At 41.9% G+C, this 57,671-nt stretch carries 55 protein-coding genes (1 of these 55 running past the window's edge); 35 read left to right on the top strand and 20 right to left on the bottom strand.

What is annotated here, in order from left to right:
• The 6 genes from BW716_RS38490 to BW716_RS24295 all read left to right on the top strand — a co-directional run.
• Positions 1-207 carry the 3' end of a transposase gene (locus BW716_RS38490; protein WP_083726927.1) on the top strand. Its footprint begins 555 nt before the window's first position, so 207 of the gene's 762 nt are visible here — the last part of the coding sequence; its start codon lies beyond the left edge, outside the window; its stop codon occupies positions 205-207.
• Positions 208-335: 128 nt separating this feature from the next.
• Positions 336-731, top strand: a complete 396-nt coding sequence (locus BW716_RS24315; protein ID WP_083726925.1) for a hypothetical protein — start codon at positions 336-338, stop codon at positions 729-731.
• Between the two features lie 277 nt (positions 732-1,008).
• A complete protein-coding gene (locus tag BW716_RS24310; protein ID WP_083726923.1) occupies positions 1,009-7,260 on the top strand; it encodes an FG-GAP-like repeat-containing protein in 6,252 nt (2,083 codons plus the stop codon).
• A 12-nt stretch (positions 7,261-7,272) separates the two neighbouring features.
• Positions 7,273-7,683: a hypothetical protein gene (locus BW716_RS24305; protein ID WP_083726921.1), complete on the top strand. Its 411-nt coding sequence runs from the start codon at positions 7,273-7,275 to the stop codon at positions 7,681-7,683.
• Positions 7,684-7,709: 26 nt separating this feature from the next.
• The gene (locus BW716_RS24300; protein WP_143709000.1) at positions 7,710-8,789 is read left to right on the top strand and encodes a hypothetical protein; all 1,080 of its coding nucleotides are present in this window, start codon (positions 7,710-7,712) and stop codon (positions 8,787-8,789) included.
• Between the two features lie 17 nt (positions 8,790-8,806).
• Positions 8,807-9,241 carry a T9SS type A sorting domain-containing protein gene (locus BW716_RS24295; protein ID WP_083726917.1) on the top strand — a complete coding sequence of 145 codons (435 nt, stop codon included), beginning with the start codon at positions 8,807-8,809 and terminating at the stop codon, positions 9,239-9,241.
• A gap of 607 nt (positions 9,242-9,848) precedes the next feature.
• On the opposite strand, the gene BW716_RS39055 is transcribed toward BW716_RS24295, so the two are convergent.
• The 5 genes from BW716_RS39055 to BW716_RS24270 all read right to left on the bottom strand — a co-directional run bounded on the left by BW716_RS39055 (position 9,849) and on the right by BW716_RS24270 (position 12,970).
• The gene (locus BW716_RS39055; protein WP_368677838.1) at positions 9,849-10,013 is read right to left on the bottom strand and encodes an ATP-binding protein; all 165 of its coding nucleotides are present in this window, start codon (positions 10,011-10,013) and stop codon (positions 9,849-9,851) included.
• A 429-nt stretch (positions 10,014-10,442) separates the two neighbouring features.
• Positions 10,443-10,742, bottom strand: coding sequence for a HipA N-terminal domain-containing protein (locus tag BW716_RS24290; RefSeq protein ID WP_083726915.1), 300 nt, complete (start codon positions 10,740-10,742; stop codon positions 10,443-10,445).
• A gap of 623 nt (positions 10,743-11,365) precedes the next feature.
• The gene (locus BW716_RS24280; protein ID WP_083726913.1) at positions 11,366-11,674 is read right to left on the bottom strand and encodes an RNA-binding protein; all 309 of its coding nucleotides are present in this window, start codon (positions 11,672-11,674) and stop codon (positions 11,366-11,368) included.
• Between the two features lie 244 nt (positions 11,675-11,918).
• Positions 11,919-12,314: a recombinase family protein gene (locus BW716_RS24275; RefSeq protein ID WP_083726911.1), complete on the bottom strand. Its 396-nt coding sequence runs from the start codon at positions 12,312-12,314 to the stop codon at positions 11,919-11,921.
• A 287-nt stretch (positions 12,315-12,601) separates the two neighbouring features.
• Positions 12,602-12,970, bottom strand: coding sequence for a helix-turn-helix domain-containing protein (locus BW716_RS24270; RefSeq protein ID WP_083726951.1), 369 nt, complete (start codon positions 12,968-12,970; stop codon positions 12,602-12,604).
• 94 nt (positions 12,971-13,064) lie between these two features.
• Here BW716_RS24270 and BW716_RS24265 point away from each other — a divergent pair, with 94 nt between their 5' ends.
• The 5 genes from BW716_RS24265 to BW716_RS24245 all read left to right on the top strand — a co-directional run bounded on the left by BW716_RS24265 (position 13,065) and on the right by BW716_RS24245 (position 16,741).
• The gene (locus tag BW716_RS24265; RefSeq protein WP_083726909.1) at positions 13,065-13,427 is read left to right on the top strand and encodes a DoxX family protein; all 363 of its coding nucleotides are present in this window, start codon (positions 13,065-13,067) and stop codon (positions 13,425-13,427) included.
• Between the two features lie 107 nt (positions 13,428-13,534).
• The gene (locus BW716_RS24260) at positions 13,535-14,467 is read left to right on the top strand and encodes a pirin family protein (protein ID WP_179091250.1); all 933 of its coding nucleotides are present in this window, start codon (positions 13,535-13,537) and stop codon (positions 14,465-14,467) included.
• A gap of 22 nt (positions 14,468-14,489) precedes the next feature.
• Positions 14,490-15,140, top strand: coding sequence for an NAD(P)-dependent oxidoreductase (locus tag BW716_RS24255; protein ID WP_083726905.1), 651 nt, complete (start codon positions 14,490-14,492; stop codon positions 15,138-15,140).
• A 43-nt stretch (positions 15,141-15,183) separates the two neighbouring features.
• Positions 15,184-16,041: an SDR family oxidoreductase gene (locus tag BW716_RS24250; protein ID WP_083726903.1), complete on the top strand. Its 858-nt coding sequence runs from the start codon at positions 15,184-15,186 to the stop codon at positions 16,039-16,041.
• 70 nt (positions 16,042-16,111) lie between these two features.
• Positions 16,112-16,741 carry an NAD(P)H-dependent oxidoreductase gene (locus tag BW716_RS24245; RefSeq protein WP_083726901.1) on the top strand — a complete coding sequence of 210 codons (630 nt, stop codon included), beginning with the start codon at positions 16,112-16,114 and terminating at the stop codon, positions 16,739-16,741.
• A 546-nt stretch (positions 16,742-17,287) separates the two neighbouring features.
• On the opposite strand, the gene BW716_RS24240 is transcribed toward BW716_RS24245, so the two are convergent.
• The 3 genes from BW716_RS24240 to BW716_RS24230 form a co-directional block, all read right to left on the bottom strand.
• Positions 17,288-18,196: a helix-turn-helix domain-containing protein gene (locus BW716_RS24240; protein WP_083726899.1), complete on the bottom strand. Its 909-nt coding sequence runs from the start codon at positions 18,194-18,196 to the stop codon at positions 17,288-17,290.
• Between the two features lie 145 nt (positions 18,197-18,341).
• On the bottom strand, positions 18,342-19,616 hold the full coding sequence (locus BW716_RS24235; RefSeq protein WP_083726897.1) for an NAD(P)/FAD-dependent oxidoreductase: 1,275 nt from the start codon (positions 19,614-19,616) through the stop codon (positions 18,342-18,344).
• Between the two features lie 13 nt (positions 19,617-19,629).
• Positions 19,630-20,322 (bottom strand): SDR family NAD(P)-dependent oxidoreductase, encoded by a 693-nt coding sequence (locus BW716_RS24230; protein WP_083726895.1) that lies wholly within the window; start codon positions 20,320-20,322, stop codon positions 19,630-19,632.
• A 251-nt stretch (positions 20,323-20,573) separates the two neighbouring features.
• On the opposite strand from BW716_RS24230, the gene BW716_RS24225 reads away from it, so the two are divergent.
• The 7 genes from BW716_RS24225 (at position 20,574) to BW716_RS24200 (ending at position 29,041) form a co-directional block, all read left to right on the top strand.
• Positions 20,574-21,776: an efflux RND transporter periplasmic adaptor subunit gene (locus tag BW716_RS24225; RefSeq protein ID WP_083726949.1), complete on the top strand. Its 1,203-nt coding sequence runs from the start codon at positions 20,574-20,576 to the stop codon at positions 21,774-21,776.
• Between the two features lie 41 nt (positions 21,777-21,817).
• Positions 21,818-24,961: an efflux RND transporter permease subunit gene (locus BW716_RS24220; RefSeq protein WP_083726893.1), complete on the top strand. Its 3,144-nt coding sequence runs from the start codon at positions 21,818-21,820 to the stop codon at positions 24,959-24,961.
• 24 nt (positions 24,962-24,985) lie between these two features.
• Positions 24,986-26,383: an efflux transporter outer membrane subunit gene (locus BW716_RS24215; RefSeq protein ID WP_083726891.1), complete on the top strand. Its 1,398-nt coding sequence runs from the start codon at positions 24,986-24,988 to the stop codon at positions 26,381-26,383.
• A 584-nt stretch (positions 26,384-26,967) separates the two neighbouring features.
• The gene (locus BW716_RS24210; RefSeq protein WP_083726889.1) at positions 26,968-27,159 is read left to right on the top strand and encodes an AAA family ATPase; all 192 of its coding nucleotides are present in this window, start codon (positions 26,968-26,970) and stop codon (positions 27,157-27,159) included.
• Positions 27,160-27,547: 388 nt separating this feature from the next.
• Positions 27,548-28,198, top strand: coding sequence for an ATP-binding cassette domain-containing protein (locus tag BW716_RS24205; protein WP_083726887.1), 651 nt, complete (start codon positions 27,548-27,550; stop codon positions 28,196-28,198).
• A gap of 161 nt (positions 28,199-28,359) precedes the next feature.
• A complete protein-coding gene (locus BW716_RS37725; protein ID WP_220388825.1) occupies positions 28,360-28,482 on the top strand; it encodes a class I lanthipeptide in 123 nt (40 codons plus the stop codon).
• Between the two features lie 52 nt (positions 28,483-28,534).
• Entirely contained in the window at positions 28,535-29,041 is a 507-nt protein-coding gene (locus BW716_RS24200) for a YkgJ family cysteine cluster protein (RefSeq protein ID WP_083726885.1), read from the top strand.
• 67 nt (positions 29,042-29,108) lie between these two features.
• Here the strand turns inward: BW716_RS24200 and BW716_RS24195 are convergent, their stop codons facing one another.
• The gene (locus tag BW716_RS24195) at positions 29,109-30,398 is read right to left on the bottom strand and encodes a hypothetical protein (RefSeq protein WP_083726947.1); all 1,290 of its coding nucleotides are present in this window, start codon (positions 30,396-30,398) and stop codon (positions 29,109-29,111) included.
• A 57-nt stretch (positions 30,399-30,455) separates the two neighbouring features.
• Between BW716_RS24195 and BW716_RS24190 the strand changes: the two genes are divergently transcribed.
• Entirely contained in the window at positions 30,456-30,815 is a 360-nt protein-coding gene (locus BW716_RS24190; RefSeq protein ID WP_083726883.1) for an iron chaperone, read from the top strand.
• A gap of 38 nt (positions 30,816-30,853) precedes the next feature.
• On the opposite strand, the gene BW716_RS24185 is transcribed toward BW716_RS24190, so the two are convergent.
• Positions 30,854-32,674 carry a beta-N-acetylhexosaminidase gene (locus BW716_RS24185; protein ID WP_083726881.1) on the bottom strand — a complete coding sequence of 607 codons (1,821 nt, stop codon included), beginning with the start codon at positions 32,672-32,674 and terminating at the stop codon, positions 30,854-30,856.
• Positions 32,675-32,757: 83 nt separating this feature from the next.
• Between BW716_RS24185 and BW716_RS24180 the strand changes: the two genes are divergently transcribed.
• Positions 32,758-33,006 carry a PAS domain S-box protein gene (locus BW716_RS24180; protein ID WP_083726879.1) on the top strand — a complete coding sequence of 83 codons (249 nt, stop codon included), beginning with the start codon at positions 32,758-32,760 and terminating at the stop codon, positions 33,004-33,006.
• A gap of 84 nt (positions 33,007-33,090) precedes the next feature.
• Here the strand turns inward: BW716_RS24180 and BW716_RS24175 are convergent, their stop codons facing one another.
• Positions 33,091-35,577: a DUF5686 and carboxypeptidase-like regulatory domain-containing protein gene (locus BW716_RS24175; RefSeq protein WP_083726877.1), complete on the bottom strand. Its 2,487-nt coding sequence runs from the start codon at positions 35,575-35,577 to the stop codon at positions 33,091-33,093.
• A gap of 373 nt (positions 35,578-35,950) precedes the next feature.
• Here BW716_RS24175 and BW716_RS24170 point away from each other — a divergent pair, with 373 nt between their 5' ends.
• The gene (locus BW716_RS24170) at positions 35,951-36,547 is read left to right on the top strand and encodes a phosphatase PAP2 family protein (RefSeq protein WP_083726875.1); all 597 of its coding nucleotides are present in this window, start codon (positions 35,951-35,953) and stop codon (positions 36,545-36,547) included.
• A 131-nt stretch (positions 36,548-36,678) separates the two neighbouring features.
• Here the strand turns inward: BW716_RS24170 and BW716_RS24165 are convergent, their stop codons facing one another.
• Positions 36,679-37,089, bottom strand: a complete 411-nt coding sequence (locus tag BW716_RS24165; protein WP_083726873.1) for an SRPBCC family protein — start codon at positions 37,087-37,089, stop codon at positions 36,679-36,681.
• Positions 37,090-37,139: 50 nt separating this feature from the next.
• Between BW716_RS24165 and BW716_RS38485 the strand changes: the two genes are divergently transcribed.
• The 3 genes from BW716_RS38485 to BW716_RS39050 are packed head-to-tail and all read left to right on the top strand — an operon-like array spanning position 37,140 to position 37,520.
• Entirely contained in the window at positions 37,140-37,265 is a 126-nt protein-coding gene (locus BW716_RS38485) for a hypothetical protein (protein ID WP_255373896.1), read from the top strand.
• 17 nt (positions 37,266-37,282) lie between these two features.
• A complete protein-coding gene (locus BW716_RS38100; RefSeq protein ID WP_235643937.1) occupies positions 37,283-37,429 on the top strand; it encodes a hypothetical protein in 147 nt (48 codons plus the stop codon).
• Positions 37,422-37,520, top strand: a complete 99-nt coding sequence (locus tag BW716_RS39050; protein ID WP_368677825.1) for an aldo/keto reductase — start codon at positions 37,422-37,424, stop codon at positions 37,518-37,520. The genes BW716_RS38100 and BW716_RS39050 overlap by 8 nt, the downstream gene beginning before the upstream one ends.
• A gap of 90 nt (positions 37,521-37,610) precedes the next feature.
• Here the strand turns inward: BW716_RS39050 and BW716_RS24160 are convergent, their stop codons facing one another.
• Positions 37,611-38,561, bottom strand: a complete 951-nt coding sequence (locus tag BW716_RS24160) for a bifunctional helix-turn-helix transcriptional regulator/GNAT family N-acetyltransferase (protein WP_083726871.1) — start codon at positions 38,559-38,561, stop codon at positions 37,611-37,613.
• Positions 38,562-38,682: 121 nt separating this feature from the next.
• On the opposite strand from BW716_RS24160, the gene BW716_RS24155 reads away from it, so the two are divergent.
• On the top strand, positions 38,683-39,459 hold the full coding sequence (locus BW716_RS24155; RefSeq protein WP_083726869.1) for a hypothetical protein: 777 nt from the start codon (positions 38,683-38,685) through the stop codon (positions 39,457-39,459).
• A gap of 79 nt (positions 39,460-39,538) precedes the next feature.
• Here the strand turns inward: BW716_RS24155 and BW716_RS24150 are convergent, their stop codons facing one another.
• Together BW716_RS24150 and BW716_RS24145 are read right to left on the bottom strand one after the other, a co-directional pair.
• Positions 39,539-39,961: an OsmC family protein gene (locus tag BW716_RS24150; RefSeq protein ID WP_083726867.1), complete on the bottom strand. Its 423-nt coding sequence runs from the start codon at positions 39,959-39,961 to the stop codon at positions 39,539-39,541.
• An 82-nt stretch (positions 39,962-40,043) separates the two neighbouring features.
• Complete coding sequence (locus BW716_RS24145) at positions 40,044-40,700, bottom strand: class I SAM-dependent methyltransferase (RefSeq protein ID WP_083726865.1); 657 nt, start codon at positions 40,698-40,700, stop codon at positions 40,044-40,046.
• Positions 40,701-41,126: 426 nt separating this feature from the next.
• Here BW716_RS24145 and BW716_RS24140 point away from each other — a divergent pair, with 426 nt between their 5' ends.
• Positions 41,127-41,804 carry a hypothetical protein gene (locus BW716_RS24140; protein ID WP_083726863.1) on the top strand — a complete coding sequence of 226 codons (678 nt, stop codon included), beginning with the start codon at positions 41,127-41,129 and terminating at the stop codon, positions 41,802-41,804.
• Positions 41,805-41,877: 73 nt separating this feature from the next.
• Here BW716_RS24140 and BW716_RS24135 read toward each other — a convergent pair whose 3' ends face one another.
• From BW716_RS24135 to BW716_RS24125, 3 genes are all read right to left on the bottom strand, one after another.
• Entirely contained in the window at positions 41,878-42,120 is a 243-nt protein-coding gene (locus tag BW716_RS24135) for a hypothetical protein (protein WP_083726861.1), read from the bottom strand.
• 20 nt (positions 42,121-42,140) lie between these two features.
• On the bottom strand, positions 42,141-42,737 hold the full coding sequence (locus BW716_RS24130; RefSeq protein ID WP_083726859.1) for a class I SAM-dependent methyltransferase: 597 nt from the start codon (positions 42,735-42,737) through the stop codon (positions 42,141-42,143).
• 73 nt (positions 42,738-42,810) lie between these two features.
• The gene (locus tag BW716_RS24125) at positions 42,811-43,623 is read right to left on the bottom strand and encodes a ThuA domain-containing protein (RefSeq protein ID WP_083726857.1); all 813 of its coding nucleotides are present in this window, start codon (positions 43,621-43,623) and stop codon (positions 42,811-42,813) included.
• Between the two features lie 642 nt (positions 43,624-44,265).
• Between BW716_RS24125 and BW716_RS24115 the strand changes: the two genes are divergently transcribed.
• Genes BW716_RS24115 through BW716_RS24105 form a run of 3 tightly spaced genes read left to right on the top strand, consistent with a single transcriptional unit; the run spans position 44,266 to position 48,900 of the window.
• Positions 44,266-45,672, top strand: a complete 1,407-nt coding sequence (locus BW716_RS24115; protein ID WP_179091249.1) for an FAD binding domain-containing protein — start codon at positions 44,266-44,268, stop codon at positions 45,670-45,672.
• A complete protein-coding gene (locus BW716_RS24110; protein ID WP_083726851.1) occupies positions 45,669-47,969 on the top strand; it encodes a molybdopterin cofactor-binding domain-containing protein in 2,301 nt (766 codons plus the stop codon). The genes BW716_RS24115 and BW716_RS24110 overlap by 4 nt, the downstream gene beginning before the upstream one ends.
• Positions 47,932-48,900, top strand: coding sequence for an XdhC family protein (locus tag BW716_RS24105; RefSeq protein WP_083726849.1), 969 nt, complete (start codon positions 47,932-47,934; stop codon positions 48,898-48,900). The genes BW716_RS24110 and BW716_RS24105 overlap by 38 nt, the downstream gene beginning before the upstream one ends.
• Before the next feature lie 28 nt (positions 48,901-48,928).
• Here BW716_RS24105 and pucL read toward each other — a convergent pair whose 3' ends face one another.
• On the bottom strand, positions 48,929-49,753 hold the full coding sequence (gene pucL, locus BW716_RS24100) for a factor-independent urate hydroxylase (RefSeq protein WP_235643936.1): 825 nt from the start codon (positions 49,751-49,753) through the stop codon (positions 48,929-48,931).
• Positions 49,754-49,818: 65 nt separating this feature from the next.
• Between pucL and allB the strand changes: the two genes are divergently transcribed.
• From allB to BW716_RS24070, 6 genes are read left to right on the top strand one after another with little or no spacing between them, the layout of a single operon-like run.
• Positions 49,819-51,135: an allantoinase AllB gene (gene allB, locus BW716_RS24095; RefSeq protein ID WP_083726847.1), complete on the top strand. Its 1,317-nt coding sequence runs from the start codon at positions 49,819-49,821 to the stop codon at positions 51,133-51,135.
• The gene (locus BW716_RS24090; RefSeq protein WP_083726845.1) at positions 51,132-52,343 is read left to right on the top strand and encodes an allantoate amidohydrolase; all 1,212 of its coding nucleotides are present in this window, start codon (positions 51,132-51,134) and stop codon (positions 52,341-52,343) included. Before allB ends, BW716_RS24090 begins: the two co-directional genes overlap by 4 nt.
• A 4-nt stretch (positions 52,344-52,347) precedes the next feature.
• Positions 52,348-53,082: a (S)-ureidoglycine aminohydrolase gene (allE, locus tag BW716_RS24085; RefSeq protein ID WP_083726843.1), complete on the top strand. Its 735-nt coding sequence runs from the start codon at positions 52,348-52,350 to the stop codon at positions 53,080-53,082.
• Positions 53,079-53,549, top strand: coding sequence for a 2-oxo-4-hydroxy-4-carboxy-5-ureidoimidazoline decarboxylase (gene uraD / locus BW716_RS24080; RefSeq protein ID WP_083726841.1), 471 nt, complete (start codon positions 53,079-53,081; stop codon positions 53,547-53,549). Before allE ends, uraD begins: the two co-directional genes overlap by 4 nt.
• Positions 53,546-53,884 carry a hydroxyisourate hydrolase gene (gene uraH, locus BW716_RS24075; RefSeq protein WP_083726839.1) on the top strand — a complete coding sequence of 113 codons (339 nt, stop codon included), beginning with the start codon at positions 53,546-53,548 and terminating at the stop codon, positions 53,882-53,884. Before uraD ends, uraH begins: the two co-directional genes overlap by 4 nt.
• Positions 53,885-53,896: 12 nt before the next feature.
• Positions 53,897-55,252 carry a phosphoenolpyruvate kinase gene (locus BW716_RS24070; RefSeq protein WP_083726837.1) on the top strand — a complete coding sequence of 452 codons (1,356 nt, stop codon included), beginning with the start codon at positions 53,897-53,899 and terminating at the stop codon, positions 55,250-55,252.
• A 71-nt stretch (positions 55,253-55,323) separates the two neighbouring features.
• Here BW716_RS24070 and BW716_RS24065 read toward each other — a convergent pair whose 3' ends face one another.
• The gene (locus tag BW716_RS24065) at positions 55,324-57,495 is read right to left on the bottom strand and encodes a TonB-dependent receptor (protein ID WP_083726835.1); all 2,172 of its coding nucleotides are present in this window, start codon (positions 57,493-57,495) and stop codon (positions 55,324-55,326) included.
• Positions 57,496-57,671: the final 176 nt, after the last annotated feature.

The following is a 57,671-nucleotide window of genomic DNA, read 5'->3' as shown; positions in this document are numbered from 1 at the left end:
GAGTCGACCAAGATTGATCTTGCAAAGGAAATCATAGATCACGTCGTGTTGTGTTTAAAGATAAAGGTAAAATGGGTTTGCTTTAAATGCCTGCTCACCAATGGTTTTAAGCAATTGTACACCTCCTTTGCCTGCAAAATATGGTTAATCCTTATAGAAATATCAGGATATTGTCTTACAAATATTCTTACCTCCTCCGGTTTATAGTACATTTCAATTCAAGTAAATTAGGCGAGGTCAGAATTATATTCAGGAGTTTTCTTTGGAGATTATTATTTCCTAATTTTGAAGGCTAATAACCTACATACGAATTTATAACAGCACTCGCGTTAATTATGGCAAATTTATTATCAAAGTTAATAGGGGGATCGTTTTTTAAATCCAAAAAGAATTTTACCATTTTTGATTTTCAAAAAGAAGAAGAACAATTGTTATTAAGATCTCAGGATGGGAATAAAAATGTAGATATTATCTTTCAAGGTGTACAGCAGATACAATTGCCAGTTTCATTCTCCGGCCTGAGTATCCGAATAGCAGATGCCAATAAGGTGAAGCTGCCCTATACGCAAAATGAGCATTCTTACAATAACACCTTATTTGAAATTATATCCTCCGGAGAAAAATTTTATTTGCTCGCTAAATTTTGTAAGATATACGAAAATGATCTCCCATTTAATGAAAGTAGCCTGAATGGGGCCAGGGGTAAGGAAATAGCAGGTTCTGATAATTAGCATTTATTTTGTGATTAATAAATTTATCAGAAAAAAAATGCATCCTTCAATTTATTTATTAATTTGCCGCCCTTGAAATCAACTTATATGCTGTAGCAAAATTGATCCCTTATAACCGAGGAATACTTCTACGAGTTTATACAATTGTAATTTATGTTCATTTCTATTAACCTATTAGGTGGGACAAGCGATTATAGCGCTTAGATTGTTCGCGTTTTTCATTGTGCCTTATTGAAGTATTCCATATTGTATAACCTATATCGATAATTGTAGTTTTATGTTTCCCTTTCCGAAAGAGTTCCTGAAGAAAATTCAGGTAATGTTGCTATGCCTATTGCCTATGCTACCGCGGGCGCAAACGATCAATACATCGTTGCCTGTTGGTTCGCCTAAGGGGGCTAGCGGGGTAAGTAGTGCTGGTGGCAGTACTTACTCGATTCCTATCAAAGTGCTGTCGGGTACGAACAGCATGACACCTACTGTTAATTTAATGTACAATTCCCAATCCGGAGATGGTGTAGCTGGTTGGGGATGGAATCTATCCTGTATGTCTGTGATCAGCAGAGCAGGAAAGTCGAATTTTTACAATGGCATTAATACGCCGGTAAAGTATACCAATACAAATGATGCCTTTGTATTGGACGGACAACGTATGTTCGCTACATCAGGTACGAATGGAGCGAACGGAGCAGTATATGGTCTGGAGAATGAGCAGTTCACCAAAATAGAGTCATTCGGTGGCAGCGAAACACTGGGCCCTGCTTATTTTAAGGTCACTACCAAAGATGGTACAGTTTTGGAATATGGCAATGCTACCAATGCAAAAATGACCACTGATGATGGTACTGGTAGTACAATGATGTGGTTTTTGAACAAGGTGACGGACATCAGTGGTAATTATCAGGTATATGTGTATACAATTAATACTACGGATCGTACCTATGTATTATCAGAGATACAATATACAGGTAATGCTACGGCTGGTATTACAACTTATAACAAGATTATCTTTACTTACACTACCCGCACCGGTTGGCAGAATAGCACTGTCTATGATGGGGGAGCTTCTTTACGCAGGGCATACAATCTGAGTAATATCAGTATAAAGAATGCTTCAGCACAAACCGTGCGTTCTTATGATCTGGCATACACCCTGATTAAAAATCAATATTTCCTGCAGTCCTTTACAGAAAAGGGCTCCAATGGATCAGCCTTTAATCCGCTGGTGTTTAGTTATGGTGCTAATACTACAGCTCCCGATGTAACTACGTCCGTCCAGTATTCCGGAATGAATCAGGGGAATGTGTATGCAGGAGACTTTGATGGGGATAGTCAGCAGGATGTACTGGAATCCTCTTATTACCTGGATAACAACAGTGTTCCCCATTATACATCTTACGATGTAATGAGCCATTTTTCTACCTATGCGGGGCAGCCAGCTATTTCCTATTTTTACCAGTTTAAAATTCCCGAGTCAGGTGTTACTGAACTGAAAGGAACGAGTAATGGCTACTACAATTTCCAAACCTTTGATTATGATGGAGATGGAAAGGATGATGTCGTAATGTTAAATACGATTATAAGTGGAAGTGACAGGATTTACAATGGCATCCGTATTAATTATTCCAGGAAATTCAATGTCTACTCGGGAGCATATTATGACTCTGTCAATTATACGGCACTACCTCATTCCAGTTTTTATACACAGGATTTTAAATATGTATACCGTAACGGTACTACATATGGTAACTACTTCGTGGCTGGTGATTTTGATGGGGATGGTGCGCAGGATTATATCCTTATTCTCGGAATCAATTATAGTAATGCTTTTAAAGGATTTTTCTCCAGTCCGAAGAAAGGCATTTACAACCAGGAGATTGCACTATTTGGTGTGGAAGGGACTTCAAGTGATCCTTTTTATGCGAATTCTATAGCAAGTGCAAAGCAGTTGCTGCCCATAGATTTTGATGGGGATGGCAAGCGGGAGATCCTTGTGGTAAAAGACAATCAGAGTTATGTATTATCTGTATATCCTGTATCAGCATCATCTGGGTATAGTTATGCAGCGCAGGTACTTTATACCTTTACAGATATAAAAGGCAATTATCCAACATTGCCCGGTGACTTTAACGGAGATGGGAAAACGGACCTGCTGTATAGAAATACGCCCAGTACTTCTACTGGCAGCTGGTTTCAGCTGACAAGTACAGGAAAGGCGTATACTTCGCAGGCATTTGGATTTTATAATCGTCCTTACCTGGCAGGTGATGAAGCTGGTACTGCCCATCATCTGGTAGTAGCTGATTTCAATGGAGATGGAAAATCAGATGTATGGCATTCGCTCGATCTTACTACTTCCTCTTCCCGGCATACGATTTATTATAGTAATGGGCTCACTTTTAACATTGAGCACTACGATCAGGCTGTGAGTACCAATGGAGGCAAAAAGTCCAATACAGTAGTAGGTGATTTTAACGGAGATGGAAAACCTGATATCCTGTCTATCAACAGTAGCAATTCAGGACGTTTCATCTATCCCAAGCCCATGAAGGAAGAACGCTTTCTTACAAAGATAACAGATGGTCTTGGGGCACAGGAAGGGTTTAATTATGTAATGCCAATTCAAAGCGGTTATTATATCCGTTCGGCTGAATATGAATATGATAAGAAAGGAGTAGCGATTGGAGCAGGTGCCAATGGCAATCCTTACAATGTGTTGTTCTCCCCATTGTACCTTGTAAAGGAGACTTATAAGTCTAATGGTGTGGGCACTGGATTACGTTATACTTCATATGAATATACGGATGCCTGTTATTCTCCCATCAGGGGCTTCCTGGGTTTTAAAAAGGTGAAAGCGTCGGATGAAAGTTCTGGAATTGTAACCACTACTGAAAATGATATTCATCCCGATTACCTGATCCCTTACCGGACAAGACAAACGATGGTATATGGAGCAGAGACACTGAGTGATACGAAATTTACAACCAACCTGCTGAAGCCTTCCAGTAATTACCTGGATAAACGGGTGGTTGTACAGGTGCCGAAAACACTTACCATCAACGGTATTACAGGAGAAGCGGCTGAAACTACCAGTACTTTTGATAATTATGGAAATACGACCCAATCTGTTACCAAAGTAGGTAGTGTAAGTGGAGATGTAGTTACTCCTATTGAGACCAGCACGATCACGTCGGTATACGGTACGCATGGAACACCATTCCCTGCCTCTCCGGAATCCATCACTACTAAGAATGTGAGAAATGGACAGGCAGAAGTGAGCAAGGTGACTACCTATGCTTATAATACTGCCAATCTGGTTTCATCAATAGTAGAGTTTTCCGGGAAGGCCAAGGCATATACTACCAATTTTACCTATGATGCATTTGGGAATGTGAAGCAGAGAGATCTGGTAGCGACAGGATTGCCTACCCGCTCTGAGAAGTCAACTTATGATAATACCGGGCGTTTCCTGTTACAATCTGAAACAGTAGGGGCGGATGTTACTAAAAAGCAGGTATTCACTTATGAAACTTCATTTGGGTTACCGGCTACAGTGAAATCTGCTGATGGGCTGACCACTGGTTACCAGTATGATGTATTTGGCAGATTAAACCTGACCACCCTGCCGGAAGGATATAGTATCACGCAAACTATGGCATGGGAAAGTACCTCTGGCCGGTATTCAGTGAGTGCTACCAGACCTGGTGGTGGTAATAATCAAAAGATTTTCTATGATCTGTTGGGCAGGGAAGTGAGAATGGAAATGTCTGGTTATAATGGAGGAACACTTGTATCTTCAAAAAGCTATAATGCAAAAGGTGAACTGGTTTCTTTAACTGCTCCATATTATAGCACTGAGACGCCTCTTACTACCACTTATCAATACGATAATTACGGTCGTACCAGCCAGGTGTCCAATGGTACAGTCACCACTAATTATTCTTATAGCAAGCTGGCAGGAGGTCAATATAAGACTACCGTTACCAGTAGCTCCGGACAGTCCAGTAGCCAGACAGAGGATGCCAGTGGTATGATTATCGCTGCTACAGACAATGCCGGTTCGGTTGGATTTGTTTATGATAGCCGTGGCAATAAGACAGAGACGTCTGTGAACGGTGTAGTGATGACTGCCAATAGTTATGATGAGTATGGTAATGAGACCGGTGTGACTGATAAGCATGCGGGTACTTATAGTTATCAGTACGACGCTTTCCGGCAACTGGTAGCTGAAACAAATCCCCAGGGGCAAACAAGAACCCTAACCTATGATCCATTTGGCAGGGTAACCCAACACGCCGGCCCGGAGGGAACAACTACCTATGAATACTGGAAAGAAGCCAGCACCGGATATTGTAACGATAACCTGACCAAAGTAACAGGCTTTGACGGAGATGTGACGGAGTATACTTATGATAACCTCAGACGTTCTCTATCAGAAAAAATTACAACAGATGGTAATGCATTTAATACACAATATGGTTATGATGCTTATAATAACCTGACAAAGATTACCTATCCATCCGGAGTTACTGTAAGTCGTACCTATGACAGAAATGGAACCGTCACAGGGGTACAAATGGGTGAAGGTACTGGTGCTACTACCCTATTCACGGCTTCTGGTATGAACAGCCTTGGATATTATACAGGTTATTCTTATGGTAATGGTAAATCTACGACTGAAAGCTATAATCTGGCATTGGGGGCAATGACTCAAACCTCAACCCCGGGGGTGTTCCAGATGAACTATTCCTTTGACCCCCTGACCGGCAACCTGAATAGCAGGAAAGACATGATTAGGAATCTGGATGAGGTGTTTACTTATGATAATACTAACCGTCTCCTGACATCAAAAATTAATAATGTTCAACAGTTGAATATTACCTATGATGGTGCAGGCAGCAGTTTTGGGAATATCAAGACAAAGACGGATGCTGGTAATTATACTTATAATGATCAGAAGGTCAATGCGCTGGCTTTTATAACAAATCCTGCGGGTAGCCAGGTACCACCATCGGTGATATCACAGCTGCAACAGGATGTGACTTATACCGCTTTCAACCGTACATCGACAATAACCGAAGGGTCCAATCAGCTGACATATGCTTATGGTGCAGACTACGGGCGAATAAAGGGTACCTTTAAACAAAACGGGGCCTTAGCTGAGACGAGATATTACCTGGGAGGGTATGAAAGGCAGATTAAAGGCAGTGTAACCAGGGATATTCATTATATAGAAGCTGGTAATGGTATTGGTGCTATCCTTACCAAGGAAGGAAGTGCTGTCACAGTATATTACGTTTACCATGATTATCTGGGTAGCATCCTGACCGTAACAGATGCATCCGGTAATGTGATAGCTTCCCAGAACTTTGATGCATGGGGGCGTTACAGGAATCCTTCGGACTGGAGTTATAATAATGTTCCCAATCAACCGGAATGGTTGTATAGGGGCTTTACCGGTCACGAGCACCTGAAGGACTTTTCCCTGATCAATATGAATGGGCGAATGTATGATCCTGTATTGGGTCGTATGATGAGCCTTGATAACTTTGTATCTGTACCCGGAAGTAGTCAGGGATATAACAGATATGCTTATGGATTAAATAATCCACTGGTTGTTCGGGATCCTAACGGAGAGTGGATTCATATTGTGGTAGGCGCTGCAATAGGAGGTGTCCTGAATCTGACTGTAAAAGCGGTACAGGGAAAGATCCATAATGTGGGAGATGGATTTGCTGCATTTGGCATTGGAGCGGCAGCGGGGGCTGTTGGGGCGGCTACAGGAGGTGCGGCGCTGTCCATGTTTGGATTGCAGGCAACTACGGTTGCAGGAGGTGCCGTGGCGGGTTTTGCAGGTGCAGTAACATCGAGTCCGGTACAGGGAATAGGGAATGCTGTTTATTTTGGCGACAAGTATACCTTGAAGGATTTTGGAATGGACGTGGTGATAGGTACTGTAGTAGGAGGTGCTTCAGGGTATATTGCTGGCCGGTTAAAAGCAAGTACTGCCGGTGCAAAAACGGATCTGAACAAAGGACGGACGGGTGCAGGGGGTGCTGGCAATGGTGGAGGAGTAACAGGCAAGGTGAAAGCGAGTGTATCATTCGGTCAATTAACCGGAGAAATGCCGGAGGCTATAAAGCCCAATGGAGGACCATTACGTACACCAGTTGTTTTAAATTTAGCAAAAAAGACGAAAGACATTTCGTTGGGAATAGGTGAATTATTAGCCGATTTTTCAGCAAGCGTGAAGGCTTCTCCCTGGTGGGAATGGGGTGCAGATGAATTCGAGTTTGCTTTTCAGAATATGATCCGGGATCCGGAAGTAAAGATTCATTTCAACCTGACGATGAAGGATGGAAAAATGATGAATGTATGGGAAGCGCTTAAGGAAGGTGCAAATGGTTATTCCGGTAGCCGTGTTACTTCCTGGGAGCTGTTTGAAATAAAGCACACAGGGGATGCTTTGTCAAGGACTATATTCTATTACCAGGGAAGGGTTATCGCCAACCCATTTTTAGGACTATAAATACTAGCGGATATGCAGGATATTATTTTCAGCTCAGACAAGCATTTTACGATGCATGATTTTCATATTAGTCATAGTCAGCTGTTGATCAGAGCAGCTGAAGATACAGGCAACGGCTTTAGGAATGTTGATATCATTTTTATGGGGGTTCATTATGTACAGTTACCTCCATCATTTGCCGGCCTTACAATCCGGGAATCTTCTTATGAAGAAAGTACTATCCTGTATCCGTCAGTAAGGAAATTTTTAAGCTATCCCTCCAGTCATCTGTTTGAGGTTATTACTGAAGGTACCAGCTACTATGTAGCCGCAGGTGTCTGTATGGTATATGAAAACGAATTATCGTTGAATGAGTCCAGTGTGGGCCCGGCTAATGAGAAAAAAAGAGGCAGGCTCATTCACAGCTCGGCAAAAATGGGATGATATAGATTAATTAAAAATGAAATTAAATGAAGTATTCTTTTTTATTATTTGCAATATGTCTGAGCATAAAGTTGTATGCTCAACCAGCAATCAGTTCAGAAAGAAGGGTAAATATAGACGGGGTGGGTAAATATACAGGTGCAATTATTTCTGCAAAAATTGCGGGGATAAGGACCATAACGGTCGGTAATGATACTCTGATTGGATATGCACCTGTGCAATATGGGAATGAAACGTGTAAGCTGATGGTTGAATGTAGCTATGATAAATGGCTGGAGACCTTTGTGGAGAATAGATTCGGAGGTACGTATGCATCTCAGGGAAAGCAGTTATTATGGGCAATTAAGCACATTTCGATCACCTCCGACCTGAGCGCACAATATTTTTTTACCAGGTTACAGGCTACGGTGTATGTAAATGGGGATGGAACTGCTTATCGGCAACTATTTACCACTGATACCGTATTTACAGGAATTATGAACAGTGATAGCAATTATGTGGCCGGGCTGGTCAATGCAATGGATGGTCTGTATCAGCAATCTGTGGCACGACTGGCTAAAGCAGAAAGATTAACAATAAATGCAGCCCGTCAAAAGGTATTCACTGTTTCAGATGTTATTAATACAGCATCTGCAGAGGTTGTGTTGCCTGTAATGAAAGATGCAAATGTAAATGAAGGAATTTTCACCTCCTATGACGCTTTTACTGTTAATAAGCCGGAATCTTCTATGGGCGTTTGGGCAGTTCCTGATACGACGAAGGGTGCTGGCTATGTAAAAGTATATACAATGGGTGCTGATAGTAGTGTGCAGCAGGTTACAAAGATCTGGGGTATCTGTTTAGGTGATAACGAGCTGTATAAGTATGAAGACGGAAAATTGATCTCAATAGAGCGTGATGGAGAAGGTATTATTCTATCCCGCTACCAGGAACCAAAAAAGCGGAAGAACCAGGCCTTTTACTGGCGTCGTCTGGCAGCGAATGGCTGGCCGAATGATACAAATCCTTTTTGCAGGGAGCAATCTGTATTTGTAAAACATGGTCAGGGAGATCAGAGACCGGTAGCGACCCGCATTGATATGGCTACAGGAGAGCTTTCATTTTAATTTTACAAAGCATATATATGCCAAGAATATTGTTTATTTTATCATTTTTACTTTTTTATACAATGGTGGGCAAATCCCAGAACCTACCAGTTAATACCTGTGGTGTAGTATATAGTTACGATGCTACGGGCAACCGTACCCAGCGCATGTATGTTTGCAACAATGCAGTAACAGGGGGCAGACTGGCCGCCGTAAAGGATTCGACAGCAGAACTGCCTCAGGTGACAGCCTTATATCCCAATCCTACCACAGGAAGTTTTAAGATCACCTTTGTGAAGTCATTGAACAATGCAAGGATTGTGATAATGAATATGAATGGAAGGGTATTGCAACAGCGTACCGAAAGTGGAAATGTAGTCATGTTTGATCTTTCTGTTTATCCGGCAGGGATGTATTGGGTGCAGGTACAGGATGCAGGACATCCTTATGTGTTCAAAGTGATCAAGCAATGATAATAAGGAGCTGTAATAATAATTCAGAACGGCTGGCGATGGCCAGTCGTTCTTTTTTTAATGATAGACTTCTTTTTAGGCATGGCGGTAATAGTTAATCCAGACGTGAGGATGGTAAAATTGAAAAACCTTGCAATTGTAAATGAGGTATTGTTTAAATATTACAAATTTTGCTCCACGGATGATGACAGCACAGCATCCGGCACTCAGGTCATTTTTGTGAAATAATTATTAAATTGCTTTTACTGAAATATTTACCCCTTCGGTTTGTCCCCTATCCAAAAAATGCGTCGTAATCAAGCATATTCAAAGTCTCATCAGCAGAGGCATTTGATGAAGCCACAAGTTGTTCAAAGGTTACATTATGTGAGCCAGCGATCATTACTGCCATTTCCGCTGAAGACATTTTAACTGTTTGAGCAGCGGATCTTCTATAACTATCATATATTGTTCTCCTCTTAAATGTACATGTTTAGCAATTGATTTATTTATCTAAACAACCCAAATACAAATAGTACATCCTTTATAGGAAACAGTTATATGATCAATTGTAACAGGGTGGGTAAGATTATTCCTCGCAATATACCTGGCTTTTGTACAGTACTATTTATCTCATCGGATCAACTGATTTGATTGAACCATCATCGTAGACACCAAAAATTAAAAAAACTCCACCAGGCAAATTAGAAAATGCAGACAAATGTTGAGCTAGACGATCGCTTTTATCCGACAAAGTGGATTTCCAATCAAGTTCATTTATTTCAGTAGGCACTGGATTCAATGTACGTTCTAGTAAACCCAATGCTCTAGTTTCCCAGCTTTTTTTGTAGTTACATAACAGTTACATAAAAAGTGTAATGATTTTCAATGATTTATTATTAACATTGATAAGTTTAAAGTTATTCAAGTTACATAATGGATACTTCGCGGAAACTGTGCCATTTATTTCGCGTGTACAAGCCAAATCTTTCGCTGCAAACTGTGCCAGTGCTTCGTTAAAAATTTAACACCTATCCTTTTGATTCCGCGTCAAATTGTGAATTTTAGATATTTAAACAGTGCCGCCTTACCCTCCCAAACGGGATGATAGGGCAAATTGTACTGTATGAAGAAAAAAATATGTAGGGGCACAATTCAAAATAAAAAGATTAAAAATTTCGCTTAATAAAGGTCCACACCAAAGCATGGGCCTATTTAATTTTTACTTCACTGATATCTTTCCAACCGCGATCTTTGTCTTACCAAATATCCTGTCTGAACAACCTACAAGGTAAAGATCATTACCAATGACCGCACATTTCCTTGGCATAGCCGTAGGAATGAAAGCAAACAATGTAAAACTGTGATAAACCTCTTTTTGTAATGGTAAGGTTAAACTTATTGGTTCAGCCGATTCATCAACCAAATAATCTTCATGGTATAAAAGCTTATAGCCGCCATCATATTCTATTAGTGAACCAGCAAGTATGTTATTATAATATACTCTTGCAGTCTTACTCATGATATGCTGTTTTAGTTGCTGGTATAAGTTCCATCCCAAATAAATTGAGTAATTGATTCACCTTATCCATACGCATGGATGTTTTACCCTGTTCAATTTCCCGGATGAGCCGTAATCCCAATCCAGATTTTAAGGATCGCTCTTCTTATGTTAATCCGTTTTCTTTACGCTTAGCTTTAATTTTTTGGGCCAAAAGAGTCATTTTATACCTTAAAAGGTATAAAAAACTGAATATTAATCGATTTATACCTTTTAGGGTATAATTGTTAAAGATGAGTGAAAAATTTCTTGAGATTTGTGAATTGCCTATAATAGTTTTTTATCTAAGAAAACATAATAACTAAAGATATAATCATTAATAATAGCATGTTTGGCAATTATTTTTACTTATAAACGTATGAATTCTAGATAGATCCTCTGCGAACAAGTTCGAAAGTTCTCCCATCCTGGAGGTTTATTGAGGGTATGATTAGAAAATTAAGTGGGAAGTTCAGCTTGGGTTACTACTATTTGGTACATGGAAAGGTAAAAGCAAAGCCACAAACTACTTAACGTATTCTGCGGCTTTGCTCTTCTGCTCTCTTAACAGATAAAGGTAATCGACGTTTTAAAACATCCAACTATTAGTATCTGGATCTAAATCCAGGTCTTGGACCGGATCTGGAGAAACGATTATCTTCTGGTCTTTCAGGTCTTGGACGAGCCTCATACACTACTATTGTCTGGCCAGCAACTACTGAATTATTCAATTCCTTAATTGCCTGTACTGCATTGGAATCGTCTGGCATTTCAACGAATGCAAAGCCTTTGGAACGGCCACTGTACTTATCATAAGCCACATTAATAGTATATACAACTCCAAATGGGTCAAATAAAGACCATATTTCATCTTCAGTTGTTCTGTCACTTATATTACCTACAAAAATATTCACAATTATAATTTTAATTAAACATAAATACTGCTAAAAAACAGCAACTTAGGAAGAAAAAGAAACCCAAAATAAATCAGAAGGGGGCAAATGCAACCTTGCTAAAGTTAGAGCAATAAATTGGGTATTACAGGATTAATTTATAGAGATATTACATTATTATTAAAATCTCTAATAAGGATTGCTATATTAGTACTAACAGATCAGATCTACTGAATGCACTGTTACATAGTGTCTAAAACGGAGGTCATTGGACCACCCGTAATACTCCACTGGGATTAGATGTATCTGCTGGTTGCGTAACGGCAAATACGTTAATACCGTATTTATCTCTTAGCTCTTCCGCGAGTTTAATCGCTCCACCACCTGTTCGGGAAAAACGGCCGAGAGTATAGACCAACACGTGGCTTACTTTGGATACCTGCCTTTTCTGAAACATCCCATTAATTACCTTTCTCAACTCAGGTAATGCAGCAATATCCCTGGTTCCCAAATGGGAACTTATATCTTGTGGCTTATTAAGGGAAATTTGTTGCAGGAACTCCAGATATTCCCCCGAAAGCGGCTCCCATTTACCTGGAATATGCAGCCAGCCATATCTCAACAGGCCTTCAGCTGCCCAATAACGGATATATTGTGTCATCGCTTCACGAAAACCTGGCTGGTATGCTGTTGCCGGTTATAAGTATTAAGGGTATCTAACATGCTCCGCATCAATGTAAGCCGGTGTGACTGATAACCTGTTTGTTCCAGGGAATTTATTTTCTTCTTTTCATTGTCATACGGTAACATCGCCAACTGCTTTGGCAGGAAAATGCGCAGGTGTTTATTTATAAACCAACATTGGTGAGCATGTTTACATTGCTGGTTTCAAATGATTAAAGCTCGCCCCTCCTGAAATTTATTTAATATTTACCAGGATGAGAATAATTAGTCTATTTTCCGCTTCATTACCTCTTTTCTATGTTGCATCCCCCATTCAACCATTGCGTCCAGCACATATTTAATGGATCTCCCCGATGAAGTGAACTCATATTCAATTACAACCGGAATCGAATCATGAACCATCCTTTGTACAATTCCATTCAATTCAAGATCCCGGAGTTCTTTAGATAACATCCTGGGAGTGATTTTTGGAATTTCACGTTCAATCTCCTTGAATCTCTTCTTACCAAAAACCAACGTAGCCATGATAGGCAATTTCCACTTACCCGTCAACACGTTCATGGCATCATTCACTGCTACCACAAATGAATGCGGACATTCTTTAATGACATTCAGGTCAATATCTATTTCCATTTCCATATAATAAAAATCTCACTATACTAAAGTATATCGGTATAAAAAGTATAGCAAATATAAAATAATTTTGATCCTAATTAAATCAGTCAATGTGAAAAAAACAAAAGTTATCTACTGGATCACCACCTTACTTGCCATGTTAACAGGCGCTTCATCAGCATTTATGTACTTCACAAGTCCCAAATTTATTGAAGGATACAGGCATCTGGGCTTTCCCGATTACTTCAGGATAGAACTGGGTATTGCGAAGATTATCGGTATGCTTATACTACTGCTTCCATTTATCCCTTCCCGCATTAAAGAATGGGCATATGTAGGGTTTGGTATCACCTTTATTTCCGGCATCATTGCGCACAGCATAGTAGACGGACCCGGATTAGGCTTTGTCCCCATGGTCCCACTGGTATTTTTGGTGATATCCAACATTTATTTTCATAAACTGAGAAATGCCTGATTAATAATTTCAGCCCTTATTCACCAGCATGTCTTGTGCCGTTTCTACGGATTATAAAACTATCGCCACATATGAACAGGAGACAATACCTTAAAAAATCATTTACTATGGCAACAGGCATATTAGCAACAGATTTAATGTCGGTAGCAATGTCCACACAAAAGAAGGTACCACGCAGCTTGTATAAAGTCATCAAATCATCCGGTTCAAATATGGGTAAGATGACATTGAAAAATGTTATTCAAGGGAATGATCAAAACCATGTTTCCCCATTTTTCCTGATCGATGAATTTGGCCCTATGCAACTGCCCAAAGGAGCTCAATTCCGGGTAGATGCGCATCCACATGCGGGTATCATTCCCACAACTTACCTTTTGAAAGGTAACGCTCATCATCGTGATAGTATGGGCAATGATTTCCAATATTATGAGGGTGATTTTATTCAGTTTACTTCTGGCAGGGGTGCTTTGCATATGGAGGAGACCGGGGATGATTTATATAAAAATGGCGGTGTTTTTCAAGGTATACAGTGCTGGTTGAACATACCATCCCACTTGAAAAAATCGAATCCTTCCGCCAGTTACCTGAAGAAAGATGATATCGAACTGGTTATTTCAGAAAATGTCACCATTAGAGTCATACTGGGGGAAGTATACGGGGTTAAATCCCCTATCAAACTTTTAATGCCGGTCATTTACTGGCATATTTCTTTAAAAGAAAATACTTACCTGGATCTCCCTGTTGATCCGACCCAAAATGTATTTATATACCTGTTGACCGGGAAGTTGAAAGTAAACGATCATCAGGAGGTAAATGCCGGCGACGCAGCGCTTTTTGAGCGGGATGGCGATTTTATTAAGATCAGGGCGAAGAAGGATGCAAACTTTCTAGTGCTGGGCGGAGAAGTCAATAATGAACCTTTTGTTGCGAATGGCCCTTTTGTATTGAACAACGAGCAGGAACTAAGACAAGCATACGAAGATTTTAAGAATGGAAAATTTGGCAATATCGCCGAAACAAATGGTATTAGAAGACCATAATAATTAAACTGATCTATTTACAATGAAAGTTGCTGTAATTGGTGCTACCGGCTTTACTGGTCACCATATCTCCAAAGAATTAGCAAATAGGAATATCAAAGTATTAGGTATATCAAGAAAGGGCTCAATAACAGACACTCCTCTTATTAATTATATCAGTATGGACGTGATGAATGTTGCCGGACTTGCTGAAACAATAAAGGGTTGTGATGTTGTCGTCAATGCATTTAACCCGGGATGGAATAACCCGGAGATCTATGATCAATTTCTAAAAGGTGCTCAGGCTATTCAGGCGGCCGTAAAACTTTCAGGCGTAAAACGTTTGATTGCCATTGGAGGCGCAGGAAGCTTGTATGTTTCACCAGGTGGTCCTCAGGTCATAGATACTGTTTCGAATGATCATCCATTTTATGCCGGCGCAAAAGCTGCTAAAGATTATCTGGAAATTATTAAACAGGAAACTGATCTTGATTGGGCGTTTTTCAGTCCGGCATTGGAAATGCACCAGGGTATTACTACTGGCAGAACAGGTCGATACAGGCTGGGTACAGACTATCCTGTAACAGATGAAAATGGTAAAAATGTCCTGTCAGGCGAAGATCTTGCAGTGGTGATAGCTGATGAGATTGAACATCCGAAACATCACCAGGTAAGATTTACGGCGGCCTACTAGAAGAATATATGCATCATATTTTAATACTTTAAAACAACAGAAAATGATATTAGTTACAGGAGCAACTGGCCAGTTAGGTGGAGCTGCAGTAGCACAGCTATTGAAAACAATCGCACCTGATGAATTGGCAGTTTTGGCAAGAGATGGAAATAAAGCACAACGTTATATTGATAAAGGTGTGAATGTTCGCATAGGGGACTTCGATGATGAGGAATCATTGGAACAGGCGATGAAAGGTATCAGCAAAGTTTTATTAATTCCTACTATCGCACCTCATCGCCTGGAGCAACACAAAAAAGTGATTGATGCTGCTGTAAAAAATGGTGTAAAGCACATTGTTTATCCTGGCGTATCGTGCAAAAATATAGAGACATCAGCTACAGCAGGACTGGATGCGCATTTTAAAACAGAGGATTATATCCGTGATACCGGATTAACATACACTTTCCTTAGAAACACACTTTATATGGAGGCCATTCCTCTTTTTGGTGGTGAAAAATTGTCTGAGAGTGGCTTTTTCCTTCCGGCAGGAAATGGTAAGGTGCCTTTTGCGTTAAGACGGGAAATGGGTGAAGCAGCTGCAAATGTGTTATTGCAGGAGGGTCATGAGAATAAAATATATGATATAACAGGCAGTGAATTGTATGGATATGCGGAAGTTGCAGATGAGTTAGCAAAGCTTACCGGGAAATCTATTAGCTATACATCAGCAGATCCTGCTCTATTTGCAGAACAATTGAAAAGTGCCGGAGTGGATGAGTTTTTCGTCTTTGTAGTAACCGGTTTTAATCTTGATATAAAGAACAGGCAGTTTGAAATTGTAACTAATGATCTGGAAAACTTGCTGGGCAGGAAACCTGTTGGACTGAAGGATGGCCTTATCGAAGTATTTGGTCTTTAAGATTAGTTCCTGGTTGCAGATAAATTTTTTATTAAATAATACCTGTTTTTAAAACATTCAAAATAAAAAGATGAGTTTAATTACATCTTTAAAATGGCGTTATGCTGTTAAGAAATTTAGCAATAAAAAAGTTAACAATGTTGATCTGCAAACAATTTTAGATGCTATTAACCTTTCAGCATCTTCAGCTGGCTTGCAACCGTATCGTGTCATTGTAGTTGAAAATGAGGAAATACGTGCGCAACTAGGTAAGGGCGAATTTAATCCTCAAATAACGGAAGCTTCACATTTACTTGTATTTGCGGCAAAGGAAGAGCTTTCTACATCTGACATTGACGAATACATGCAACGCATGGCTGATACCAGAGGACTTCCGATTGAATCTTTATCAGGTTTCAGGGAAATTTTGACGGCGCACATTACCGGGAGATCTAAAGAAGAGAATTTTGTATGGGCTACCAAACAGGCATATATTGGTTTGGGTACTGGTTTGGCTGTAGCAGCGGAATTGCGCATAGATACTACGCCAATGGAAGGGTTTAATCCAGCAAAATTTGATGAAATCCTTGAACTAAAGAAAAAGGGATTAAAAAGCGTTGTATTATTAGCTGTGGGGTACAGAGATACTGAAAAAGATCCCTATGTAAATGCCGCGAAGGTAAGATTGGATGTCGAAGATTTTACAATATTTGTAAAATAGAAGCTGAATTTATCCTAAGTGTCTCTTTTAAGTATTATTATAAGTTTTGTGTTTTTCAGGGATTAAGTGTGCAAATAATAATGTCGGGGTTTGGGGTATATTTTTTTTGATCTTGTGGTTAAGATTTTTAATAAGATTAGTAAAAGTCGATTGAAAATAAAATTTAGTATCAAATTGATAGATTACTTGTCCTAACCAGCGAATATTTTATATCGGGCCATAACTATATAAAGTTACACAGTTATGGCCGGATATAAAAACAATACGGGCCATCATTATCAAATGATGGCACTTATGGCCCGATATAATTAAAATCAAATATGGAAAATTAATCTTTAGGCAGTAATTGCTTTAACTCTTTGAAAATATTACTTTTAGATATTATACTGTTAATAATATGCTTAACAGTAAATTTTACCACTGAGAATATTAATGTTATATAAATCCGCCATAAATTGGTGCGAGGTGCGAACCTCCTGGCCCGAATGATGATATCTTTTAACAAATTCCCCTTTTAGCCTATACCGCTGCACATCTCTATAAACCCTATTTAACCGCTCCTTTATACTTACTAGGAGCAATACCTGTATGCTTTTTAAAAAATTTACTAAAGAAAAACTGATCACTAAACTGCAGCTGCGCCGCCACCGTGGCCACTGAGAGACCAAGATCATTCAGCATTATTTTTGCTTCTAAAATCACAATTTCATCAATCATTTCACCACAAGTCTTATTAGTAACTTCTTTTACCATTTTAGTGAGGTGCTTAGGTGTTATATAGAGCGCATCTGCGTAGAATTGAACCCCGCGCTCTTCCCTGAAGTGTTGAAAAAGCAGCTTTAAAAAAGATGTTAATATCTCTTCTTTCCTGGTTAATTTCACTTCTTCATTAGGTCGGTACTTTTTAAATAAAGCAGCTACTTCATAAATAAAAATATTAAACCCATGTTGAACTATCTCCGCCTTAAACGGATGCTCATATGCCGGATCATTCGCTTTATGCAACATTTTTATAACTCCATGCAATGCGTCAGCATCCTCATCGTCCAATATTAAATAAGGATTATTTTGTGGAGAGAAGAAACCATAGGATGATAGATGCTTTTCGCTAACCCGGGACTGTCCAATAAAATCATGTGAAAAGCAAACAACTATTACTATGGATTTATCATCATGATTTTGAATCTGGTGTATAGTATTAAAAGGAATGACGACAAGGCTGTTCTTTTTTACACAGTAATTAACCAGGTTGATTTGAACATCTATTTCCCCCTCAATAACCAACGCAATTGAAAAATGATCTGAACGTATAGGGTTCCCTAATATCTCCTCTTTAGGTTTTACTTCATCACTCCTGAAAGTGAGAAAATCTTTAGCCGGGCACTTATGCCCAATGTCAGTACTGACTTCATTTATCGTATAATTATGAATGGAGGAAATATTATTGGTTTTCATAAACTTAACATGACAATTGACATGAGTGAAAGACCAAATTAATTAAATTAAACCAGATTCTATATTCCTTAACCCTGTTTATGAAACATGATACAAATTAAGTATATCTCAATAAATTAATTACTACTAAAGCGATAATAATAACCTATGCTCTTGAAGATGGCCTGATGATCATACGTAATACCTGGTCTTTTGTAAAATAGGCCAGCATCCAGTTATAAAAAGTTTTAACACGGTTACGATGATTGGTTAAATAGGTTAAATGTATAAACAACCACATCACCCAGGCTATAAATCCATTAAAATGTATTCTCTGCTTTGGCATATCTGCCACCGCTTTTTTACTTCCAATAATAGCCATTGATCCCTTGTCAAAATAGGTAAATGGTTTAAGGGGCTTATTACTATTAATTGCCATTAAATTATAAGCGAGACTTTTACCTTGTTGTATTGCTACCTGCGCTACCTGGGGGTGACCATTGCTATAGTTCGGATCACTGGTTTGCAAAGCGATATCACCAATAGCAAAAATGTTTGAAAAAGCATTTACAGTATTGTGCGCATCCACTCTTAAACGGTTTCCATTGCCATAGGAACTTTGGGGAATACCTGGAAATACCTCGCCTGTAACACCTGCTGCCCATATTAAAATTTTAGCTGGAATAATTTCACCCGTAGATAACATTAACATATCATCTACATAATCCATTACGCGTGCACCTAGCATAATCCTCACCCCCATATCCTGTAATTTATTATAAGTATAGGCTTGTGAACGCTCACTCATTGAAGATAGTAAGGAGTGATGACTATCTACTAAATAGATACCGCCTGCATGATCATTCAATTCAGGGTAATCTTTAGGCAAAATACTTTTTGTCATTTCAGCAAGCATACCAGCTATTTCTATTCCTGTTGGACCGCCCCCTACAATAACAATAGTAGTTAACTTTTTCTTTGCAGCAATATCCGTTACCCTGGAAGCTGTTTCAATTTGCTGAAGCAAATAATTACGCATATTTATAGCGTCATCTAATGTCTTCATGGGTAATGCATTTGCTTCAATGTTTTTCAGATTTAAATAATTGCTCTTAGTACCAGTAGCCAAAACCAGGTAATCATATTCCATCTCCCCTACATCCAGCAATACCTTATTCTCTACAGGTAAAATTTCAACCAGCCGGCCTAAACAGAAGTGAATGTTCTTTTTACCCTGCAACAATTTCCGGTAAGGATAGCTTATACTGGAAACCTCTAAAAAGCCCGTAGCTACCTGGTATAACAACGGTTGAAAAAAGTTATAATTATTCCTGTCAATCAATGTAATATGATAACCAGGGGTTTTTACCAGATTTTTAGCCAGGTTTAACCCTGCAAAACCACCGCCTATTATTACCACCTTCTTATGAGTGTGTTCCATATTTAACTATTGATTAATGATTATTCTGCATCCATTGAAACAGCGTTCCTTTGTCTTTTGTATTGCCGTCATACAAATCCAGTATTAATGCTCCCAACTCATCCGGATGGATATAATTATTTTTAGCCTTGTTCTTCTTCTTAGGATCTACATATAAATGATAATATTCCATATTTGTGTCCTTTATTTCTTCGAAGAACATTTTTGCCATTTCTTTTTGCATGCATAGTGATAAGCGGGTAAGTTTAGCCAGCTTCCTTTTTAAAGTATGGTCCGTAAAATCGATACTGATGAACATACCTTGCCGGGATTTTTTTATACCCATGATGGATAGCCTTGCAGCAACAAAAAAAGCTGTTATGTTTTGTTCAATAGTACGCTCCCATTCCGTAATTTCTACCTCATTAAGAGGCTTATTGAGTGTAGCACTTTCAAAACAGGCAATACTCAAATCTATTTGACCAAAACGTTCAATAATATCATCCGCCAATTGTTCCGCCTTATAATAATCAGGATAATCAACCAGCATAGTGATGATTGAACCCCCGTTCGAAATTGTCTCCATTTGTTTGATCCATAACAGATCCTTGGCGCTTTGCGCGAGTACTATAATAATGGCATTTTCTTTCAATAACATTTTTACAATGTTGATCGCTATTACACCAGTACTACCCGCTAAAATCGCGACTTTATTTTTCAATGACATCTTATAAAGATTAACTGCTTGTGAAAACAATACAAATATTGGTATTAAAAAGGGATGTATCCATGTCTGTATGTGGTAACAATATGTCTAAATGGCTCATTCAAATGCAGGCAAATAGTTAAATGCGATATATACACATGCTTTCACTCCTTACAGACATTTTTTAATGATGGTCTAACACTCAACTTTGTGCCATCAATAAAAAAATACGCTGTAAACAATCACATCAATTAATGCATATAAGTATGAAAATGCCAATAAAAATAAACCAGGTACTACTAATCATTCAATTGTCGGCAACCTTGTTAGTATTAGCTTCATGCGGGAGTAAACCTGCAGCCGCAGGACATGGAGCAGCAGGACCCGGAGCAGGTGGCCCCGCAGGACCTCCCCCTTATAAATCCGCAGCAGTATACTCAGGAGATGCTACCATGTTTTACAGCTATCCTGCTACTATACAAGGTGAACAGAATGTTGAAATACGCCCTAAAGTTGATGGTTTTATTCAAAACATATTTGTAGACGAAGGTGCAACCGTACATAAAGGTGAGCCACTCTTTGAATTACGGAATCCACAATACGAAGCCGCTGTAAGAAGCGCTATTGCTGCTGTTAAGATAGCAGAGGCAGACGTTCAGACTGCAGAAATGGATGTAGAAAAGGTAAAGCCCCTGGTGGAAAGAAAGATCATCAGCGATTACGAGTTAAAATCAAAACAATATGCCTTAAATTCCAAAAAAGCCTCTCTGGCATCAGCCCAGGCCGACCTGGTTAACGCTAAAGTAAATGTAGGTTATACCTATTTAACCAGTCCTTCTAACGGCGTTATAGGAACAATACCCTATAAGGTTGGTAGTTTGGTAAGCAGCACATCGGCAAGTCCACTTACCACGGTTTACAACACAAATAACATTTACGTATACTTTTCTTTAAATGAAAAACAACTACTTGAATTTTCAAGAACGGTAAAAGGCGCAACGCTTAAAGAAAAACTGGCAACCATGAACGATGTGTCATTAATACTTGCTGATGGCACAGAGTATCCGGAAAAAGGAAGAATCGTTACAGCCAGTGGGCTAATCAGTACAGAAACAGGATCAGTAAGTTTCAGGGCCAATTTCCCCAACAAGCTTGGCCTGATACGCAGCGGAAGTAGTGCGACCATCAAAATACCTGTTAAAATGGAGAACGCTTTGTTGATTCCTCAAAATGCTACATATGATATGCAGGGACAAAAATTTGTTTACACAGTAAACGATAAAGATAATACTGTAAATGTCAGTGTAAGTGTATCCGAAAATCCTATTGGAAATCTATATGTGGTGGAAAGCGGTTTGAAAAAAGGTGATAAGCTGATAGTAGAAGGTGTAGGTAACTTAAAACCGGGAATGGCTGTCAAACCACTACCGACCAATACCGATAGCTTATATGCTGATGCAGGTAAACATAAGTAGGTCAATTCACTGTAATGGTTCACACAAAACTTTAAAATATTATGCTTAAGATATTCATAAAAAGACCGGTCTTATCTACTGTAATATCGGTAATAATAGTAATACTGGGAGTATTAGCTTATTTAGGGCTCCCCGTTACACAATACCCTGAAATCGCCCCCCCTACAGTTAAGGTATCGGCTACTTATACTGGTGCCGGCGCAGACGTAATCCAAAGAAACGTTATTATACCACTGGAAGAGCAGATAAATGGTGTAGAAGGAATGACTTACATGACATCCACCGCCACTAATGATGGTGATGCTACCATCACTGTATACTTTAAACTTGGTACAAACTCAGATATAAACGCTGTAAACGTACAGAACAGGGTGCAAAGGGCCACTAATTTACTGCCTGCCGAAGTAACCAAAGCAGGAGTAACTGTAGATAAGCAGCAAAGTAGTAACCTGCTCATCTTTGCGCTTAAAAGTAAGAATCCGTCTTATGACCAGACATTTTTAAGCAATTATGCCAACATCAATCTTATACCGGAAATTAAGCGGATAAACGGCGTGGGCAGTGTAGTTTCATTTGGTACAAAGGACTATTCCATGCGTGTTTGGCTGAAGCCGGATATAATGGCAACCTATGGCATAACCCCTGCAGATGTGAACAACGCGCTTGCTGAACAAAATTTTGATGCTGCGCCCGGTAAATTTGGAGAAAACAGTGACCAGGTTTTTCAGTACACCATTAAATATACCGGCCGGTTGATCGATACCACGCAGTTTGGTAACATTATTATGCGTTCTAAAACTGATGGACAGTTATTACGATTAAAGGATATCGCCAGGCTGGAATTGGGTTCCCTCACCTATTCTTCTACTATGAATACTGACGATCAGCCCGCAACAGTTATTGCTATAAGCCAAACGGCAGGATCCAATGCCCAGGCCATTATTAAGGATGCCATAGCTACACTTGATAAAGCTTCCGCATCTTTTCCCGAAGGTGTTAGTTATATACCCTTGTTGAACGCGAATGACTTTTTAGGTGCATCTATAGAAAAAGTAATACACACTTTAATAGAAGCCTATATTTTGGTTTTCCTTGTTGTTTTTATTTTTCTCCAGGATTTTCGCTCCACCCTTATACCGGGTATATCGGTATTGGTGTCTATCATCGGTACGTTTGCCTGTCTCAGCTTGTTTGGCTTTACAATTAACCTGCTAACGCTTTTTGCTTTGGTCCTGGCCATCGGTATTGTGGTAGATGATGCTATAGTGATCGTAGAGGCGGTACATGCCAAGCTTGATGAAGGTTATAAATCAGCATACAATGCATCTGTTGATGCTATGTCTGAATTGGGCGGAACTATCGTAGCAATTACATTGGTAATGGCCGCCGTGTTTGTTCCGGTTTCTTTTATCAGCGGTAGCTCAGGGGTATTTTTTAAACAGTTTGGTTTAACGTTGGCTTCAGCAATTGTAATTTCAGCGATCAATGCCTTAACGCTAAGCCCCGCATTATGCGCCCTGTTTTTGAAACCACATGAAGAACATAATGGAACCAGAAAAAACCTGCTGCAAAGGTTTTATATGGCTTTTAATACCGGTTTTGATGCCTTAAAGGGCAAATACCAAAAGTCAATAGGCTTCTTAACCCGCAAAAAATGGATCATTCCGTCTGCAGTAGTTCTATTTACCGCATTCCTGGTTTTCTTCATGAAAACATCGCCAGGCGGTTTTGTGCCCAATGAAGATCAGGGAACCATCTTCGCTGATATCAGCTTACCGCCGGGTAGCTCTCTTGAAAAAACCATGCAGGTTGCCAATATGGTAGACAATATGGCGAAGAATATACCTGAAGTTGCTAACCGGGCAAAAATAACCGGGCAAAGCATTATCAATGGTACCGGTAGCAATTTTGGATTGCTCATATTTAAGTTAAAGCCGTGGGATAAAAGAGAGGGGGTAAAAGTAGATGATGTGATTGGCAGGTTATTTGGAATGACTGCCGGAATAAAAGATGCAAAAATCATCTTCTTTGCACCACCCACTGTACCAGGCTTCGGTAACTCTAGCGGGTTTACCATTGAATTGCAGGATAAAACAGGGGGCAGCGTTGAAAATTTCAGCAAAGTAGCCGGTGGCTTCCTGGGAGCAATTAACCAACGCCCGGAAATCTTATACGGCGCTACTGGGTTCAATCCTAACTACCCTCAATATTTAATGAATATAAACGTAGCCAAAACAAAAGAAGCCGGCATTTTACCCAGCGATCTGATGTCAACTATGCAGGGGTATTACGGTGGTATATATGCTTCTAACTTTAACCAGTTTGGTAAACAATACCGGGTTATGATACAGGCTGATGCTAAATACCGGAGCAATTCACAGAGCCTCAATAATGTATATGTTAAAAATGCATCTGGTAACATGGCGCCTGTGTCCGAATTTGTTACCCTCACTTCTGTTAATGGACCACAAAGTTTGTCAAGGTTCAACCTGTATAATAATATATCTGTTATCGGCAGTCCCAAACCCGGGTTTAGCAGCGGCGATGCACTTAATGCTGTGAGAGAAACTGCGGCCCAAACCCTGCCTGCCGGTTATACTTTTGACTACTCAGGATTATCACGTGAAGAGGTAAATTCTGGCGGACAAACAGTTTTCATCTATATACTTTGTATAGTGTTTGTATTCTTTTTACTGAGCGCTCTTTATGAAAGTTATATTATACCGTTTGCAGTTCTATTATCCCTTCCTGTAGGCTTGTTTGGCACTTACCTTTTTGCAAGGATCATGGGGATAGATAACAACATATACATGCAAATATCTGTAGTGATGCTGATTGGTTTACTCGCTAAAAATGCTATCCTGATAGTTGAGTATGCAGTTGCAAGGCGAGAGAAAGGTATGACAATTGTAAACGCCGCCATTGAAGCTGCCACAGCACGTTTGCGGCCTATATTAATGACGTCACTTGCGTTTATTGTGGGCCTGATGCCGCTGATGTTCTCATCTGGTGTTGGTGCTGCCGGCAATCGCTCTATTGGCACCGGTGCTGTAGGCGGAATGCTAGTAGGAACAATATTCGGTGTATTTATTATTCCTGTCCTTTACATCATTTTTCAAACATTACAGGAAAAATTCAGCGGAAAAAAGAAGCCAGGTGAGGTGGTAATTCCTGCATTAGATTAATGATCATTAATTAAATCAAACAACATGAACTTAAAATATCTTACACGTACAGCTGCTGTAATTGCAGTGGCTGTACTAATATTGCCTGGATGCAAAATAAGGCAGGCCTACATACGCCCCGCTGTTGAAACAGATAGTCTGTACCGCGCCGCATACACTACAGATACAGCTACCATCGCAAATTTATCCTGGAGACAGATGTTTAAGGATGACAAATTGCAGGCTTTGATACAGGAAGGAATTGCCAATAATTACGATTTAATAATCGCCGTGGCCCGGATCAAACAAGCCGAAGCCAACTTGCGGCAGGCCAAAGCAGCATTTTTACCAACACTAAGCGTTGAACCACAATACACGAAGCAAAAAGTTGCTGCTACACAAGGCGGGAACCTGGGTTTTACACCAGCAAACGTTTACGCGGTTCAAGGCAACGCCAGTTGGGAAATAGACTTGTGGGGAAAATTAAGTAGTGCCAAAAAGGCTTCACTCGCATTACTTTTACAAACTTATGCCTACCAACGGTCTGTTCAGACAAAACTGATTGCCGACATTGCTACCAACTATTATAACCTGTTGGCTTACGATAAGCAACTGGCTATAACTGTGGAAACTGTGGATAACCGTAAAGAAGATGTAGAAACTAATAAAGCATTAAAGATAGCTAATCGTGTAAATGAAGCATCAGTTGCACAAAGTGAGGCCAACCTTTATGCGGCCGAGGTTACCATACCCGATCTGCAAAACAGTATTCGCGAGACTGAAAATGCATTGTGCGTTTTGACTGGAAGACATCCTGGTACAATTCAAAGAAACATGCTTGATGGGCAAGAGGTAGACACTACATTACAAACCGGTGTGCCTGCACAATTGCTAAGCAACCGCCCTGATGTACAACAGGCGGAGTATAATGTCAGGTACTATTTTGAGCAGATCAATGTAGCCCGCGCTTACTTTTATCCCACTCTTAATATTACAGCCCAGGGTGGTTGGCAATCGGCAACCGTTGGCGATCTGTTTAAAAGCGCTACCATTTTTGGTAATGTTGTAGGAGGTTTAACACAGCCTGTATTTAACAAAGGACAGAACAAACAACGGTTGCAACTTGCGAAAGCACAATACGAAGAGAATGTGGCAACGTTTCAGCAAACAGTACTTGATGCCGGTCGCGAAGTTTCTGACGCGTTATACAACTACAAAGCAGTTCAGGATAAAGCCTTAACACGTAAGCTGCAACTTGATGCCTGGTTCAGATCTGTAGATTACAACCGCGAACTGCTTAAAAACGGTTACGTCACCTATACCGATGTTTTAACATCTGAACAGTCCTATTTATCTGCACAATTAAGCGGCGTAAACGACCGGTTGCAACAATTGACATCATTAGTAACGTTGTACAAAAGTTTAGGAGGGGGATGGAAATAAGCTTGTACAGATAGGTAATGTCCAATTTACACGCCCGGACTAAATCCTGACATCTATTTATACTACCCTCGAACTTTAACCATACTATATTCACACAATTTAGTCTAACCACCCCCTAAATAAACCCGATCCTGCATAATCTGGTTCGAGGTTATGATACCTGGGAACGCAAGGAAATTAAACGAGGCTGTATTTCTTAAGTAAGATACGGCCTCGTTTTATTCAGATACCTAATGGAGATAGGTAGTCCTTTAAGCACTTCTGAGGAGGTTTATTTATTTTTATTACCGATGCTTTAAGCTAGATACAATGACCGTAATAGCTTTTTCAAAGAGAATACGCCACATGAAAATTTTATCATATACAATGATACCACTCTATCAACCCAAAAGGGATGGTGGTCTGGACAAAAGCGGTATTCCAGAAAATAATCCATCCTAACGAGAATAGTCTTTCATTCACTGAAACCCAATTTCAGTGATTTGTAAACCTGAAATTCAATTAAATTCAGGGATTATAAACCTGGAATTTATTGCAAATTCAGGTTTATGAGATCTACATTTGCTATATAATTCAGCCCGAAAATGATTAAAAGAGCTATATATGATCAGATTATCAGCAGTCTCTTCAAAGGAAAAGCCATTATCATTACCGGACCCAGGCAGGTAGGAAAAACCACTTTGCTTCAGGCAATTATGGAACAGGCTGAAGGAAAAGTACTTTATCTCAACTGCGATGAGCCGGATATCCGACCAATGCTGACAGGTACCCATTAAGGTCGACGAAAATGGAACACTGCAAAAACACAAACTGACGGGTAAGTAAAATGATAAAGAAAAGTACCACTAGCAGGAGTAGTTTAATGATAAAATTGTTATTTATCTTTTGCAAAAGGTTTATACTGCCCTCCGTGCTGTTCACAATAGTATGCTGTTTAGTTATCTGGAGATTTCAGTTAACGAATACAATAGGGGCTATTATATGGATGAAAGCCCTGAGTAACCTTGTATTCTATTTCCTGTTAAAGACGTATAGAAGTAATGAATATTATTTCTTTTACAATCTAAACGTGAATCCAAACAAACTTTATATTTACACGTATCTATCAGACTTCTTATTATTTGGCATACTGGCTTTCCTTACCTCACAAAATTCAATAGCCCGATGAATATATTAGAAGTTGATAGTGTAACATATAGCGTCATGGGGAGACAGATACTTTCGGATGTATATATAAAAACACAAACGGGTCGTATAACGACGCTGATAGGAAGAAATGGCCAAGGTAAATCGTCTTTATTTAAGGTGATCTATGGTACTGTAAATGCAGAAAACAAATCAGTAAGACTGAATAATACCTACTTGCGGAATGATCTGTATAAGGTGAAAGGTCTGATAAACTTCCTGCCACAATCTTCCTTTTTACCTAAAGCGCTTAAAGTAAAAGAAGCTTTTGATTTTTTCTCCATGGAGACAAGTGATTTTTTTGAATACTTCCCAGAGCTGAAATTTTCAACAGCGGACAGGTTAGGCCAATTATCAGGTGGTGAAACCAAGCTGATAGAAGCCTTCCTGGTTATTCGCTCAAATACGCTGTTCACCATATTGGACGAACCGTTTGTTTATCTGATGCCAATTTATATAGAACGATTAAAAGAAATAATCAGTCACGAAAAGAAGAATAAAGGGTTCCTGGTCACAGACCATTTAGTACGTGAAATATGTGATATCAGCGATGATATCTATTATATAAACACAGGAAATGTTTGTTTGACTAATGTGGAGAGGCTAAACAGACTCGGGTTTTTCCTATAAATACATTGTCAGGTTCAATTCAATTGAAATGTTATAGCTACAACATAGCTATATCCGGACAACTATTACTATAACTATTGTAGGATCAATATAAACTTTTGGATCCATCGCGTCAAGTCTGAAATTCGTATTAGAGTAAGGTACAATCTCTAAAAAGAATCATGAAAAAGAAAATCAAACTCAACAAGAAGAAAATCGCTGAACTGGACAAACAAACTGCTTCTCAGGTTAAAGGTGGTGGTACTACTTCAGACTGCACAGTAACGATGAAAGAACCTGGATGATTTGATTGTGTATCAGTTTCTATTTTCTTAAAAATTCACCTACCTTCGCAGCTTGAAACTGACTACCACACTCACAGAAATCGCACGCGCTGCGGAAGAAAAGGAAGCTGAAAATCTCGCATTCAGATCATACCTGCAATCACAAAACTCAGATGACATAGATGAACTTGTACAGGAACTGGATACCCTCATCACCCCACAAATAGACTGCACCTCCTGTGGTAATTGCTGCCGTAACCTCATGATCAATGTTACGGAAGATGAAGTCACTGTATTAGCTACACATCTCAACACCACCAATACCGAACTCAAGGAAAAATATATCGAAACCGGCTCCAGCAATGACATGATGATCATCAACACCATCCCCTGTCATTTCCTGCACGAAAGCCGCTGCACCATCTACGAACACCGCTTTGCCGGCTGTCGGGAATTTCCGGCACTGCACCTGCCAAAGTTTAATAAACGACTATTTACCACTTTCACTCATTACAGCACCTGTCTCATCATTTACAATGTAGTAGAAGAAATGAAAAAAAGAGTATCATTTCATGTGTAATGTAGTAGAAGAAATGAAAAAAAGACTGGCATTCTAAACCGCTTCATGCAAACCAAATCCCTTCCAACTAAAACGCCTCATTCAACCCCAAAAAGAACCCCTTCGCTCCAAACTTACCCCAGGCATAATCCAGGCACAAATTCGTCCTCGTCAGCTTATTAAACAACACCCGCAAACCCGCACCACCACCCGGCTGCCACACCTGAAACAACTTTGTCCCTGATGCATCATTCGCCGTCTGCATATGAAAGAACGCCACCCCACTCAGGAACTTATTCCTTAATATCGGAAACCGATACTCTACCTCCGAATAGTTATACTGCGTCCCCTTAAAATACCCTACCGTATACCCCCTCCCACTTCTAAACGACGGATCCTTGCTCGTACCCGGCAATTCCAGGTAAGGAATATTCCCCGCTATCAAATAAGATCCCCAGTTCCAGAACGCGACCACATGCTCCGGATTCCGCTGCGACAAACTAAAGTATTTTCTAAAATCAGATGTAAACTGCAACGCATTTCGCGTACTCGCCAGCCAGGTTTGATTCAACCTGAAACCCGCATCTATATACATCCCTTTATATGCCCGGTTCTGATTATCCCTCGTGGTATACTGTACATTGAACAACAACCCGTTTGCCATATAGTGATCCCTGTGAAACCCATGCCTGTCACTATAAATATCATAAGGCGTATTCCCTGAAGTATCTGTTTCTGTGAGTTTTCTCCTGATATCAAATGATACCCCTGCTCCTAAAAACAAATGCGGCACCACCTCCTTATACACCTTCTCCCTGAAGTTATAAAACTGCGCATGCAGTCCCCGTGCCTTACGGTCAGGATTTGCCAGCTGTTTATCCGTTTCACTACCCGCAGGATCTATCCCTATCCCCAAACCATAATCAGGTGTCACCGTTTTTGCAGCTACCAGGTTCCCCTGAAAATTCCATTTATTCCCCGGTGTGTAGATATTATGACTGATGTAGAAATAGATGATCCCCTTTGTAGTGATAGATGCTGAAGTGGCACCTACCGATAATAACGTATTCGGATCATTGCCCAGCTTCCTCCCGGCTACCGCCTTGATACCAATCTGTGACCCAATACTGGGATTGGATGCGATATTCGGAACAATGATGATACCTGAAGGTTTCTTATCCGGATCCCTGTGCACATGAAAAATATCCCTGACGAGATCGGTAAAGTCAAATTGCGTTTCCAGCCTTTCAACGACTACAGGGTTATTCAAATGAACACGCGAAGAATCACCCTTCAGCGTATCGGCAGCCGGTACAGGTACCTGGCCAAATGCACTGGTACAGCAGCCTGCCAAAATGAACAGAAACAGGCCCTTCAATAAAGCGGTTTTGTAAAGAGGTAACATTAAATTAGCGGAAACAAATTTTAAACCAACATGATAACCAACATGACTGTCACCGAATATATCTCTTCGTTTCCCACTCACATCCAGGCCCTGCTACAACAGGTACGACAAACCATACAACAGGCTGCCCCTGATGCTACAGAAACTATAAAATATGCTATACCTACCTTTGTACTAAATGGCAATCTGGTGCATTATGCGGCATTTAAGCACCATATTGGGTTCTACCCTGCCCCAACAGGCATCAGGGCGTTTGAAAAGGAATTAGCGCCTTATAAACAGGGAAAGGGGTCGATCCAGTTTCCCCTGGATCAACCCCTTCCCCTGGATCTTATTACTAAAATCGTTATTTACCGTGTAAAACAAAATGCCGAAAAAAAGAAGAAATAACTTCCCCTCTAAAGTAGCCTCCCCTCTAAAATTATCCCTTACCCCTTTTTCAGTTCAGCTACAGGTATGGAAATTATCCTGCCTACCGGCCTGCCCTTTTTAAAACTGACAACCCTTAGCATTACCGCATCTTCTGGCAGCACAAAAGGCCCCTTGTATAATAAAGACTTTATATCCGGGAATGAATTATCCACACTATAATGCATTTCCAATCCATCTATTTCAGGAATAAACGTACACACACCTGACTGCAGGGTTACATCCGGCTCATACATACAAGGTGCATAATTAACGGTATCTCTGTCTAATAACTTCATATGCTGCTCTACCTTCTCTACAAAACGCGGCCAGTCTTTCTTTGATGCCGGACTCCACAAACTCTCCGCCACCGCCAATCCACGTGGCCAGGTCATATATTCTACCTTGCTGAAATCGAAGATCTGCTCTGTCCACAAATTCGCCTGCCCACCTAAAACATAGGCTGGATCTACACCAGCAGGTACCGGGTTGAATGCATACACCTTCTTCAATCGCAGGTTTTCATACACCTTTGATTCCATATACTTATTTCCCTGCACATAGTCAATGTATACATAGTTGTTCGGGGTCATCACCACCTGGTGTTTCAAACGGACGGCCTCTATCCCCCCCTTCTCGCCCCTCCAGCTCATAATGGTAGCATTTGGTGCCACCCCGCCTTCCAGGATCTCATCCCACCCTATCAGTTTCTTACCTTTGGATGTAACAATCGCTTCTACTTTCTTTTCAAAATAAGCCTGCACCTCTTCATAGTTTTTCAGTTTTTCCTTCTGCATCAACGCAGTCACATTCGGATCTTTCTGCCAGTAATTCTTCGCACATTCATCACCACCTACATGTATATAACCAAAAGGAAATAAACCCGCTACCTCTCCAAAAACCTTATCCAAAAACTTATACACCTCTGGTTTGGCAGGATTGAGGGTATTATCATACCGGGCTACTATACCATGATCCGTCCAATCCATGAAACCCTTTTCACCTGAATACACCTTGTAATTCACTGCATCCTTTGTACCTGACAACTCCGGATAGGCCACTACCGCCGCCATAGAGTGACCAGGAATATCTATTTCAGGAAGGATATCGACATACTGCGCCTTTGCATATTGTACAATGTCTTTTATATCCTGCTGGGTATAAAATCCACCATAGTTATACTTTGCATCTTTTCCAGGTGCTGAAAACTCACCGTAATAACCATACTTTTCCACACACCATGCACCTACTTCTGTCAACTTAGGATAACTCTTTATTTCTATACGCCACCCACCATCATCTGTCAGGTGCCAATGCAGCACATTAAATTTGTAAGCAGCTATTTCATCAACATACCGCATCACTTCTGCTTTGGTAAAGAAGTGCCTGGATACATCCAGCATCATGCCTCTCCACCCTACCACAGGATAATCCCTGATTGTCAGGTAAGGCACATCCGGCATTACCAGCAACTGCCGCACTGTCTGTAACCCATAAAACAATCCATTCTCTTTATTCGCAGAAATATGAATACCATCCTTATCAATTTCAAGCAGGTAGCCCTCTGCACCAATTCCACTATCTTCTTTTTTCAACAGGGTCAGGGAAATATTAGTTGTATTCAAACCCGTTATATTCTTCCTGCAATCCGCTTCCAGCTGTGCCTTCGCTAATGATAAGGAAGCACCCTTAACATCTGTCGTCCAGCTAATGTCCTGCCCCAGTGCCAAAGTGCCACTATGAACTTGCATAGATACAGGCTCAGGAATAATATTCAGTTGTTGTGCATGACTATTCATGTTGCAAAACATTGCCAACATCATAGAGGTAAGTAATCTCATACGTGAACTCTTTATTCCCGATAAAATAAGAAACTATTTCCTATTATCTTATATTTGTTTCGGACGATACATACATTATTCCAATGGACACAAGACCACTACCAGATGACTCCGCTTCGTACGAGCGCCTGCTACAGCTTGCTGAACAAAAAAACGCAACCCTCCTTCGCAATGAGGAGCGATACCACAAAATGGTGGAAGAAATGGAAGACTATGCCATCCTCCTCCTCGACACAGATGGGTGTATCATTAACTGGAATAAAGGCGCCGAAAAGATCAAAGGTTACAAAGCAGCCGAAGTCATAGGTTGTAACTCCATCAATATTTCCTGATCTTCCCTGTCGTCGTCTGCTAACAGGAATTTAAACATTCTTTCGTTCATAGCGCGATAACTAATATAATATACTACTTATCGCTTAAAAATCAAACTTCAACATCGCCCTTATTCCCCATGATGGCACATCCGGATGATCCAGGTAAGTGAACCGCTTCACCACATCCACCCTGATGATCTTAAAGATATTGCCAACACCCACACTTCCCTCAATATAAGGCCCGTTACTCAACGAATAGGTGCCGGAAGGGAACAACATCAGTTTTCCTGCATTCTCACTCCTCAACCCACCCCACAGGAACTTCGCATTCACCACTTCTCTCCATTTCAACCTGCGTAACAATGGCACCTTGTTAAAGAAAAATCCATTGAAGTGATGATCTATATTCACACCTGCATAATGATCGCTCACAAACTCCAAAAAGTTCATCAGGTTGTAAGACTGCAACTGAAAGGAATACGTCTGGTTCGCCCTGTGAATATCCAGCAATGGAAACGGTACCTGTCCAAACAAATATGAACCTTCTGCACTCACATCCGTATACCCCAGCTGCGACAAATAAAACCGCTTTGATATATTCAATCCTACATGCTGGTAATTGTATTCACTATTCAGCAATCCTTTAATACCCTGGTTGTACCGCAATGTAAATACAGGATACTTATCTGTAATCGGTGTACGGTATAATTTACTCTGGTAAAACTGTTCATGTGGTGCATAACGCAATGTCATATTCACTTCGCTGGTCTTCACACCTGCTACATTGACCGCCTCTTCATTCACCAGTTTCTGGAAAGACAATCCTCCTGCCGGATGCTGGTCCCAGTATTTAAATCCAAAGGAATAAGAGAAATGATTCTGTAACTCACGCATGTACTCTACCTTGAAAAAATCATTGTACAGCATCTGATTGCTGGTACCGCGCTTGAATGATAACAACACGTTGTTCTCCTGCACAAATTGCAGTTCCTGCCCCGGAATCTTGGTATCGTGTTGAAAACTGGCCCGGATATAATGTTGAGGGAAAGTATAAATTGATTTATTGTTCAATGAATAAGTGGCACTCGCGAAATACTTAAAGCGTTCATCTTTTACCCCATACGCCACATACCCTTCAAAGTAAATCCGCTTGCTCAGTTGCTCCGTCGTTCTGCCCCCAAAGCGTGGCCGGAAACCTTCCACCGAATTAAAACTGTAGAAAGTATTCACCGGTCCTATTTCAAAAGGCCCGAAGTTTTTAAACCCAATCAATAAAAATGTAGCCCAGTTCACCGCTCTCTTAAAAGAAGGCGTATGCTGCAGGCTATCCATATTTTTGTATACCCCCGACGCTGGTCCTGACAATGCAAAAGGACGATTCGAGGTCCAGTAACCGGTATCCTTTTTCTCCGCATCTGCAAGCGTTTCTACCGCAGGTCCTGCATAATCTGCAGCAGGTCTTTTTTTATCCAGGAAGAAGCTATCTATCTGCACAATACGCTCTCCATACATCCCTTTCCCTTTCTCTTTGCTAAGACCAAAATCTATCTTCAGCGTACTTTCTTTCAACTGGTTTCGCTCATCAAAAGTAAGGTTGGCTTCCATACGCCGTACAAAGTTCAGGTTGATACGCTTATCCACCGTCAGTTCTGCCCGCGATATGGCATATGTACTATCCAGCCTGATATACAACCGCCCTTCAAAGAGCAGGTCTGTTTTACTCCGGGGACTGAAATCCAGTACCACCTGATTATCTACCGTATCTGTGATGAAATATTTATAAAACCCTGGTGCACCACCCGCCACAGGACTCAATAACTGGTTCGTCATCACCATGATATTATTCTGGTAAATATCTATATCCTGGTAAAAGAAATTGAGTGTGGAAGACCAGCCTTTATTATCAATCAGATTTTCATCGTACTTCACCTGTTTGCTGGCACGGATAATCTGCTTTTTGGTATAAGGATTGCGACGATAATAATTGTCAGACATCTTTTCTTCCATATACACAGGCAGCATCAACCTTCCACCAATGGCATTGGAATCCTGCTCTGTAAAAAGGAACTGGTAATTTTTAAAGAGACGCCGGTTACGAAAGGTATCTGTCAGATGACTGAGTGAGAGTAACATCCTTTCATATTTATGATACTCTACATAGTCATAATTTTCCGGACGGTTCTTTGATTTATGTGCAATCACTTCCCTGATCAGGTCGACAGCAGGATTATTCTTATTCGAATATTTCTGCCTTTTCCCCGATTTGACCACAACTTCATTGAGACCATAGGTATCCTGCACCAGCTTTACGTTGATCACCTGCTGCTTGTCGGGTACTACGGCAAATTTCACCGTTTTGTATCCCATTGCATAAACGGAGATCTGTGTAAATGGTTCGTTAGCCGTCAACGTAAAATGACCTTTTTCGTCAGAATGTGTACCGATTGTTTTGCCAGCAATCACAATACTCACCATCTGCAGGGGAGCATGGGTGCCGGCGTCGGTCACTGTTCCTGACACCATAGTCTGGGCAACAAGAGAAATGGGAAAGGCAATCAATAAAAAATACGATAGTATCGTACACTTCATAAAGGTCTATGTTCGTTCGCGTACAGGTAGCCTGCGGGGTCAATACTACAACTGAATCCGATAAATCAGGCAGGCTTATAGGCATATGCCGGAATTGTCGCGACCAGCACTCAGATTCCTGCGATATGACCCGAAAAGCGAACACAGCTATGCAAAAACGGTATATCGACAAACTTTCGACCCTCGTCGCTAATATTAAATGATTATGAACAAAAAGTGGACATTTGAATAAATAATTAACTTACAGTCTGAATAGATTGAATAGGATACCTACAACTTAAAAAAACGATTGATAGAAGCTGCCGCCAGTGACAAGACCTACATTGTCAAGCCCGGCATTGCCAATTGAAATTCAGTGTAAACGACTTTATTTATGGACATATTACATTCGTTCAGGGAACTGGACAAGGTCCTTTTTATGCTTATTAATCATGATACAGATGTTAAATTTCTGGATCCCATCATGATAGCCATAAGAGAACCACTCACATGGATTCCCCTCTATGCGTTTATGTTATGGTTTAGCATCCGTAAGCTGAAACACAATGCAGTGTTGTTTATCGTTATGACCCTGGTGGCCTTTGCATTTACAGATGCAATGTGTGCACAGTTTGTTAAACCATTCATAGGCAGACTACGCCCCTGCTATGATCCGGAACTGAACGGTATGGTAAGAAGCCTGGTGGATTGTGGCGGCCAATACTCCTTCCCATCCAATCACGCTGCCAATCACTTTGCATTGGCAACTTATTGGTTCTTTGCAATCAGACATTACTTAGATAAAAAATGGAACTGGTTGTGGATATGGGCAGCAGCAATTTGTTATGCACAGGTGTACGTCGGTAAACATTTCCCTTCTGACGTGTTAGGTGGGGCAATCATCGGTTCACTGGTGGGTGGTTCAGCTTTTCAACTTTCACTAAGATGGCAATTCGTCTATAATATCAAAAAGGATTTATATCAAAAATAATGATTTGAAAAAGGGGTGGATCATAAATAAATGAAACACCTGAGAATCACAAAAAATGGAATCTGGCTCCATCAGGTATCCGAATTAAAGGGGGTGTATCATACATTTGATACACCCCCTTTTTAATTCGCTTAGATGGACTCAGTGTACTTCTTAAAATTATCAAGAATCGCCTGCCATCCCGCTCTTTGCATTTCTTCGGGGTTTTGATTTTCAGGTTCGAAAGTCTCGTTAATATCAGTTGAGTCTCCATGACTGTGGAAATAGATATCTACTTTGCGGCCATCGCCGAGGGTATAGCCGATTTTCTCGTGCGGCTTTACCACATCGTAGGTACCCCAAAAATCAAAGCCCATACTGCCATCTTTCGCTTCCATCCTTGAAGAAAACCGACCTCCCGGACGCAGGTCATTTGTTGCCTTGGGAGTGTGCCAGTCTTCAGAAGCTGTGCTCCATTTAACAATGTGTTCGGGATTACTCCAGATTTTCCACACCTTGTCTACAGGTGCATTAACCGTGGTTTTGATGGTGATCGTGCTCATGGTGTTTGATTTTTATACTACGAATTTAAGTTAAGTCATTTATTCCAATTATGGGCAATTCCGACAATTGCCGGGTACGATACGTCACCTATCTGTTTACTACAGGAAAGGATGCAATGCGCAAGCATGCCGGCGTAGCACCGGGCGAAATCCGTAACGCAGCAGTATTTGTTTGAAAATTGTAAGTTTCCGTTTGAATTCCTTAATAGCCGCCTGCCATGCGGCTCCTACCTTTGTATCTACAAAAAACACGCACGATATGAAGTACAGAACCCTTGGCAATACCGTCGAAAAGCTCTCCGCTACAGGATTGGGCTGCATGGGTATGAGCTTTGCATAATGATACTGAAAGCATTGCCACCCTGCACAGAGCATTAGAACTGGGCATCAATTTCTGGGACACGGCAGATATGTATGGCGCTGGTGATTAAGTATCCGAATTTAGGAGAAAGATACCTGCATGGTGCCATGAAATTAATCAATAACTAAATAAAAAATGCGGGTTGTATAACCCGCATTTTTTATAAGATCAACTCCATTTGAATATTACATCTTTCATAAGGCGTAGCACGTCCGGCTACTTTTTTAAATCCTAATTTCTGGTATAATCCAATAGCTGGTTTGAGGATCGTATTGCTTTCGAGGTAGAGGTTTTTAGCACCCAATGATCGTGCTTTCTCTACAATCGCATTACCTAGTTTATAGCCCACGCTTTTGCCTTGTGCTTTTGGAGACACAGCCATTTTAGCGAGTTCATATTCATACACAGGATCTGCCATTTTGATGAGTGCACATACCCCTACAGGTGTCTCTCCATCTAAAGCCACTAAAATATATCCTCCACTATCAAGGATGTATTCATTGGGATGATCTAAGGCTTTATAATCTGCCTCTTCCATTTTGAAATATGTGGTGATCCATTCTTCATTCAGATCGCGAAAAGCCTTTTGATATTCAGACGTGTATTCCACGATACGAATGGCATTGCCTTCTCTTAGTTTCCTGGTTTCCATTACACGGCGCAGCAGACTTTTTTCTTCCAACAGGTATTCCCATTCTTCAATCGCTGTCCAAAGGTCATTTCTTGTCTGGGAAGAGATCTCGTCGATGGCCTGTTCTACATCTTTATATTGATCCGCAATCTGAAGGGCGGTATCTTTTCCTTTTTTAGATAACTGCACCACATTCCGGCGGCCATCGGTTTTATCCTTTTTCTCAAGGAGGTAACCGGCTTTTGCCATTTCGGTGGTGATCTTACTTACGGATGGGTGGGTATGACCTATCTCTTTGGCGATAGCGGTGATGGTTTTGCCTTCACCTTTTGAGAGCACGTAGAAAACCGGAAACCACTTCGGTTGCATGTCGATACCATAGAGGCTGTAAATCTGTCCTGCGTCCTCAGTGATCTTTTCAGTGAGTAGCCGGAGTCGGCTGCCAAGTGCCATTTTGCCTGCTTCTTTGAAGAATTCCATTGTTGACATAATTTACGTAACTAGTTACGTAAATGTAATAAGTATCTCCGGAATTACCATCATATATGAAAAATCTCAATAAGTTAGGGTATCTTTGTCCTATTCCAAATGACCAATACCTATGAAAAAATCTATCCTATCCCTGCTTCTATGCCTGCTATTTGCCGGCACCAGTCATGCAGGCTGGTATGTTTGCTATAATTTCAAAGGGAAGATCGGAGACCGACCCATTCATCTCTCTGTGCAGTTGTTGCGCGGGTATGGAGATGATCCGGAAGCCATTACAGTGAAAGGGGTGTATATGTATGATAACCTCAACGAACCTATTGCGCTCAATGGTATACTCAACGAACGTACCCACATGGTTTTGAAAGAGACCATCAATAACCAGCCGAATGCGATGATGGACTTCCTTTTTTACGGGACTAAAATGAAAGGTACCTGGATGTCTTTGAAAAACAACATGACACCTGAGGTACTAGAACTGGAAAAGATCGGTGAACTGATTGATACAGTGGCTACTTCGAAGATCGCTCCCATCGATATTATACAGAGTGCCAGTCTGAAAGATAAATACCTGGTAGGGGTATATAGCAAGAAAGTCATTGGCAAACAAGCGATTATGCGGAAGCTGAAGATTGTGGATAAAGTGACCAACAAGGTGACCCAGGAAATTGACTTTGAAAAAGTAAAAACTGCCAGTGGAAATGTGTGGACCATTATTTATGGCAATGCGATCGTAGATGATATTAACAATGATGGGAACAAGGATATTACTGTGTGGAATGATGTTGGAAAGAGGGGTGGGTATCTGTACATCATTTACGATCCGAAGAAAAAGGAATATGTGTTGAATCCGACGCCTGAGGCAGATGAGATAACTCCTGCAAAGAATTAAATCCTATAAAAAAACGCTTTTGCCTCCGGCAAAAGCGTTTTTTTACATACCACGGATTGCCTGCGGCAGGCAAATTTTATTATTTATAAGTCACATTCAAAGTGATTGGCGTAGCTGCCAGCGCTTTTGAAATCGGGCAATTCTCCTTTGCTCCTTTCGCAATCGCATTAAACTGCTCTTCGCTTACTCCTGGAATCACGGCAGCAACCAGGTCCAGTGTAATTCCTGTAATACCAGGAATAGAAGGATCCAGTTCTACAGTTGCTTTTGTATCCAGGTCACCAGCTGTAAAACCAGCCTGTGTGAGAGCTGCACTCAGTGCCATGGTAAAACAACCTGCATGGGAAGCACCCAGCAGTTCTTCGGGGTTAGTACCTACTCCATCAGCAAAACGGGCGTTAAAAGAATACTGTGTGTTGGTCAACACGGTGCTCTGGGTAGAGATATTGCCCTGACCTTCTTTTAAATTACCATTCCAATGTGCATTTGCTGTTCTTTTCATAATATCTGGTTTTTAGGTTTTTTGTGTATTTGTTTGTTGATGTAAAATTGAATCTTTCTCAGCACAATAATTTTAACCTGGGTTAAAATGTCAATACTGATCCTCTCAGATATTTCAGTTTCTCAAACGCATCCAGCTCTTTAAAACCTGCATCCAACCAAAGTTGTTTACATTGGGGGTTGGCGTATAAGATCTTTAGCGGCCGGGGGTTCCGGATCAGGCTCTCCATGACCTGGCTGATAAAATCATCCATGATCACCTCGTCAAATGGATTGAAAAGGAAGATCACACCTACCTGGTCGGGAATATCATATTTTCTGGCGTCTGCACATATAATATCAACTTTACAACCGGCATACCTGGTCTCCAGGGAGGTAGCGGTTTCAAGTGCATCACTATATAACTTCGGAGAAAAATCGATGCCGGTGATCTGTTTGAATCCATATGCAGCAGCGATGGCCAGCACTCTCCCTTTACCACAACCTACATCCAGGAATGCAGTATCCAGCTCATGTTTTTCTACATGATCAAATAACCAGCTACCTGTGTAATAGTTCACGGGTTCATACATAGATGCATGCTCCAGCTCTGCTGCCGGTAAATGTTTTACCAGGTCATCTGTGCCGATTGTCTTTACACCGAACTGCTTTTCGCCGCGAATCTCATACCAGATGATAAAAAATGCCATGCTGATGCCCCAGTGCCAACCGATATAAAAAAAGTAGGAAAGATATCTCATTAGGGGATTTACAAGGTTTAAAAATGGGGTGATCTATTGGGTCTTATAAACGTGGTATTGTTACAATTCCGGTGTTGAATATAGGAATTTTTCGACAAACCCATCCGGGTCATATCTCCAAAGAAGATATTATCTTTCCATTAACAGCGATGACCCGGACAATGTATAACGGTCATGTATATATAATTGGACTAAGGATTTACCCATACCTTTAACAATCGGGTACCATATAACACGTTTGTAGTAGGATAAAATCATCCTCTCTGATAATCAATTCACTTGTTCAGAAATCACCCTCAGCCATGTAGCAGTTCCTTTAAAAAGCAGTCCGGCATCACACCCACATCCCTTACCAGATAAGGGTTTCAGCAGATTGTTAAAGTTTGGCATTCTATTTGGCTATTGATAAGTATAAAACAACTTGTTATGAAAAAGATAGTTCTTATTACCTGTTTAGTAGCCATTGGTTCAATATACGGTTATAAGGCAGACGCACAGGTTAGGTTTAATGTGAACGTGAATATTGGTAGCCAGCCAGCGTGGGGACCTGAGGGTTATGATTATGCTGAATATTACTATATGCCAGATATCGACGCATATTATTACGTACCTGAACGCCAGTTTATATACCTGGAAGGAAGCAGATGGGTGTTTGCACCGGCTTTGCCTCCACGCTTTCATTATGACCTTTATCGCGGTTATAAAGTAGTGGTAAATGATCCCCGTCCTTACCTGAACCCTGGTATTTACAGGAACAGATATGCAGGATATAGAGGAGCATGGGGCCGTCAGACGATCATCAGAGATTCACGTAATCCACGTTACTTCGCTGCACAACCTCATGGAGGTGGCGGATATTATGGCGGACGTGGTCATGAAGGTGGTGGTCCCGGTTGGAACGGTGGCGGACGCGGTCATGAAGGCGGTGGTCCAGGTTGGAACGGTGGCGGACGCGGTCATGAAGGCGGTGGTCCAGGTTGGAACGGTGACGGACGTGGTCATGAAGGAAATGGTCCAGGTTGGAACGGTGACGGACGTGGTCATGAAGGAAATGGAGGAAATGGTGGTGGACGTGGTGGAGACCATGGCAGACATGACCGTTAAATTTTGAACAAGTAATTCTCACTATAAATCACTAGTAATAAAAAGGCCCCGACTTCTGCCGGGGCCTTCCTTATTAAATTTCTTGTAGTTCCTCCTGCTTTCGAAGATAGATACGCGTGTAGCGCAGGTTCATCCATTGAACACTATCTACTTCCAGAGGTGACACTTCTTCCAGTTTCTCTTCCAGTTGTCTGATGGAAATTTTGCTTGCTTCCATTTCTTTTAGAGAAACATCTAATAAAGCTTCAACTGCGCCGTCGTCTTTTGCATTTTTTAGTTGGACGATTATCTTCGACGCTAATTCTGCTGTTTTCATGTCATTAATCAATTTTTCCGTTAACGTTTTATCCACATTTTCAGAAGCATATCATCCGAAGCGTCTACTAGCTGATAACTATCCGGAACTTCATCGCCCATACTATAATAGGTGACTAGTCGGGTGCCCGAAACCCTTTGATCCATTATATCCTGCATATAGAGGGTATAATAATCGTAAAGACTTGTTGAATAGTTGATCTGCTGGTCGATACCATCTTCTGGACTCAGATGTTCAAAAAATGAATTGTAAAAGTAAAAACCATCGTACTGGTCTGCGTTAAAACGGGTGAAGTTACCTAAAATAAAATCGGCATTGTCCACCTTCAATACTTCCTTTGCAGTTCTGGCGTACAGGTACAGCTCTTTTCGTTGTTCGATTCCGTAAAAATAAGATTTTGGGTGAAAACATGCCCCTATCAGGCAGAATTTACCAACTCCACTACCTATATCCAGGATTCTGGAACCCGGCTTTTCAGCCAGGAACGCTGCAGACGCCGTAGCGATCTGAAGCGGAGTCCAGTGCCTCTTTGACAATTGTTGAATCCCTTGTGGATAGACCAGGTCAAAGGCATCATCAGAAGCAAACATTTGCGTATTTACACGCGAATCACTCATAAGCATTCCAAGGTCAAAGTTAACCTGATTCTGTCAGGAAATATTGTAAATATTAAGCAAAATATTGTCAGCATTAGGGTAATATTCTACTTGAATTTATTAAGTAAAATAGAGAGTTGAGTATAAACCTGTTCTGGTAAGGGTTTGAGAATGTATAAGATAATTCCTTATTAGTACCATGCTCATAGTCAATGTCATTATGCCCCATGTTTACATAGACCATTTTATACCGTTTATTGGTCCATGCTACCGGGTAATAGCCACCATGCCAGATTTCACTGGGTTTAGGTCCGGTACCAAGGGGGAAACTGGCAGGATCGATGGACAATAAGATGGTAATATCCTTATTCTTCCGGAGGTCGTTGGACCACCGATACCATTCATTTGGTGCTGACCGGAAGGTATCCGGCAGGTCATGAACGATTTTATGTTGTTTGTTTTCTACTCTTAATACGGCGGAAGTCGGTCGCCAGGTATTGCTACCATAAGATCCGGAGCCCAGGAAGGTGTTGTGAAACCAATCCCAATCCTGGTTGTATGCCGAAGGGGTGAGGGCGAAGGCGGAAAAGTGAAATCCCATCCAGGCGCCGCCCTGTTCCATATATTTTTGAAAGGCTGCTCTTTGAGCAGGAGCTTCCGGACGGGTGTCCAGGAAGAGAATGACGTTGTATCTGGCCAGGGTATCAGGGTTGCACTTGCTCCAGTCGTTGGTGGAGTCGTAGGTCCAGTGGTATTGGGCGAGGGCGGTGGGGAACCATTTGTTGGCTTCGTGGACAAAGCTGATGTGGGCGGCGTCTTCTTTGGCAGTGTAGAAGGCGAGGATTTTCTGGGAGAATCCGGGGGAGAGGTAGAGGAGTGATGCTAAGAAGAAGGTAAGTGGTTTCATAGGTCAAGTATACTACAAGTTCAGTATAACTCGGGTATAACTCCGGTATAAGTTCGGTATGATTCCGGTATTACTTCGTTACCAAAAGGGCATTAAAAGGTCACTTCATTATCTAGGGGATATTGAGGTGACCTTTTAGTGACGAAGAAGCGTCGAAGGCCTGATATAGAGCTGTCGAAAAAGACTGGAATTCCAATAAAATGTCTTATAAAAAGTTTTTTATCTAATAAAAATATCATTAGATTTGTAGTAACACAGTCTGCCACCCCTCTGCTTGCAAGGGCAAATTTGGCAGGCTATTTTATTTTAAGACCACGTTGTAGCCAGCCTATTTTGACTCCAAAAAATACAGGCCGGCAAATTTCATCACATTTATGAATTTGTTTACTACACCACCTCTTTCTATTGAAGAGCAAATTGAGCTGCTTCAACAGAAAGGTCTAAACATCCTACCTGAAGATGATTTAGCTCGAAATTCAAATCTAATCTTCTACAGCTTATCAATAGTAATCCGGATATTGACTATGTACATATGGGATTTACTGAAAATTGGAAAGAGGAAGCTATCTGGCAGTAATGGCTAATCGGGGGAATTGCTTTTCTGGCATTTTTTTATTATCTTCCAATAAACCCATTTCCACATTGCTACGCTTCATTCTAAATAATGACGACATTGGTACCGCTCTTCCCCCAGGTATGCTGTTGCTGGATTTTATCCGGTACCATCAGCATCTGCCCGGTACAAAGATCGGCTGCAATGAGGGCGACTGCGGAGCATGCACCGTTTTAATAGGGGAATTACAAAACGGGGCCATGCATTACCGTTCCTTTACCTCCTGCCTAACCCCGCTGGGTAATGTAAGAGGTAAACACGTGGTGACCATTGAGGGGATTAACCTGCCAGGCTCACTCACCGCAGTCCAATATGCCATGCAGGAATGTGCCGCTACCCAATGTGGCTTCTGCACACCGGGTTTTGTCATGTCCCTCACGGGATTTTGCCTCAGCCATCAGGCACCGACATTGACAAATGCCATTGCCGCCATAGATGGAAACATCTGTCGCTGCACCGGTTATAAATCCATAGAAAGAGCTGCCGCCAGGGTAGCAGAAATATTACAACCCCGGAATGGTACGACGCCGGCACAATACGCTGCCGGTGCACAGATATTGCCTGATTATTTTGTACAAATTCCAGCCCGGTTACGCACACTCCATAGCACACTGGAATCTGCCGATGATGTAAAAGCGCAGCCTATTGGCGGAGGGACCGACCTGTATGTACAACAACACGACGCCCTTGGAAAAAAAGCGCTGCGATTCCTGTATGATCAACCTGCACTGAAAGGCATCCGGCAGGAAGGAAACAAATGCATACTGGGCGCCGCTACCACCGTCTCGGACCTGTTAGCATCCCCCTTATTACAGGCTTACTTTCCTTATTTAAATAATTACCTGAAAAAGGTGAGCTCTACCCAGATCCGGAACATGGCCACTATCGCTGGTAATTTTATCAACGCCTCCCCCATTGGCGATTTCTCTATTTTTTTCCTGGCACTGGATGCCACCCTCGTACTTAGCGACGGACGAAAAGAAAGAGAACTCCCCCTCAGACATTTATTCAAAGGCTATAAACAACTGAACAAATCAGGTGATGAATACATCACCCGTATCTGGTTCAATCTGCCTTGCCAACATACTTTGTTCAACTTTGAAAAAGTGAGCAAGCGCACCCACCTCGATATTGCCAGCGTGAATACTGCTATCAGCATCACCATGCAATACGATATCATTGACGACATCCGCATTTCTGCAGGTGGGGTCGGACCTGTACCACAACTGCTGAAGGAAACTGCCCGGTTCATGACAGGCAAATTATTGACTGAATCACTGATCAGGGAAGCCAGCTTTCTGTTGCAAACGGAAGTCACCCCCATCTCTGATGCCAGAGGCACGGAAGATTACAAACGATTATTACTGGCACAATTGTTCAAGGCTCATTTTATTACCCTGTTTCCACAACTGGAAACAGCCATCCTGATCCGATGAAAAACATAGACTCCGATACCCACGTCACAGGTACCTCGGTGTACCTGGATGATTTGCCACTACTACAGGGCACGCTCTTTGCCGCGGCCTATGGCTCTCCTGTGGCACATGGTATACTGCGCCGGCTGGAAATTGCCGAGGCATTACAGATACCGGGGGTGGTACGCATTTTCACTGCAAGCGATATTCCCGGGGAAAACCAGATCGGTGGAATTATTCAGGATGAACCCCTGTTTGCCGATCATCATATTCATTTTGCAGGGATGCCGCTGGCACTGGTAGTAGCAAAAAGCAGAGATGCTGCAAGAGCGGCAGTAAAGAAAATTCAGGCCATTATCGATCCATTGGAAGTGATCACGAATCCAAGAGTGGCACAGGCAAAAGGAGAACTGATCATGCCACCAAAATCAGTGATACAGGGAGATACGAATAGTGCATGGTCACAGTGCACACATATCTTTGAAGGTGCTATTGACATCAACGGACAGGAACATCTTTATATTGAAACGCAGGGTGCATACGCTATCCCGCAGGAACATGGATCATTGAAAGTATATTCTTCTACCCAGGGACCTACTGCGGTACAAAGAACCATTACCCGGGTATTGGGTATTCCCATGCACCGGTTAGAGGTAGTCGTATCCCGCCTTGGCGGAGGGTTTGGCGGGAAAGAGGATCAGGCGAATACCTGGGCAGCGTTGTGCGCACTGGCAGCACATCTGCTGAATAAACCTGTGAAATATTCATTGCATAGAATGGAAGATATGGCCATGACAGGAAAGCGTCATCCTTATATGGCTGATTTTAAAATTGGGTTGGATAGCCGGTTAAAAATACTGGCGTATGAGGTGACTTTTTTCCAGAATGCCGGCGCCAGTGCAGACCTTTCTCCCGCTGTGCTGCAAAGAACTTTATTTCATTGTACCAACGCGTATTATATACCAAATGTAACTGCGACCGCGTATAGTTGTAAAACACATTTGCCCCCCAATACAGCATTCCGGGGTTTTGGAGGCCCACAGGGCATGTATGTGATTGAAGCGGCGATAGCTGCTGCTGCTGCAGGTTTGCAGATTGATAAAGCCCTGATTCAAAGAGCGAATTTAATTCAGACAGGCGATCCATTTCCCTATGGACAGTTAGCGGAAAGCGAAGCCATCGCCTGCTGGGATAAAGCCGTCGCATTGTATGAGCTGGAGAATGTACGTGCTGCTATCAATACCTTTAATGAAGCACATTTATTAGTTAAAAAAGGCATAGCGCTGATGCCGATCTGTTTTGGTATCTCATTTACAAATACCCTGATGAATAATGCACGCTCACTGGTACATATATATAGTGATGGGAGTGTAGGGATCAGTACCGGTGCTGTGGAGATGGGACAGGGTGTGAATACAAAAATATTGCAGGTGGCCGCACAGACGTTGGGCATTGCTTATGAGAGAGTGAAGATCAATGTGACCAGTACTTATACTATTGCGAACACCTCTCCTTCTGCGGCCAGTGCTACAGCGGACCTGAATGGCAAAGCGACCTGGATAGCCTGCAATGCATTGTTAGAAAGATTATTGGCATTAGCAGCAGCGGATTTAAAAGTCACTCCCGGGCAGCTGACTATTCAAAATGAAATTGTATTATTGAATGGTACGCCTACGGAATGGAACTGGCTCCGCCTTGTGAATACTGCTTTTGAGCAAAGAGTATCCCTCTCTGAACATGGTCATTATGCCACTCCCACTATTCATTATAATAATGAAACAGGCAAAGGACATCCTTTTGCCTATCATGTATACGGTACAGCTATTATTGAAGTCACCATCGATTGTTTGCGCGGCACCTATGAAACCGACAGCGTGAAAGTCGTGCACGATTTTGGTCTAAGCATGAACCCTGATATCGACAGGGGACAAATTGAAGGAGGTATTGTACAGGGAATAGGCTGGATGACGCTGGAAGAAGTGATCTATAACCAACATGGAAAACTGGTATCGAATGCACTGTCCACTTACAAAGTGCCCGACATCTATGCGGTACCAAAAGATATTCTCATTGACCATTTACATACTGATAATGATAATCTGGCCATCTTCAGATCAAAAGCTGTGGGAGAGCCGCCACTGATGTATGGCATAGGTGCATGGTTTGCGCTAAGGGATGCGATATTGGCTTTCCATCCGAAGGCCCTGATTCCGTTTGTAGCACCCATGACACCTGAAAAAGTATTGATGGCATTGTATTCGAAACAACCCGTTCCTGCCCATGAAGAAAAAGTTAGTCATCTGGGAATTGATCAGTGAGAGTCTGCGGCAACATATTCCCGTCATGCTGCTGTATGTATTGCAGAGTGACGGGAGTAGTCCCGGCAGACAAGGATTTTTCATGGCAGTGAATGCTGTGGGGAATCTGGTGGGGTCTATCGGAGGGGGGATTATGGAGCACAAATTTGTAGAGATGGCCAGAGAGCAGTTAATGCAGGGAGAAGAAGTGGCAGCGGTACGTAGACAGGTGCATGATAAAAGTAGTCCGGGAGATCAGAGTGGTATGATCTGTTCCGGGGAACAGACAATCTTATTGTATCGTGTTACTAACAAAGAAGCTGCTGTGATTCAACAGATTATTCACTGTCTTTCTCAGTATAAAAATGGGTTACTGCATTTATCGCCTGCGGGATTACAGTTCAGGGAAGGGCCGGGTAGTTCGGAATTTATGATGCATTCACCTGATAACTGGGTCTATACAGAACAACTGGGCTATAGAGATCATTTATACCTGGTTGGGGGCGGACATTGTTCTTTAGCTTTTTCGAAAATCATGTTTATGCTGGATTTTTATATCCACGTGTATGATAACAGGCCTGGGCTGAATACGTTTTTGCAGAATGAATGTGCGCATGAGAAGGTGATCGTAGAAGATTACAGTCAACTGAAGGGAATGATACCTGAAGGACAGCATAATTATGTAGTGGTCATGACCATGGGGTACCGCAGTGATGATGTGGTGATCAGGGCTTTGCTCCACAAACAGTTCAGGTATTTAGGGATGTTGGGGAGTCAGGCTAAGATCACACAGTTGTTTGAAGGATATAAAGCGGAAGGAATCTCTTCTCAGGTATTGCAAAGGATTCACGCTCCTGTGGGTATGCAGATTAAGAGTCAGACCCCGGAAGAGATTGCGGTTAGTATTGCAGCGGAAATAATCAGGGAGAGGAATACACCTACTCCCGGATAAGAGAGCATATGATATAGCCAGATGCCTGCTACTCCCGGATGACAGTGCCTACAATATACCCATAAGGTTCATCTGTAGCTATAAAAACTTCATTCTGATTGCTCATACCAAACTGCTCTAAATTAAAGAGAATATGGTGTTTATTAGGCATTTTCAGGGTGATCTCCTGTACTTCAGGATAAGCTTCCAGCACAGCTTCTCCCATGGCATACAGGGTTTGCTGTACAGACAGACTATTATGGCCGGCAAAGGTACCCAGCAAGGTAGCGCGGATATTATCAAAAATAACAGCATAATCCTTTAGCTGCCCTTTGTATATCCAGCTCGCTTCACATTGGGTAGCGAAAATGCGGTCGCTGGTTGCCTTTAATGTGGTGTACGGATCTTTGATAAAATGCTCAAACCCAGAATCGGTGGTTTTGAGAATAAGCAGGTCAGTGATGCCACTGGTAATAGTTGTCGAAGCAGCATTATAGACGATTTTAGTCGTATGTTTTTCACTGCCGCCACTGATGTAAGCATGAGGCGTAAGCCTTGACCACGCTGCCTCTGCGATTTCGACGGTAGCAGTAGATACCTGTTGCTGGGTATGCACAAAATGTTCTGCCAGATGGAGGGCAAAAGCTTCGATGCTGGTAGTGAAATGCTCTTTGGCAAGTGCATACACTGTGTTCTTTTGTGTGTCCGTTGGCAGGATCTTCGTGTTGTCACCAAGTGTATGGGCGGTTTCAAAATCGCCTTTCAGAGATACACTGACAGTAATTTGTCTGAATTCATGGTAATCTGCGTGACGGATGATTTTGGATAATTGAACGGCGTTTTTGCCGTATGAATTTTCGCCTAGTTTGATCATGATGGTTAACATTTACTTCTCTAATTTAAAAAATTAAATGCCTATTTTTAAATAAGATCTCATTTATGTTTGACCTGGCGATAAAAGGGAGTCGCATTATTACTCCAGAAGGTATTCAACCGGCCGTGGTACTGATTAAAGATGGATTGATTGCAGATGTTGCAACTGTTATACCCGGCGATGCTGTTAAAAAAATAATAGATATTCAGGATTATGTATTGATGCCTGGCATCACGGATCCGCATGTACATATCAATGAACCCGGCCGAACCGACTGGGAAGGGTTTACTACGGCCACCCGGGCTGCACTGGCCAGTGGCATTACGACTTTAGTAGATATGCCATTGAATGCACACCCGGTCACGACGACAGTGGCGGCACTGGAAGAGAAGATCAGGGCGGCGAACCTATTTACCAATTGTGGTTATTGGGGAGGGGTCGTACCCGGGAATGTGAATGAGCTGGAACCATTGATTGAACACGGCGTATTAGGGTTCAAAGCATTTTTAACCCATTCGGGTATTGACGATTTTCCCAATGTGACAGCCGAGGATCTGAGAAAGGCAATGCCGGTAATTGCAAAACATGGGTTGCCGTTGTTAGTACATTGTGAGTTATCCACACCGGTACCATCATCGATAGTGGGTACTTATTCAGCCTATCTGGCCTCCCGCCCTGCTGCATGGGAAGAAAATGCGATTGCAATGATGATTCGCTTATGTGAGGAGTTCAATTGCAGGGTGCATATCGTACATCTCTCCGCTGCCTCCGCATTGCCACAGATTATAAAAGCAAAGGCGGAAGGATTGCCGTTGACAGTTGAAACCGCACAACACTATTTATACTTCAACGCAGAAGATATTCCGGATGGCAATATGGCGTTTAAATGTGCGCCGCCGATAAGAGAGCGGGAAAACAACGAACTGCTCTGGCTCGCCCTGAAATCGGGCATTATTGACATGGTGGCAACTGACCACTCTCCTAGTCCGTCCGATCTGAAACAAGGTGATTATTTGCAGTCATGGGGTGGCATCTCGTCTTTACAACTGGCTTTGCCTGCTTTGTGGACGGCTGCTAAAAAAAGGAATGTTTCACTGACACAGTTAGCGCAATGGCTATGTACCGCTCCTGCTGTGCTGGCAGGTACCCAACATTACAAGGGGAAAATAGCGAAAGGATATGATGCGGATCTGGTCATCTGGAACCCGGATCAGTCTTTTACAGTCATTCCTGAAAACTTACAACATAAACACCCTATTACGCCTTATGCACACGAAACGCTGGATGGTGTAGTGCTCCAAACCTACCTCAAAGGTGTAAAAGTATATGACGAAGGTGTATATACAGCTGCACCACAGGGGGAAAACATCTTTCGATCATGAGTACAGCCACCATACTTGCACGCATAGAGGAATTAGCAGCTATCAGTGAAGATAGTAGCTGCCTGACCCGCACCTTTGGTTCTATTGCTTTTATTAAAGCCAGCCAGGTGATAATGGGATGGATGCAGGAAGCAGGGTTATCCACACGCATCGACAATATTGGCAATGTACGGGGCCGGTTAGTATCTAAAGATCCGGAAGCACGTACACTGGTATTTGCTTCGCACTTTGATACGGTGGCCAATGCAGGAAGATGGGATGGGCCACTGGGTGTACTGATGGCACTCGATGTAGTGAGTGCTATTGAAACCGATCTACCCTTTCATATTGAGGTAGTCGCTTTTTGTGATGAAGAGGGCGTACGTTTTCATACCACTTACCTGGGCAGTAAGGTATTGACAGGGGCTTTTGACCCACAGCAACTGGAAATCACGGATGCTGCCGGCATTACACTGGATGATGCCATTCGTTTGATTGGAGGTTGCCCGGATCAGTTAGCCGACGATCAGCTCCCTCCTGATCAGTGGCTGGGGTATTTTGAGATACATATTGAACAGGGACCTGTATTATATGAAAAACATATTCCGGCGGCGATTGTTACTGCTATAGCGGGTCAGCAACGTAGTCAACTGGTTTTTACAGGAATGGCGGGGCATGCAGGTACGGTGCCGATGGCTATGCGGCAGGATGCCCTTTGTTGTGCAGCGGAGTGTATTGTGATGATTGAACAATGGGCCATGCAGCATAAAGAGAAGGTGGTAGCTACGGTTGGTACTTTGCAGGTGGTACATGGCGCTTCTAATGTAATTCCGGGAGAAGTGGTGTGTAGTCTTGATGTAAGAAGTGCAGATCCTGAAATGATTAAAGTATCGCATTCCGAATTATTGCAAATGCTCGGGACGATCTGTGGAAAAAGGAATATCAGTTTTGAATGGAATATTGTGCAGGAAACACTACCCGTCACTTGTGATGCCGAACTATCTGGTTTGCTGGAACACGCCATTCAATCCACGCATATGGAAATAGTAAAACTAGTCAGTGGGGCAGGTCATGATGCAGTAGCTGTAGCTTCCGTAGCCCCTGTTTGCATGCTCTTTGTACGTTGTTTCAAAGGTATCAGTCATCATCCGCTGGAAGATGTGGAGCCGAAGGATATTGAAGCAGCCCTACAGGTCGCCCACGCATTTATTCAACAACTTATCAGATAAACATATGGAGATTTCAGCACTCACCCGTTCGGTCGTAAAACGTAATCATGCATTGATATGCCCGGATGGACATGTAAATAGCGTGGTACCCGGATGGACGAATTGTACCATTCATGTGCTCATCAATGAACAGATGGGCGCACGGTTATGTCAGACACTCATCACCCTGAATCCGGAGAGTATTGTCAGTGGTAAAACCGCTGCTTCACAGATCTTCTTTTATGTGATAGAAGGGCATTGTACTGCAAATGGCACCGTACTCTTCGCTGGTCAGTACATTTACTTTCCTCCCGGAGAGGAGTACCAGATTGTGCAAGCAAGTACCGGAGCGCAGTTGCTTACTTTCCACAAGGTGTACGAGCCATTGGATGGATATAGCACACCGGGTATCCTGTTTGGCGATAGTGCCAAAATACCCGGGCCTGCTTTTTTAGGTGATCCTGCACTAAGACTACAAGTATTATTGCCGGAAGATCTTTCTTTTGATATGGCCGTGAATATCTTTACTTATGACCCCGGTGGGCACCTGCCATTTGTGGAAACCCATATTATGGAACATGGATTGCTATACTTACAGGGGCAAGGGGTGTATATGCTGGATCACCAATGGTATCCTGTCAAAAAAGGAGATGCAATCTGGATGGCGCCGTACTGCCAGCAATGGTTTACGGCGATGGGCAAGGAACCCGCAGTGTATATTTATTACAAAAATGTAAACAGGTTTCCAACTGCCATATGACACTGGATGTACTCAATCACCTACCCCAATCTGAGTTGTATACCACCCTGCAGCAATGCTGTGGATCACATGTATGGGTGGAAAAGATGATAGCGGATTTTCCTATGAGGGATAAAGCTACCCTTTTGGAAGCAGCCAGCAGGCATTGGTTGGCATGTACGCCTGCCGATGGTTTGGAGGCATTCAGTCATCATCCCCGCATCGGTGATCGTCCGGCTTTGCATAAAGAACAGGCTGGTGTAGTTAATGCATCAACAGATGTATTAGCCGATTTAGCCACCGGTAACCAAATCTATGCAGAACGATTCGGCTATATTTTCATCGTATGTGCTACCGGAAAATCTGCTTCGGAAATGTTGTCATTGCTCAATGCCAGGATAAACAATACCCCATCAGCAGAAATTAAGATCGCCATGGCAGAGCAAGGCAGGATCACACAACTACGTCTTGAAAAATTACTTTCATGAGCCAGTTAACTTCCCATATATTAGATACTTCCCTCGGCATACCCGCCCGGGAAGTATCTGTTACGTTATTTGTAATGCACGACAAGGAGTGGAAACAAATAGCTGCCGGCATCACTAACAATGATGGCAGAGTCACCAACCTTTTGGATGCGGCCTCCCTCCTACCTCATGGACTGTATAAATTACATTTCAATACACAGGAATATTTTGAGCGCAATTTTACCACTTCCTTTTTCCCTTTTGTAGAAATTGCTTTTTATATCAACAGCCATGAACACTATCATGTGCCCCTTTTGTTATCACCCTTTGGTTATTCCACTTACCGTGGTTCTTAAACTGATCAAACTATGCAACTCTCCATCCCCGATTCGGACAAACTGGCCCTGCTGGGTACTTTAAAAATAGCAAACCTCGCTTTTCAGAAAACTTACCCCGGCGATAAACCTGACCGGCAACCAGTACATACTGTGTATGGCGGTGCGAACCTGTTCAAGGCAGATACCTGTTTCAGAATGGGGGAAATCGCCCTGCAACATTTTCATACCTACGCGCCTGATAGCAATATACTGGCAGCCGCCTTATGTTGGGAAAGTACAACACCATCCGAAATCATTTATCATAAGATCATTTATAAATTACAGACCGAACCTGTTGAGGATTTTAGAATCGATTTTGAAGATGGTTTTGGCAACAGACCTGATGACGAAGAAGATGCGACTGCCATTGCAGCGGCTATTGAACTGGCAAAGGGTATGGCCGCATCAACGATCTCTCCTTTTATTGGTATCCGGATCAAACCATTTACTGAAGATCTGAAACAGCGAAGTGTGCGTACATTGGATCTGTTTCTAACGACCTTACTGCAACATACGAATGGCGAATTGCCGGCCAACTTTGTGGTCATGCTGCCAAAGGTGACTATTCCTGAACAGGTCAGTACTTTAGTGCGTTTCTTTGAAGTGCTGGAAAAAGTTCATCAGCTGGAACCGGGCACTTTGAAAATGGAAACGATGGTAGAAGCGACGCAGATCATTATGGATGATGAAGGACGTAATCCGCTGATGCGTATTATCAGGGCGAGTGAAGGACGTTGTATTGCGGCACATTTTGGTACGTATGATTATACTGCTTCCTGTGGTATTACAGCGAAGTACCAGACGATGGCACATCCGGTTTGTGATTTTGCACATCATATGACGAAGGTGGCATTGGGTGGTACGGGGATATTTTTATCTGATGGGGCTACGAATGTGATACCGGTAGCTTTGCATAAAGGGGATTACCTGAATTATGCACAACTGGAAGAGAATAGGGAACATGTACACCAGGCATGGCGTACGGGTTATAATCATACGATGCATTCGCTGATCAATGGGTTTTACCAGGGATGGGACCTGAACCCGGCACAGTTACCTATGCGGTATGCGGCGACTTATCATTTCTTTTTGAGTAATTATGAGGAGGCGTTGTTTAGGTTGAAAACATTTGTGGAGAGAGCGGCTATTTCGACTTTGACGAAAGATATTTTTGATGATGCTGCTACGGGTCAGGGGTTGTTGAATTTCTTTTTGAAGGCGATTAATTGTGGAGCGGTTACTGAGGAGGAGGTGGTGGCGACAGGGTTGACGATGGAGGAGATCAGGACGAGGTCGTTTTTCAGGATATTGGAAGGGAGGAGGAAAAGGGCCAACATTGAGATGTAAGAATTTCACCGAAGGCGAAATTCTTACATCTCAATGTTGTGAGCCGGCTGGAATTTTTTAAATTAAATAGTTTAAATCTTTATCCCTGCTGTAATATAAAAGGTTCTGCCATCAGCTGGTAAGATACCCGGCCCCGGATACATGGTAATTCTGCGGTTGAAATATTTTTCGTTCGTGAAGTTATTCACACCCGCGGAGAAGTGATAGCCTTTGGTCAGCTGCCAGTCAAAACTCCAGTCAAATACATGCCAGTCAGGGATTACACCTGTTACACCGGCTGCACTATGTGCTGTATTAAGTGCATCATTGTAACTCCTGCTGTTGTAACTAAATAAGAAACCGGTGGAGAGCCCTTTGTGCTGGAAGGTAATACCTGTCTTGTTGATCCAGTCAGGTGTATTCTCTATCATGTTTCCTTTAACATCCGTATTCACACCTGCGTTATTGATAGTCGTGCTATTGTAACGACCATGCTGCCAGGCGAGTGAATTGAAGATACGCAGGTCATTGGCGCTACGTGCCGCATGGAAAACCCTGAACAATGAAAGCTCTACATAGGCTTCTACTCCTTTATTTACAGCGTTACCCACATTGGTAGTTAATAAGTGATTTGCCCCATCGTCTCCTTTGAAGGTGAGAAGGCCAATCCTGTTACCATAATACACATAGAATACATTCACATCAAAACGGATCATATCACTAAAATGCCCTCTGTAACCAAAATCCACATCATAGCCTTTAGTATCTTTCAGGCTGGGATCTATCTGATCCAGTCTGTCAGCAGGTGTAACACTGGCATAGAGATAAGGACGGTATGCCTGTGATACATTGCCATACAACTGGCTAAAGCTATTCACCTTGTATTCCAGTCCTGTGCCGAACAGCGGGAAATGCCGGTTGCCTTTATAGTTGGCTGCACTACTGGCATTGTTGATCACACCTGTGAGATCGGTATTGATGATTTCATATCTTACACCCGGTGTGATGGAAAAACGATCTGTCAGCTGGAAGATATTCTCTGCGAAGGCTGCATAGTTCTTTGTATTGAAATGCAGATCGATGCCATAGGCTTTTGTGAGACTCAGGTCAAAGTCACTGCCGGTGGTACCTGTACCTTTTTGTTCTCTTTTGGTTTTACTGGTGGAAAAGCGAAGCCCGGTTGCCAGCGTGCTTTTGACTGATCCAATATGATAACTATGTAATAAGCGGGCTTCTGCAGCAAAACTGGTGTAGTAATCCCTGTCTACCTGCCTTGGATTGTATGTACCTAAGCTGGTATTGATGGTATCCATTACATTTGGCGCATTGATAAATTGTACACTGTTCCTTTCTCCGAACAATGCATTGGAGGTAATATCCAGTTTTGTATTTTCAGAGAATTTATACTTGAATGTAAGGGCAGGGATATTTATTTTAGGTTGGAAGAAATTTCTCTTTCGGAAAGATTGTTTTCCACTTACTGCAAACTGTGCATCTGTCAATCCACCTGCTATCTGCTGTACATAATCCATTCGTGAGAACTGAAAACTCAGGCCACCTTTATCATTGAAGTTATATTGAAGATTAGCATGGTAAGCGTGGTAATCAAAGCGGGCATTGTCTCTCCACCCATCGCCATGTCTGTAGTCGTAGTAAGCGTAGTAGGTGAGTTTACCTTTGGTGCCTCCTGCTGCGTTGTAAGAATTAAACAGGTTATTACCACCTATGGTCTGTTCACTTTCAAATACAAACGGGCGGGTACTGTCACCTTGTTTCAACACATAGTTCATCATCCCGCCGAATTGCGGACCGAATTGTAATGCTGCTGAACCACGTACCAGCTGTATTGTTTGCACTGCCTGTAGCGGCAATGAATAATGGTTTTCAGGATAGCCAAAGAGATCACTGTTGGTATTGTACCCATTCTGACGCATGTTCATTTCTATAGAGCGATGTGCATCCGTACCTCTTACACCGATATTCACCTGTGTACCGGCACCATCCATTTCCCATGTTATTAAACCGGGGATCTGTGCGAATAACTGGCGGGCGAGGTTCTGTGCAAGATTACCTTTGCTGCCATCCAGGAGTAACTGATTGGTATGCTTACCAGCGTAGATGAGCGTGCCTGATACATCCGGAAGGCTGGTGCCCGCACTGTTCTTTTTGTAGGTGCTGACAGTAATACTATCCAGGTTCTTTAGAATAGTAGTGTCATGCTGCTGCGTGTGGGAATAAATAGAGAGTAAGAGCAGTAACTTCATTGTTCGATTTTGGTATTGTGATGAAGTTAACAAATTCCCTTTTATAAAGAATAACACAAACGATCAGGATGTATCAAAATAAATGAAATTCCTTAGAACTGCATAAATGCATACCTGGTTTCATCAGCTATCCGAATTGAAAGAGCGTGTATCTTATTTTGAGTTCTTATGTTTGA

It is taken from the genome of [Flexibacter] sp. ATCC 35208 (assembly GCF_001975825.1).
Taxonomy (GTDB): Bacteria; Bacteroidota; Bacteroidia; order Chitinophagales; family Chitinophagaceae; genus Chitinophaga.
The sequence above is the reverse complement of the archived record's forward strand: the minus strand, read 5'-3'. Positions and strand labels throughout refer to the sequence as shown.

What these genes read in the sequence shown, in the direction of transcription:
- BW716_RS24315 (WP_083726925.1), top strand. Translation starts at nt 336, where the DNA reads ATGGCAAATTTATTATCAAAGTTAATAGGGGGATCGTTTTTTAAATCC.
- BW716_RS24310 (WP_083726923.1), top strand. Translation starts at nt 1,009, where the DNA reads ATGTTTCCCTTTCCGAAAGAGTTCCTGAAGAAAATTCAGGTAATGTTG.
- BW716_RS24305 (WP_083726921.1), top strand. Translation starts at nt 7,273, where the DNA reads ATGCAGGATATTATTTTCAGCTCAGACAAGCATTTTACGATGCATGAT.
- BW716_RS24300 (WP_143709000.1), top strand. Translation starts at nt 7,710, where the DNA reads ATGAAGTATTCTTTTTTATTATTTGCAATATGTCTGAGCATAAAGTTG.
- BW716_RS24295 (WP_083726917.1), top strand. Translation starts at nt 8,807, where the DNA reads ATGCCAAGAATATTGTTTATTTTATCATTTTTACTTTTTTATACAATG.
- BW716_RS24290 (WP_083726915.1), bottom strand. Translation starts at nt 10,742, where the DNA reads ATGAGTAAGACTGCAAGAGTATATTATAATAACATACTTGCTGGTTCA.
- BW716_RS24275 (WP_083726911.1), bottom strand. Translation starts at nt 12,314, where the DNA reads ATGACACAATATATCCGTTATTGGGCAGCTGAAGGCCTGTTGAGATAT.
- BW716_RS24270 (WP_083726951.1), bottom strand. Translation starts at nt 12,970, where the DNA reads ATGGAAATAGATATTGACCTGAATGTCATTAAAGAATGTCCGCATTCA.
- BW716_RS24260 (WP_179091250.1), top strand. Translation starts at nt 13,535, where the DNA reads ATGGCAACAGGCATATTAGCAACAGATTTAATGTCGGTAGCAATGTCC.
- BW716_RS24255 (WP_083726905.1), top strand. Translation starts at nt 14,490, where the DNA reads ATGAAAGTTGCTGTAATTGGTGCTACCGGCTTTACTGGTCACCATATC.
- BW716_RS24250 (WP_083726903.1), top strand. Translation starts at nt 15,184, where the DNA reads ATGATATTAGTTACAGGAGCAACTGGCCAGTTAGGTGGAGCTGCAGTA.
- BW716_RS24245 (WP_083726901.1), top strand. Translation starts at nt 16,112, where the DNA reads ATGAGTTTAATTACATCTTTAAAATGGCGTTATGCTGTTAAGAAATTT.
- BW716_RS24240 (WP_083726899.1), bottom strand. Translation starts at nt 18,196, where the DNA reads ATGAAAACCAATAATATTTCCTCCATTCATAATTATACGATAAATGAA.
- BW716_RS24235 (WP_083726897.1), bottom strand. Translation starts at nt 19,616, where the DNA reads ATGGAACACACTCATAAGAAGGTGGTAATAATAGGCGGTGGTTTTGCA.
- BW716_RS24230 (WP_083726895.1), bottom strand. Translation starts at nt 20,322, where the DNA reads ATGTCATTGAAAAATAAAGTCGCGATTTTAGCGGGTAGTACTGGTGTA.
- BW716_RS24225 (WP_083726949.1), top strand. Translation starts at nt 20,574, where the DNA reads ATGCCAATAAAAATAAACCAGGTACTACTAATCATTCAATTGTCGGCA.
- BW716_RS24220 (WP_083726893.1), top strand. Translation starts at nt 21,818, where the DNA reads ATGCTTAAGATATTCATAAAAAGACCGGTCTTATCTACTGTAATATCG.
- BW716_RS24215 (WP_083726891.1), top strand. Translation starts at nt 24,986, where the DNA reads ATGAACTTAAAATATCTTACACGTACAGCTGCTGTAATTGCAGTGGCT.
- BW716_RS24210 (WP_083726889.1), top strand. Translation starts at nt 26,968, where the DNA reads ATGATTAAAAGAGCTATATATGATCAGATTATCAGCAGTCTCTTCAAA.
- BW716_RS24205 (WP_083726887.1), top strand. Translation starts at nt 27,548, where the DNA reads ATGAATATATTAGAAGTTGATAGTGTAACATATAGCGTCATGGGGAGA.
- BW716_RS37725 (WP_220388825.1), top strand. Translation starts at nt 28,360, where the DNA reads ATGAAAAAGAAAATCAAACTCAACAAGAAGAAAATCGCTGAACTGGAC.
- BW716_RS24190 (WP_083726883.1), top strand. Translation starts at nt 30,456, where the DNA reads ATGATAACCAACATGACTGTCACCGAATATATCTCTTCGTTTCCCACT.
- BW716_RS24185 (WP_083726881.1), bottom strand. Translation starts at nt 32,674, where the DNA reads ATGAGATTACTTACCTCTATGATGTTGGCAATGTTTTGCAACATGAAT.
- BW716_RS24180 (WP_083726879.1), top strand. Translation starts at nt 32,758, where the DNA reads ATGGACACAAGACCACTACCAGATGACTCCGCTTCGTACGAGCGCCTG.
- BW716_RS24175 (WP_083726877.1), bottom strand. Translation starts at nt 35,577, where the DNA reads ATGAAGTGTACGATACTATCGTATTTTTTATTGATTGCCTTTCCCATT.
- BW716_RS24170 (WP_083726875.1), top strand. Translation starts at nt 35,951, where the DNA reads ATGGACATATTACATTCGTTCAGGGAACTGGACAAGGTCCTTTTTATG.
- BW716_RS24165 (WP_083726873.1), bottom strand. Translation starts at nt 37,089, where the DNA reads ATGAGCACGATCACCATCAAAACCACGGTTAATGCACCTGTAGACAAG.
- BW716_RS38485 (WP_255373896.1), top strand. Translation starts at nt 37,140, where the DNA reads ATGGGCAATTCCGACAATTGCCGGGTACGATACGTCACCTATCTGTTT.
- BW716_RS24160 (WP_083726871.1), bottom strand. Translation starts at nt 38,561, where the DNA reads ATGGAATTCTTCAAAGAAGCAGGCAAAATGGCACTTGGCAGCCGACTC.
- BW716_RS24155 (WP_083726869.1), top strand. Translation starts at nt 38,683, where the DNA reads ATGAAAAAATCTATCCTATCCCTGCTTCTATGCCTGCTATTTGCCGGC.
- BW716_RS24150 (WP_083726867.1), bottom strand. Translation starts at nt 39,961, where the DNA reads ATGAAAAGAACAGCAAATGCACATTGGAATGGTAATTTAAAAGAAGGT.
- BW716_RS24145 (WP_083726865.1), bottom strand. Translation starts at nt 40,700, where the DNA reads ATGAGATATCTTTCCTACTTTTTTTATATCGGTTGGCACTGGGGCATC.
- BW716_RS24140 (WP_083726863.1), top strand. Translation starts at nt 41,127, where the DNA reads ATGAAAAAGATAGTTCTTATTACCTGTTTAGTAGCCATTGGTTCAATA.
- BW716_RS24135 (WP_083726861.1), bottom strand. Translation starts at nt 42,120, where the DNA reads ATGAAAACAGCAGAATTAGCGTCGAAGATAATCGTCCAACTAAAAAAT.
- BW716_RS24130 (WP_083726859.1), bottom strand. Translation starts at nt 42,737, where the DNA reads ATGAGTGATTCGCGTGTAAATACGCAAATGTTTGCTTCTGATGATGCC.
- BW716_RS24125 (WP_083726857.1), bottom strand. Translation starts at nt 43,623, where the DNA reads ATGAAACCACTTACCTTCTTCTTAGCATCACTCCTCTACCTCTCCCCC.
- BW716_RS24110 (WP_083726851.1), top strand. Translation starts at nt 45,669, where the DNA reads ATGAAAAACATAGACTCCGATACCCACGTCACAGGTACCTCGGTGTAC.
- BW716_RS24105 (WP_083726849.1), top strand. Translation starts at nt 47,932, where the DNA reads ATGAAGAAAAAGTTAGTCATCTGGGAATTGATCAGTGAGAGTCTGCGG.
- pucL (WP_235643936.1), bottom strand. Translation starts at nt 49,753, where the DNA reads ATGATCAAACTAGGCGAAAATTCATACGGCAAAAACGCCGTTCAATTA.
- allB (WP_083726847.1), top strand. Translation starts at nt 49,819, where the DNA reads ATGTTTGACCTGGCGATAAAAGGGAGTCGCATTATTACTCCAGAAGGT.
- BW716_RS24090 (WP_083726845.1), top strand. Translation starts at nt 51,132, where the DNA reads ATGAGTACAGCCACCATACTTGCACGCATAGAGGAATTAGCAGCTATC.
- allE (WP_083726843.1), top strand. Translation starts at nt 52,348, where the DNA reads ATGGAGATTTCAGCACTCACCCGTTCGGTCGTAAAACGTAATCATGCA.
- uraD (WP_083726841.1), top strand. Translation starts at nt 53,079, where the DNA reads ATGACACTGGATGTACTCAATCACCTACCCCAATCTGAGTTGTATACC.
- uraH (WP_083726839.1), top strand. Translation starts at nt 53,546, where the DNA reads ATGAGCCAGTTAACTTCCCATATATTAGATACTTCCCTCGGCATACCC.
- BW716_RS24070 (WP_083726837.1), top strand. Translation starts at nt 53,897, where the DNA reads ATGCAACTCTCCATCCCCGATTCGGACAAACTGGCCCTGCTGGGTACT.
- BW716_RS24065 (WP_083726835.1), bottom strand. Translation starts at nt 57,495, where the DNA reads ATGAAGTTACTGCTCTTACTCTCTATTTATTCCCACACGCAGCAGCAT.